Origin of the sequence: Stieleria sedimenti (assembly GCF_025060895.1) — a bacterium.
Taxonomy (GTDB): Bacteria; Planctomycetota; Planctomycetia; order Pirellulales; family Pirellulaceae; genus Stieleria; species Stieleria sedimenti.
In genome coordinates, this window is sequence record NZ_JANZKV010000172.1 from 1 (window position 1) to 57671 (window position 57671).

At 59.8% G+C, this 57671-nt stretch carries 39 protein-coding genes and 1 tRNA gene (1 of these 40 running past the window's edge); 20 read left to right on the plus strand and 20 right to left on the minus strand.

What is annotated here, in order from left to right:
- Positions 1-159 precede the first annotated feature (159 nt).
- The 8 genes from NZK35_RS21480 to NZK35_RS21515 all read right to left on the minus strand — a co-directional run bounded on the left by NZK35_RS21480 (position 160) and on the right by NZK35_RS21515 (position 16986).
- Entirely contained in the window at positions 160-3138 is a 2979-nt protein-coding gene (locus NZK35_RS21480; RefSeq protein WP_259634579.1) for a c-type cytochrome domain-containing protein, read from the minus strand.
- The gene (locus NZK35_RS21485) at positions 3135-4760 is read right to left on the minus strand and encodes a PPC domain-containing protein (protein ID WP_259634580.1); all 1626 of its coding nucleotides are present in this window, start codon (positions 4758-4760) and stop codon (positions 3135-3137) included. Before NZK35_RS21485 ends, NZK35_RS21480 begins: the two co-directional genes overlap by 4 nt.
- A gap of 365 nt (positions 4761-5125) precedes the next feature.
- On the minus strand, positions 5126-6466 hold the full coding sequence (locus tag NZK35_RS21490; protein ID WP_259634581.1) for a DUF1501 domain-containing protein: 1341 nt from the start codon (positions 6464-6466) through the stop codon (positions 5126-5128).
- Between the two features lie 11 nt (positions 6467-6477).
- Positions 6478-8715: a DUF1549 and DUF1553 domain-containing protein gene (locus tag NZK35_RS21495; RefSeq protein WP_259634582.1), complete on the minus strand. Its 2238-nt coding sequence runs from the start codon at positions 8713-8715 to the stop codon at positions 6478-6480.
- 587 nt (positions 8716-9302) lie between these two features.
- Complete coding sequence (locus NZK35_RS21500) at positions 9303-11000, minus strand: cation:proton antiporter domain-containing protein (protein ID WP_259634583.1); 1698 nt, start codon at positions 10998-11000, stop codon at positions 9303-9305.
- A gap of 317 nt (positions 11001-11317) precedes the next feature.
- Positions 11318-12730, minus strand: a complete 1413-nt coding sequence (locus NZK35_RS21505) for a protein kinase domain-containing protein (RefSeq protein ID WP_259634584.1) — start codon at positions 12728-12730, stop codon at positions 11318-11320.
- Between the two features lie 325 nt (positions 12731-13055).
- Positions 13056-16079 (minus strand): hybrid sensor histidine kinase/response regulator, encoded by a 3024-nt coding sequence (locus tag NZK35_RS21510; RefSeq protein WP_259634585.1) that lies wholly within the window; start codon positions 16077-16079, stop codon positions 13056-13058.
- Between the two features lie 10 nt (positions 16080-16089).
- A complete protein-coding gene (locus NZK35_RS21515) occupies positions 16090-16986 on the minus strand; it encodes an ATP-binding response regulator (RefSeq protein ID WP_259634586.1) in 897 nt (298 codons plus the stop codon).
- 603 nt (positions 16987-17589) lie between these two features.
- Here NZK35_RS21515 and NZK35_RS21520 point away from each other — a divergent pair.
- Positions 17590-19341 carry an efflux RND transporter periplasmic adaptor subunit gene (locus NZK35_RS21520; RefSeq protein WP_259634587.1) on the plus strand — a complete coding sequence of 584 codons (1752 nt, stop codon included), beginning with the start codon at positions 17590-17592 and terminating at the stop codon, positions 19339-19341.
- Positions 19341-20663 carry an ABC transporter permease gene (locus NZK35_RS21525; RefSeq protein ID WP_259634588.1) on the plus strand — a complete coding sequence of 441 codons (1323 nt, stop codon included), beginning with the start codon at positions 19341-19343 and terminating at the stop codon, positions 20661-20663. The genes NZK35_RS21520 and NZK35_RS21525 overlap by 1 nt, the downstream gene beginning before the upstream one ends.
- Before the next feature lie 1083 nt (positions 20664-21746).
- Here NZK35_RS21525 and NZK35_RS21530 read toward each other — a convergent pair.
- On the minus strand, positions 21747-23294 hold the full coding sequence (locus NZK35_RS21530) for a CehA/McbA family metallohydrolase domain-containing protein (protein ID WP_259634589.1): 1548 nt from the start codon (positions 23292-23294) through the stop codon (positions 21747-21749).
- Positions 23295-23427: 133 nt separating this feature from the next.
- Between NZK35_RS21530 and NZK35_RS34745 the strand changes: the two genes are divergently transcribed.
- The 3 genes from NZK35_RS34745 to NZK35_RS21550 all read left to right on the plus strand — a co-directional run bounded on the left by NZK35_RS34745 (position 23428) and on the right by NZK35_RS21550 (position 25542).
- Complete coding sequence (locus NZK35_RS34745; RefSeq protein ID WP_323379651.1) at positions 23428-24405, plus strand: DnaJ C-terminal domain-containing protein; 978 nt, start codon at positions 23428-23430, stop codon at positions 24403-24405.
- A 9-nt stretch (positions 24406-24414) separates the two neighbouring features.
- Positions 24415-24810 (plus strand): ribonuclease P protein component, encoded by a 396-nt coding sequence (rnpA, locus tag NZK35_RS21545; RefSeq protein WP_259634590.1) that lies wholly within the window; start codon positions 24415-24417, stop codon positions 24808-24810.
- Between the two features lie 465 nt (positions 24811-25275).
- Positions 25276-25542, plus strand: a complete 267-nt coding sequence (locus NZK35_RS21550; RefSeq protein ID WP_259634591.1) for a hypothetical protein — start codon at positions 25276-25278, stop codon at positions 25540-25542.
- Here NZK35_RS21550 and NZK35_RS21555 read toward each other — a convergent pair.
- The gene (locus NZK35_RS21555; protein ID WP_259634592.1) at positions 25512-26486 is read right to left on the minus strand and encodes a peroxiredoxin-like family protein; all 975 of its coding nucleotides are present in this window, start codon (positions 26484-26486) and stop codon (positions 25512-25514) included. The genes NZK35_RS21550 and NZK35_RS21555 overlap by 31 nt on opposite strands.
- Positions 26487-26618: 132 nt before the next feature.
- Between NZK35_RS21555 and NZK35_RS21560 the strand changes: the two genes are divergently transcribed.
- Positions 26619-27017, plus strand: coding sequence for an acyl-CoA thioesterase (locus NZK35_RS21560; RefSeq protein WP_259634593.1), 399 nt, complete (start codon positions 26619-26621; stop codon positions 27015-27017).
- Positions 27018-27266: 249 nt separating this feature from the next.
- Here the strand turns inward: NZK35_RS21560 and NZK35_RS21565 are convergent, their stop codons facing one another.
- From NZK35_RS21565 to NZK35_RS21575, 3 genes are read right to left on the minus strand one after another with little or no spacing between them, the layout of a single operon-like run.
- Positions 27267-28937, minus strand: a complete 1671-nt coding sequence (locus NZK35_RS21565) for an ABC transporter permease subunit (protein ID WP_259634594.1) — start codon at positions 28935-28937, stop codon at positions 27267-27269.
- On the minus strand, positions 28934-30481 hold the full coding sequence (locus tag NZK35_RS21570) for a sugar ABC transporter ATP-binding protein (protein ID WP_259634595.1): 1548 nt from the start codon (positions 30479-30481) through the stop codon (positions 28934-28936). Before NZK35_RS21570 ends, NZK35_RS21565 begins: the two co-directional genes overlap by 4 nt.
- Positions 30478-31596, minus strand: a complete 1119-nt coding sequence (locus tag NZK35_RS21575) for a sugar-binding protein (RefSeq protein ID WP_259634596.1) — start codon at positions 31594-31596, stop codon at positions 30478-30480. Before NZK35_RS21575 ends, NZK35_RS21570 begins: the two co-directional genes overlap by 4 nt.
- Before the next feature lie 302 nt (positions 31597-31898).
- Between NZK35_RS21575 and NZK35_RS21580 the strand changes: the two genes are divergently transcribed.
- On the plus strand, positions 31899-33443 hold the full coding sequence (locus NZK35_RS21580; protein ID WP_259634597.1) for a sensor histidine kinase: 1545 nt from the start codon (positions 31899-31901) through the stop codon (positions 33441-33443).
- A gap of 350 nt (positions 33444-33793) precedes the next feature.
- Complete coding sequence (locus tag NZK35_RS21585) at positions 33794-34501, plus strand: hypothetical protein (protein WP_259634598.1); 708 nt, start codon at positions 33794-33796, stop codon at positions 34499-34501.
- A 159-nt stretch (positions 34502-34660) separates the two neighbouring features.
- Here the strand turns inward: NZK35_RS21585 and NZK35_RS21590 are convergent.
- Positions 34661-34734: transfer RNA gene (locus NZK35_RS21590), tRNA-His, on the minus strand.
- Between the two features lie 319 nt (positions 34735-35053).
- Between NZK35_RS21590 and NZK35_RS21595 the strand changes: the two genes are divergently transcribed.
- The 6 genes from NZK35_RS21595 to NZK35_RS21620 all read left to right on the plus strand — a co-directional run bounded on the left by NZK35_RS21595 (position 35054) and on the right by NZK35_RS21620 (position 40292).
- Positions 35054-35863 carry a hypothetical protein gene (locus NZK35_RS21595; RefSeq protein WP_259634599.1) on the plus strand — a complete coding sequence of 270 codons (810 nt, stop codon included), beginning with the start codon at positions 35054-35056 and terminating at the stop codon, positions 35861-35863.
- Positions 35860-36861: a hypothetical protein gene (locus tag NZK35_RS21600; protein WP_259634600.1), complete on the plus strand. Its 1002-nt coding sequence runs from the start codon at positions 35860-35862 to the stop codon at positions 36859-36861. The genes NZK35_RS21595 and NZK35_RS21600 overlap by 4 nt, the downstream gene beginning before the upstream one ends.
- 136 nt (positions 36862-36997) lie before the next feature.
- On the plus strand, positions 36998-37732 hold the full coding sequence (locus NZK35_RS21605; RefSeq protein WP_259634601.1) for an SDR family oxidoreductase: 735 nt from the start codon (positions 36998-37000) through the stop codon (positions 37730-37732).
- 53 nt (positions 37733-37785) lie between these two features.
- Positions 37786-39150, plus strand: coding sequence for a GDSL-type esterase/lipase family protein (locus NZK35_RS21610; protein WP_259634602.1), 1365 nt, complete (start codon positions 37786-37788; stop codon positions 39148-39150).
- 4 nt (positions 39151-39154) lie between these two features.
- Positions 39155-39856, plus strand: a complete 702-nt coding sequence (locus NZK35_RS21615) for a DNA alkylation repair protein (protein WP_259634603.1) — start codon at positions 39155-39157, stop codon at positions 39854-39856.
- A 295-nt stretch (positions 39857-40151) separates the two neighbouring features.
- Complete coding sequence (locus NZK35_RS21620; protein WP_259634604.1) at positions 40152-40292, plus strand: hypothetical protein; 141 nt, start codon at positions 40152-40154, stop codon at positions 40290-40292.
- 28 nt (positions 40293-40320) lie between these two features.
- On the opposite strand, the gene NZK35_RS21625 is transcribed toward NZK35_RS21620, so the two are convergent.
- Together NZK35_RS21625 and NZK35_RS21630 are read right to left on the minus strand one after the other, a co-directional pair.
- Complete coding sequence (locus tag NZK35_RS21625) at positions 40321-41505, minus strand: EAL and HDOD domain-containing protein (protein ID WP_259634605.1); 1185 nt, start codon at positions 41503-41505, stop codon at positions 40321-40323.
- A 234-nt stretch (positions 41506-41739) separates the two neighbouring features.
- Entirely contained in the window at positions 41740-42525 is a 786-nt protein-coding gene (locus NZK35_RS21630; RefSeq protein WP_259634606.1) for an SDR family NAD(P)-dependent oxidoreductase, read from the minus strand.
- A gap of 137 nt (positions 42526-42662) precedes the next feature.
- Here NZK35_RS21630 and NZK35_RS21635 point away from each other — a divergent pair, with 137 nt between their 5' ends.
- Positions 42663-43127: a RidA family protein gene (locus tag NZK35_RS21635; protein ID WP_145210307.1), complete on the plus strand. Its 465-nt coding sequence runs from the start codon at positions 42663-42665 to the stop codon at positions 43125-43127.
- Positions 43128-43177: 50 nt separating this feature from the next.
- On the opposite strand, the gene NZK35_RS21640 is transcribed toward NZK35_RS21635, so the two are convergent.
- The gene (locus tag NZK35_RS21640) at positions 43178-47284 is read right to left on the minus strand and encodes a reprolysin-like metallopeptidase (RefSeq protein WP_259634607.1); all 4107 of its coding nucleotides are present in this window, start codon (positions 47282-47284) and stop codon (positions 43178-43180) included.
- A 742-nt stretch (positions 47285-48026) separates the two neighbouring features.
- Between NZK35_RS21640 and NZK35_RS21645 the strand changes: the two genes are divergently transcribed.
- Positions 48027-50048, plus strand: coding sequence for a dipeptidyl peptidase 3 (locus NZK35_RS21645; RefSeq protein WP_259634608.1), 2022 nt, complete (start codon positions 48027-48029; stop codon positions 50046-50048).
- A 373-nt stretch (positions 50049-50421) separates the two neighbouring features.
- On the opposite strand, the gene NZK35_RS21650 is transcribed toward NZK35_RS21645, so the two are convergent.
- Positions 50422-50973: an FKBP-type peptidyl-prolyl cis-trans isomerase gene (locus tag NZK35_RS21650; protein ID WP_259634609.1), complete on the minus strand. Its 552-nt coding sequence runs from the start codon at positions 50971-50973 to the stop codon at positions 50422-50424.
- Between the two features lie 229 nt (positions 50974-51202).
- Between NZK35_RS21650 and NZK35_RS21655 the strand changes: the two genes are divergently transcribed.
- The gene (locus NZK35_RS21655; protein ID WP_259634610.1) at positions 51203-51676 is read left to right on the plus strand and encodes a CBS domain-containing protein; all 474 of its coding nucleotides are present in this window, start codon (positions 51203-51205) and stop codon (positions 51674-51676) included.
- Between the two features lie 267 nt (positions 51677-51943).
- On the opposite strand, the gene NZK35_RS21660 is transcribed toward NZK35_RS21655, so the two are convergent.
- Positions 51944-52924 (minus strand): universal stress protein, encoded by a 981-nt coding sequence (locus NZK35_RS21660; protein ID WP_259634611.1) that lies wholly within the window; start codon positions 52922-52924, stop codon positions 51944-51946.
- 408 nt (positions 52925-53332) lie between these two features.
- Positions 53333-53719, minus strand: a complete 387-nt coding sequence (locus NZK35_RS21665; protein WP_259634612.1) for a hypothetical protein — start codon at positions 53717-53719, stop codon at positions 53333-53335.
- A gap of 379 nt (positions 53720-54098) precedes the next feature.
- Here NZK35_RS21665 and NZK35_RS21670 point away from each other — a divergent pair, with 379 nt between their 5' ends.
- From NZK35_RS21670 to NZK35_RS21680, 3 genes are all read left to right on the plus strand, one after another.
- Positions 54099-54935 carry a hypothetical protein gene (locus tag NZK35_RS21670; RefSeq protein WP_259634613.1) on the plus strand — a complete coding sequence of 279 codons (837 nt, stop codon included), beginning with the start codon at positions 54099-54101 and terminating at the stop codon, positions 54933-54935.
- A gap of 238 nt (positions 54936-55173) precedes the next feature.
- Complete coding sequence (locus tag NZK35_RS21675) at positions 55174-55809, plus strand: RNA polymerase sigma factor (protein WP_259634614.1); 636 nt, start codon at positions 55174-55176, stop codon at positions 55807-55809.
- 190 nt (positions 55810-55999) lie between these two features.
- Positions 56000-57671, plus strand: the start of a protein-coding gene (locus NZK35_RS21680; RefSeq protein ID WP_259634615.1) for a WD40 repeat domain-containing serine/threonine protein kinase. The gene runs 2930 nt beyond the window's last position; only the first 1672 of its 4602 coding nucleotides appear in the window; its start codon is at positions 56000-56002; its stop codon lies beyond the right edge, outside the window.

The following is a 57671-nucleotide window of genomic DNA, read 5'->3' on the forward strand; positions in this document are numbered from 1 at the left end:
GATTCTCTCCCTTTGGGAGAGACGGCGTTTGCGCAGCAAGCAAACGCCAGAGAGGGTTCATGCCGCAAAAGTCTTGGCGCCTTCCGCTACGATCAAATCCGTCACTTATACAATCGACGACCTTCGGGATAACGGGTTCGCTCGCGATCCCGCCTGTTGTCATTCTCCGGCGACGAGTTCTTGCAGCTGCTTTCCGGACTTGTCGATTCTTGTTGCGACGCCGTCGGCGCCGCCGACGATGAACTGCGTCCCGTCGCGGTTGGCGCCGAGTGCGTAGAGGTATCCGCCGGGGAGTTTGGCGTTGGTTTCTCGGCCGCCGTTATCGGTGCGATAGACTCGGAAGTAGCCATCGCCACACGTGATGCCGATGCGGTCGTCTCGCCCCACGTAGACCAGACGCGTGATTTCCGATTTCAGTCCGCTGATCGTCCGCGTCGATTTGCCGGAATCGATGTTCCAGATCTTGACGGTCTGATCGGCTGAACCGCTGGCGAGTTCACGTTGGTTGACGTTCCAGGCGAGCGCGCTGACGTGATGCGTATGGCCTTCGAGTGACTTGATCAAGGTTCCCGTTGCGACGTCCCACAATTTGATCATCCGGTCGGCGCCGCCGGTGGCCAAGGTCTTGCCATCGGGAGAAAACCGAACGCACAGCACCGTGTCACTGTGCGGCGATTCGATGCGACGGACCAGGGAGCCGTCCGACAGATTCCAAATCATCAGCTCGCCCGTCCGCGACGGTTCTCCGCCTCCGGTGGCCAGCCATTGTCCCGACGGATCGACGTCGACGCTCAACACACGATCGGCAAATGGACTGTCCGCGGTCGCCGAGCCGATCGTTCGCTGATGCTTCCAAAGGTGCTCGGACGCATGTAGCGCGTGGAGCTGTCCGTCGGCTGCCTGGATCAACACACCGTTGTCACCAGCGGCAACCAACCGGCCGCCTGCGGGAAGTTCGGGCAACTGTCCCAACCAGTCGCCCGTGGCGGTCCAAAGACACCAAGTTCCCGAAGTTTGCGAGCGTGTCAGAACCCGTGTTCCTGACGCGGTCAGGGCTACAGGTTGGTCGGTCGCTGTCGATTGATCCACGCGTGTTTTGGATTCCGCAGCCTTGGCTTGTTTCGCTTCTTGTTCGGCCTTGATCGTTTCGAGTGCCTGCTGGCGACGTTGATGTTCTTCGTCGAGTCCTTTCAGCCGTCGTTCGCCGCGCGCTTTCGTTTCTTGGGCCAATTGCAACGCGGTTTGTTGGTCCGCCAGTTCGCTGTTCTTCGTCGCGAGTTCTTTGGCGGCATTTTCAGACGCTTCGCTGAGCGTCTTGGTCGTGTCGGCCAGTTTCTTGGCGTCGGGCACCGTGGCGAGCTTCTGCTCGGCGTCGGCTTTCTCTTTTTTCAATGCTTCCAGTTGCTCGGTCAATTTTGCAATCGATGTATCCAATTGATTGACCGTCGCGGTGAGTTCGGTTCTCATTTTCGTCGCCGATTCTTCTTCGGCGCATGCCTGAGCCAATTTCGCTTGAGCGGCTTCGGCGGCTTTCTTTGCGTCGGCAACACCTTTTTGTTTTTCGGCAACCGCCGTCGACTTGGTGGCGATGTCGGCCGCGATTTTTTCCAAACTCTTCTTTTCCGCGTCCACGTTGGACTCGGCCTGTTTGACCGATGCGTCGTGGGCTGCAATCAATCGTTCTCCCACCTGCGTTTCCCATTGGTCCGACGCGTGTTGCGCAGCGGCAACGGGATCCGATTTGGCGACTTCGACAAATGTCTTGTCCGTCAAGTGGAACGTCCCCAGTGCGCCGGATTGCGTCGTCATCCAGAGCAGATTGTTTGAGCCGGCCAGAGAAACCGAAGCGGGCGCGTCGGGAAGCTTTCCGAGTTCGACGAATTGATTCTTCGCCGCGTCGAACTGTGCGATTTTGCCCGAGCCATCGATCGCGACCAGCGGCGCGTCGTCGCGAGCTGCCGAGCAAAGGAAGGCGATCGGCTGATCCGAAACCGCCAACTCGCTGCTGGTCCACGCATCGTTCTCTCGGTGCCATCGATTCACCTTGCCCGACGCGTCGCCGGTGACCAGGCGGTCCCGATCCGGCCAGATCATGGACGTGGTTGGATGGGCGGCTTCCATCGTCTCGGGGGCTTTGCCATCGATGCGGACGACTCGGATGGTTTTGTCCCATGCGATCGACACGCAATCGCCTTGCGGGCCGACGGCGACGTGGACGAGCGGAGGTTGATCCGATTGGAATTCGGCCGGGACGTCAAACCCTTTCATCCATCGCCAGCGATTCATGCCGACTTTGGCCACACTCAGTTCGCCCCTGGGCGACAACGCCGCGACGTGACGGCCGCTGGGGTTCATCGCGATGGCCAAGGTTTCATCGCGATCAATGACTGGAATCGATGTCGGTTCAAACGGAGCCATCTGCCAGAGTTTGACGTTTCGATAGCCGCTGGAGAGGACGCGCCCGCCATCGGAAACAAATCGTAAGTCTTGAACAAAGTCGTCGTGGGCGGGTCGGGTTTGGTCTTCCAAGTGACGCTCAAGTGAGTCGATCGGTTCGGAAGACTTTGATCCGAACAACCGAATTTGGTTCCCGAATCCGACGACCGATAGCCGACCGTCGGGCGTCATGTCGGATCCATAAACCGTTTGCAGGCTGCTCGGCAGTGGTTGCCATTGCCGCGGCGTCGGTGTGCCGCTCGCCTGATCGACTTCTGCACCCGAATCGATCCAGCGTCGCAGCAGCGCCAGTTCGATCGGGTTCAGGGCCGCGGCCGAGACGTCGTTGTCGTCGGGCGGCATCACCGGGTCTTCGGCATGGGAGGCGAGCAGGAACAAACGGCTCTGTTGCGCATTGCCGGGGACCAGGACATCCTCGACATCGGATGCCTTCATCTTTTCGACCGTCTCCAAATTGACGCCGCCTTCTTCGCTGCTGGCATTGTGGCAGGCGACGCAATTTTTGGTCAGCACAGGGGCGACATCGCGGCTATAGAGGACCTTTCGGTCTTCGGGCAGTTCCGCGATCTCACGGGTGTTGGCCGACACGTTGGTCGACAGGCCCTGTGCGATGGCCAACACAAGCATCACCGCGACACCGCGACGCGGACTCGGTTGGAAACGGGATGGGCGATCATTCATGGCGTTGCCGGTGGGGTCGAAGCGTTGTCGGTCGAGGTGTTGTCGTTGGGTGCCGGTGGGATCGTCAACCAAAATTCTGTCAACGAGAGCTGGGGACGCAGCTCGTAGGTCGCTTCCGATTTCCCTTCGGTCGGATTGCCGTCGGCGTCCACGAACGTGCCGGTGATTTGGAACGTTGCGTGACCGGCGGCAGCGTCACCAGCGGTCAACTTTAATTTGACGGATTTCGACGTGTCGCCCTTGGGTTCTGAAACGACACTTTCGACCGTCACGCCAGGCGGTAATCCGACTGCCGTGATTTGGACTTTTTCGCCGAAGCCCGCCGTGCGCGTCACCGTGACGGGGATCTCCAGGGGGTTGTCGCGTGGCACGACAAAATGGTCCTCCGCGAGGGTCAGCTGGCATTCCGGACGCCGTTCGCGGATCGACAACTGGTAGAAATGCCGCGGGCCGTATCCGTCGATCATGTCGGACACTGTCACGTCAACCTGGCCGTCTTGCTTCGCTGTGAAGTCGACGCCGGCGTCGTAGTTGCCCCGTGAGAGGTCATCATTGCTGGCCAGCACGCTGCCCGACTTCTGATCGCTGATCGTCAGTTTCGAGTCGAGCAAAAACCCATCGGCTTTCGATCGCACTTCGGCACGATACGTTTTGCCTTTGACCGCGGCAAACGAATACGTGTGTGTTTCTTTCGGCTCGGTGATGCATCCAGAAAGAACCGCGGGGAGCGATCCGTCGAATGCGTCGTCGTGATGCGAATGCACCGCGTCATCGTCCCGGCGTGCGACCCAGAACCAACCGAGTCCGTGGGGCACCGTCGCCGTCGACGGGGCCACACGGGTTGCGGGAGCCAGGACGACGGGGCACGATTCGGGAAGATTGTGGCCGAAGGGCAGGGCGGTTTCGCCGCGGATGGCCAGATGGTCCAAGAACGGACCGGTTGTGATGTCGCAGACGTAAACAAAGCTGCTCGATCCGCCGAAACCGACGGTGCTGTTGGGCGTTTCAGGAAACGCAAAGATGCGGACCAGCACGTCCTGGTCGGCCTGGCATCGATAGACCAGTTGCGGGTCCAGGCCGCGGGCATCGTCCACCTGTGCCAGCACGTTGCCGCGAAGATCCGTCAGCTGCAAGACGGCATCCATCGGTGATTGAAGCAGCTGATTTGCGGTGACCGAAACGACGAGTTGCTCACCGGCTTTGAGCGAGACGCGATAGGCATCGCTGTCACCACTCTTGGCCAATCGTCCGGCAACCACCGCCGGCAGGGTCACCCGATGGGCGGCGTCGCGTTTGTCGTTGGGTTCGACTTCACTGGTCACGGCGATCGGTGCGATGATCAGCGGATGGAGCTGCGTGGCCGATTGATCGTCGTGAAGTCGGATCCAGGCCACGCCCGGCGGCGCGGTCGCCGGGATTTTGACGGTGAACTTGCCCGAGTCCTTCGCGGGCGTGATTTCAACGTCGTCTCGATCGCAAGCGACCGCCGACGGCCAATTGGGGAATTTTCCTTCGGCCGTGATTTCGGTTTCGCTCCCCGTCGCGACCGCCGGTGGGAAGAGTCGATCGAGCTTGAGTTGTGCTTGGGCGGTCCGGGGCGAAAGCACGCAAACGGCAAACACGCAAGCAACGATGATCCACCCCAGCGGGACGCGTAAGCGACCGGCGCGAGTGATCCATCCCGGCGGGTGGCGCTGTGAAGCACTTTTTAGCGGTAGGGCGCGAGCCCTCCGGCCTTTCAAGGTGTTTTCGCACCGAAACCGGACGGCTCGCGCCGTTCCGCTAACACCTTCGTTGCCAAAGTAAGTGGCATTGGGCTTCCGCCCTGCCGCTAAAACTTTGCAAAACACCGGAAACAAACGATTCACGATCGGCACGCGACACCGGCCGGCGCCACGCGCAGGACCAGTCCATTGCCGCTCGAACTCGTGCGACGAAATTGCGACAACCGAACTTCTCGAACGGTGTTGAAACAACGCCATCATCACTAACCCATCAGCTCGTCGATCGGGGTGGCGTCGCTGACCAAGTGGGTCGGGCGTCCTTCCGGCGTGTACATCATTTGGCCGGGATCGATTCCGAGTTTTTGGTAGATCGTCGAGACGAAATTTTCGGGCGACAGCACACGTTCGATCGCGGCGTAGCCTTGTCGATCGGTGGCTCCGACGACCTGGCCTCCGGGGGTCTGTCCGCCGGCGAACATCACGCTCATCGCGTTGGACCAGTGGTCGCGCCCGCCGTCCTTGTTGATTTTCGGCGTCCTCCCGAATTCGCCCAGCACGACCACCAGGGTGCGCTCGAGCATGCCCTGTTGTTTCAGGTCCGAAATCAAGGCAGCGATCGTCGCTTCGAACGGAGGCAGTTTGTCGTCGAGTGACTTGAAAATATTGGTGTGGTGGTCCCAACCGCCGTGATACAACGTCACGAAGGGAACGCCCGCACCGACCAGACGCCTGGCTAACAAGGCTTGCTGGCCGAAGGTGTTGCGGCCATAGGCATCGCGGACTTCGTCCGATTCTTGATGGATATCGAAGGCCGCTTGGGCTTCTTTGCTGCTGATGATTTGCATGCCCTGTCCGTAGAATTCATCGACGGCCAACGTCGGATCGGCGACCGACGCGTCGTTGAATCGAAGCATCGTGTCGATGTGTTTGCGAATCTCTTGTCGTGATGCGAAGCGGTCGCCGGTCAATCCGCTGGGAATGGTGACGTCACGGACGCGAAAGCCGGAACTGTTGGGGCTATCGGGCACGACGAACGGCGCGTACTTGCTGCCCAAAAAATTGGGGCCGCCGGAGCGTGACATGCGGGGCAGCGAGAAATAGGCGGGGATGCCGTGGGGCGCGCCGATTTCTTTGGCCACCACGCTGCCCAGACTGGGGTGGAAACTGACGAAGGCGCCACAGCCGACCGGGATCCGCGGCGGTGCGCCGGTCATCATGTAATGATTGCCCGCACCGTGGTTGCCTTGGTCGTGGCGAATCGAGCGAACGATCGCCAAGTCGTTGCTGATCGCCGCCAGTTTCTTCATCGGCTGAGCGAATTGCATGCCGGGGGTCTGGGTCGCGATCGGCTGGTACGCCCCGCGAATCTCGACCGGTGCATCGGGCTTGGGGTCAAACGTCTCGTAGTGGCTCGGTCCCCCGTCTTGCCAAACCAAGATGCACGCATCGGCCTGGGCGTTGTGCCGGCTTGAATCCGCTGCCGAAGAGGCTCGCGCGCGGGCGCCCAGGGCGCCCGAAAGGCCTCCGGCGATCAGCCCGCCCAGCCCCAGCTTCAACCCATCACGCCGGGTCAGGCCTTCGCAATTCGTCCAACTTTTTGCCATGGTGGTGGTTCTCAATTTTGAATCATGAATTCGGGAGCGTTCATCATCGCCCACATCAAGTCTTCGATCGCGCCGCGTCGTTGTTCGCCCGCGGCGGTGATCAGTGATTCGCAGTATCGTTGCTCTTCGACGGTCGGCCGACGAGAAAAAATCGCCAGGTACAGTTCCGTCGCGATCTCCGCGGCCGACAACGTGCTGCCGGCCAGCCGTGCGGCGCGACCGGAGTCGCTGCGAATGCGTCCGTCGATCTCACGCGAATTCATCAGGTGCAAGGTTTGCGTGACCGACGAGTCCGCGATCCGTTCGCAGGGTGGATCCTGGTTCGGGTCCGGGCGGCCGAACGTGTCCAGGAAAACCGATCCGATCCGGTGCGTCCAAACTTGATTGGAACGCGACTGGGGAGCCAAAGCGGAATACGATTCGGTCGTCTCGGTGGCATCGGCGACCGCTTCGGCCAGGACCTCGGCACGCAAGCGATGCCGGTAGTGACGCGAGTAATTCAGCCGATCGCTCGCGTTGGATTCGTTGGGGGTTGAACTGGTCGCGTACACGTTGGAAAGCACGATCGTCTTGATCAACTGCTTTTGATCGTAGCCGGACTGTTGAAAGTGTTTGGCCAATGCATCGAGTAACGCGGGATTGCTGGGCGGATTGGTGCTGCGGAGATCGTCGACCGGATCGACGATGCCGCGTCCCATCAGTTGAGCCCAGATGCGATTGACTTGGACGGCGGCAAAATACGGGTTGTCGGCAGAAACCATCCAATCGACGAGGGCTTCGCGCGGGTCGTCGTCTGCGGCCAAGTCGACCGTCCCGAATAGCGGGGCCGGCGCGAGCACTTCTTCGGTCACCGGATGCCGGACGTCCCCCGTGGTGGAAACATAAACGATCTCTTCACCACCGGAGATGGGCGGGGAAAGCCCCGTGCCCTTGCGACCGACTTTTCCAAAGAACGCGGCGAAGGAATAGAAGTCGTGCTGGCTCCACTTCTCAAACGGATGATGATGGCACTTCGCGCAGTCCAACCGCACACCCAGGAAAAGCTGGCTGACCAGTGTGGCGACTTCATCGGGGCTGCGGCGGTCGCGAAACAACGTGGCAGCACCGTTGTGCCAAGTGCTGCCCTTGGCGGTGATCAATCGACGCGCGAATTCGTCATGCGAAACGTTCTCGCGGAATTGCTGCCGGATCCAATTGTCGTAATTGAGTACCGCCTTGATGCCGACCCGATAGGGATTCGGACGCAGCAGATCCGCCCATTGGTTCGCCCAGTGATCGACGTATTCGGGTTGTTCCAGTAAGTGGTCGACCAGTTGCTCGTGTTTGTTGCTGTCTCGGCTGTCGAGAAACGGTTGAGCCTCTTGTGCCGATGGCAAGCGGCCGATGACGTCGGTATAAACGCGGCGCAAGAAAACGGCGTCGCTTGCCGGTTCGGAGACCCGGATTTGCAGTTGACTCAATTTGTCATAAACCAAGTCATCGATAAAGTTCGCTCGAGGCAGGTCGTCGTAAAACCCATCCGGCAACGCTTCGATGCGCGGGATGCTGACATTGGCCACGCGAATGTGATTCATGTAGCGGGCCATCACCGCGGTCTCGCCCGGGACCGGACCGGCCTTCAATCGGCCACCCGAATCGACTTGCACGATGGCGGCATCGTTGGACAAGTAACTGGTCATCTTGGTGACGTCACGCGTCGTCCCGTCGCTGTAGGACGCGACGGTCGACAGCTCGGCCGTGCCCGAGGGTGTCAAGGCAAACTCGGTCTGTTTCAACTCGACGGATTCCAGCACGGGTTCGTCCGCCAGCCGACGGGGAGCGCCTTGGCGGATCCACGCGAGGAGCGTGTGATAGGCGTCCGACCCGACTTCGATTTTTCGACCGCCGCCGTGTGGCAACTCCGCCGTCGCCTTCTGGATCAACAGACTCGACTCCGGTGAGGCGATGCTCAGCCGTCGCCCCCGCGCTTGACGGGCGATCGCATCGTGGTCGAAGTCGGAATCAAAGCCGAGCAGTGAGAGTTGGAAACCGTTTTGCCCGCGTTGCTTGCCGTGACAGGCTCCGGCGTTACAACCGTGTGCAGCCAAGATCGGTTGCACGTCGAGTTCAAAACTGACGACATCGCCCATCACCGAGTTGCGGCCTGGCAGATCCTCGCCATGCGCCACGACGCTACAGAACGCGACCGACATCAACGCCGACATCACGACGTGACGGTACGACAACCTCGTCTCAAGGCGATCGGGCATGGCAGGAGGGCGGGCAGGGAGGGGGAGGGCAGGGTAGGGAGGGGAACCCAGTATAGCCGTTGGCCAACCGTCGATGGCGTCAAGAATCTAAAAGCGTCGAAAATGCGAGTCGGCAATGAGTGGGAGGGCCGTCGTCGTGCAGGAATCGGTGGGTGGTGGAGTGAGCGGGAAATGGGGTCAAAAAATGGGGTGGTCAAAATATGGGGTGGTCAAAATATGGGGGCAAAACGATGGGGGCAAAACGATGGGGGCAAAACGATGGGGGCAAAACGATGGGGGCAAAACGATGGGGCAAAACGATGGGGGCAGGAGGTCGTGCAAATATCGAAGTCACCCTCCCGTGTGCGGGAGGGTCGAGCGCAGCGAGGGGAGGGCTTCCGACATTGATGCTCTATCGTTGTTCGCAACTTTGGCTTCGCAACAACCCTCCCCGCTTCGTCGCACACTCCTCTGCGACCCTCCCAGAGGGAGGGTGACGACAACTTCGTTGATGAACGGATCGGTTCACTTGGTGCCTATGGGGTCGAGCGAAGCGAGGGGAGGTCGATCGGTCAATCGCGGCGTTTACTTCGCCGGTCGGTGTCACGTCACTTGTTTTTTCGCCGCTGAGTGATCAACGCGTGCATGACGTCGCTGCGGCGCACCACTCCCAGCAATTCGTGGGGGCTGTCGCGTTGGACGACGGGGATGCAATCGTCCGTCTCGCCCTGAAACAACTCGAACGCTCGCGCCGCCGGGTCGTCTTCGTGCAGACAAGAGTCGATGTCGCTGACGAGGTCTTCGGCGCGGACCAGTTTTGCGGCGCTGTGATCGAACAGAACGTCGCTGAGCAGCGGATAGCGAATCACGCCGACGACGCGCATTCGATCGTCGACGACCGGGTAAGTGTTGTCGTGGCTGTGTTCGATATGCGCGACGACTTGATCGAAGTCGGCAGATTGATGGATGCCTTTGGTTTTTCGCAGCAGATCGCTGACCTTGACTTTGCCGATCACCGCTGCCGCGGGAGCGGTTCCGTTGACCGCCGCACGGAACCGATCGACGACCTCGCGCAACTGTTCCAGCGGCGTACGGCTGGTGTGGTGGATCGCTTGGGCCAGCGGGACTTCGCCGGTTCGGATCAACGAGTGTCGAATGAACAGCGGGCCGATGATTTCGAACAAGACGACTGATCCCAAGATGATGTCTTGGATCGGCTTGCCCAATTCGGGATTGCGGTTGACGGCAATGGTGGACAGTGCGATCGCGGCCCCGGCCTGGGCGAACAGGCACGCGCCACCCCAGTTGCGTACTTCCGGCGGTTGTCGGGTGGCTTTTGCCGCGACATACACGCCCAGCCATTTACCCACGATCCGAAAGGCGATGTAAACGATCCCCAGTTTGCCCGCGGCGATGAACGCTCCGGCATCGAGTTCGGTGCCGTGGGCGACGAAGAATAGCACCGCCAGCAAGCCCGACAGGTGATCGAGTTCGTCGACGATCTTCTGTTTGTAATCCGACGTGTTGGCAACCGTCACACCCATCATCAGAAAGGACAGCATGTACGGTATCTCGAACGATTCGTCGACGCCCAACAGGAACGTGACGGCGGCGACCAACAGCACCAGCCAGCGTTTCATGTTTAGAAATCCGCAGCCATAGCTGACCACCAATCCGCCCACGATCCCCAGTCCCATCGATCCGGCGACGTTCAGTAATACGCCGAACATCTGGCGGCTGAAGGAGACTTGCAGGTTGCCCTGGAACCATTCGATGCCCAGGAACGCAAACTCGAACAGGATGATGCAGGCAAAATTGTTCATCGCGACCAAAAAGCCCGTGGATTCGGTCACCGGGCCTTCGGAGCGGAATTCTTTCAGGACCAGAATCGTGGTCGCCGGGGCGGTCGCAACGGCCAGGCATCCCAGCAACAACGCCATGCTGCCTGTGCACCCGAACAGGACCAAGCCGATCGTGACCAGCACGGCGGTCGCCGTGATTTCGGCGATCGAGAGCGCCATGCAATGCGCCGCGACACGCCGGACCTTGGAAAACGTGAACTCGCAGCCGAGATTGAACAGCACCAACGCCATGGCCAGTTTGAGCAGCGGTTCGAATAGCTCGACGTGCTCGGTCGGGACCCAGTCCAGGGCGCTCGGGCCGACCAGCAGCCCCACCAACAGAAACGCGGTGACCTTGGGCAAATGGACGAAATCGGCCAAAACACCGGCAGCGAGGCAAACGGCGAGAAGCAATCCAATCGTGCTGGTGATGTGCAGATGGAATTCACCCATGAGGATTGCCATGAAAGGTCGCCTGTGGACACAGTTGGAAAATCCACAAAGAGTGTCAAGTGTGGTGAGACGTGGTCTTGTCGGTCACCCTTTGTTTGCCGAGGCCCAAGTTTAGCCGAAGTGGACCGTCGTTGTCGCGGTCGATTGGAGGGGCACCCGGCAATCGCATGGGACGGTTCGTAAGAGAGCCGATTCGTCCCGACGGGCAACGTAACGGCGTGTTGCATGGTTAGCGAGCCGTCCGGTTGCTGCGTGAAAGACCGGAGGGCTTGCGCCCTACCGCTAACAAAAGACACCCCGCCTAGCGTCCGGGTAGATGACATGGGGCGTCAATCATCCGGCGCATCGATCACGCGGGCGACGGCGAAGATCGTGTTGTCTTGCGGAATCGATTTGGCGTTCCACTGAAACCAGCGATAATTGCCGTCGGAATCACGGTAGCGATTGCAGAACGCCGCAATGGAATCGCCCTGGGCCAGCATGCCAATCGCTTGGATCGTTTGCTGGACGTCGTCGGGGTGGATGAATTCGATGAAGGGTTTGGAGATCAATTCGCTATCGCCATATCCCAACACCCGTGAAAAGTTCGAATTGACCCGTTTGAAGTAACCGTCCAAGCTGGCAATGCAAAACAGATCCATGCTGAGTTCGAAGAATCGACACAGGTCGCGTTCGGCACGTTCCATCGACGATTCCACGTAGGCCGTGATTTGTCCCGCGATGGTTCCCGCATCGGCCGGCCGGTCGCGTTCGTTCGGCGCCAAGCAGTGTTTGGCCAGGGCGATGATCGCCGGATCCGCGTCGCATGCGTCCAGGCGGTGGTACGTTTTGTGGATGGAGCCTCGGGCGGCTCGGCGATAGATCCGACGAAAGCTCGATCCCTCATAGGGCGGCTTGCCCGTCAGGATTTCGCACAGCAGCGCGCCCAAGCCGAAGACGTCCGAACGCACGCTGATGTGATGGCCGCGCGCCTGCTCCGGCGCCATGTAGCTCGGTGTGCCGATGATCTTGCTGTTGGACAGAATCATCGAGAGCTGCTCGTCGGAAATGTTTTCCACCGCAGCCGGGCTGATCGGGGTGAGCTCAATCGAGGACTTTCCCAATTGACGACTCAATCCCCAATCCATCACGTGGACTTCGCCGTACGCTCCCACCATCACATTGGACGGCTTGATATCCAAGTGAACGGTCTGATGCGAGTGTGCATAGGCGATCGTCTGGCAGACTCGGGCGAAAACATCCAGCAGACGCGAATGCTGGAGCTGGGTTTTGTTTTCCGTCGTCATCAACTCACTGAGCGTCCTGCCCTCGACCAGTTTCATCGCAAAGAAGGGCTGTCCGTCGTCGCTGACCCCCATGTCGTAGACGGAGACGATCCCCGGATGCTGCAGCCGCGCGGTCGTGCGAGCTTCTTGGAAAAAACGCTGGCGCGCTTCGTCTCGCCCCTGATAGCTCTTCAGCAAAACTTTGATCGCGACCTCTCGATCAAAGATGTTGTCGTAGGCATGATAGACCAACCCCATTCCGCCTTTGCCGATTTGTTTGTCGATTGCATACCGTTGCATCGTGGCGACCGGTTGCTGTTCGCAATGGTCGTGATCGAAATCTCCCTCCAGCTCGCTTCCTGCATGGTCTTTCGAGATCGATGCGGTGCGCGCCGACGAGCGGTTGGGGATCATGGACTCCGCATCCTCATGATTCGGCCTGAGGTCAAAATCGCGGCAAAGTTGGATCAAGGTCATCGATTGCAAGCTCATCTTGCGAGAGTTCGCGCAGCCTTGAGTGATCCGTTTGCCCCACACCCGCTGGAACCGCATCAATGAGCCTTTTCCAGCAGGCGACCGCCGGAGTACCACGCTCGGTGCACCGACGATCAACGATTTCAATGCTGCACAAACCTCTCGCTGAAACGGGCGGCTGACGCGCCCGCAGTGGAGTTGAAACGCTGTGCATCTGTTCGTGTGTCCGCTAAGCTTGATTGTACCCCTTATTCCAGGGGGATGGTAGGAGAAATTCCCCCAAAGATTTTGGGCGGTGATGTTTTTCCCGTCCGTTTCGTCGGGGCGTTCAGTCGGGATGGGACTGACGAAGTTGGTTCAACTCGGCCAACATGGCGCCGGCATCGGTGTTCAGCTGAGCCAGATCGGCGACGGTTGCGGCCAAGTCGTTGTCGCGGGCCTTCGATTCGATCCGCAGCGCCGATTCGCGGACCGCCTCGGCGAAAAACAGACTGGCGGACCCTTTGAGGGTGTGCGCACTGCGGGCGACCACGACGGGATCACCGTCGGGGATGGAGTCGTTGAGGACTTGCAGCAAACCCGTGCATTCGGCGATGAACACTTCGGCCAGCCGGGCAAGACCACGTGATCCGCCGGGGATTCGGCTGGCCGCCGCTTGCAAATCGATTGTCTGGAACTCAGCGGGGCCAGTGTCCTTGGAGCCGGAATCCTTGGAGCCCGTGTCGTTCACGCCAATGTCATTGGGGCCGGGATCCGGAGGAGACGCAGCGTTGGCGTCGTCGCTTTGGACTGTCGTGAACGCGACGGGCAGGTCCTGGGAGGGGGCGATCGCTGCCGGTTCGTTCGGGGTGTCCGGTGCAGTCCGGCCAGAGCCTGATTTTTGCGGGCCTGATTGGCCAAAGGCGGCGAGCACGGATGTCGCGGGGGCGAACTGGGCCATCATTTCTTGCAGCCGCCGCTGGTGGATCGGTTTGGTCAGGTAGCCGTCCATGCCCGATCGGGCGCACGCCTCGGCATCCTCTTTCATCGCCGCGGCGGTCAACGCGATGATCGGAATGTGCCGACCGGTGACACGCTCATGAGCACGAATCGCCTTGGTCGCGTCGATGCCGTCCATCACGGGCATGTGCATGTCCATCAAGATCATGTCGAACGGTTCGGACTCGTACCGCGCGACCGCTTCGCGTCCGTCGCTGACGACGATGGGGTGATGGCCCGACGCGCGGAGCATGCCGACGGCGACGTGTTGGTTGGCCAAGCCGTCTTCGGCGACCAGGACACGCATCGGCATGCATTCGGGCAGATTCGCACGCGGATCGATCTTGGCGGCCGTTTTTCGCTGCATGACCTGCAAGATCGTGTCGAGCAATTCCGATTGCACGGCGGGTTTGGTCAGGTAGCGGGCGATGCCGATGTCCTGGCAGCGCTGCAACGCGTCACCGCTGGAGGACGAGGACAGCATGATCAGTTTCAGTTGTTCGCTCGAGAACTGGGTGCGGAGCTGTGTGGCGAGTTCGAACCCGTCCATTTCCGGCATCATGCAATCCAGGATCGCCAGCTGAAACGGCTGGCCGCGTTGAGCCGCATCGGTGACCGCTTGCAGCGCGCTGGGGCCGCCGGCGGCGAGCGTCGGTGTCAAGCGCCAGTTGGTCAGAATCTCTTTCAGGATTCGCAAGTTCGTCGCGTTGTCGTCGACGACCAGCACGGACAATTCGGCGAGGCTCTCCAAGTCGCCTTCTCGGTCAACGGTTTGGTCTTCCGCCAGCGGAAAGGACGCGGTGAAGTAGAACGTCGTGCCCTGGCCGGGGCGGCTTTCCAGTTGCAGTTCTCCATGCATCAGCTGGACCAGTTCTTTCGAGATGGCCAGCCCCAGTCCCGTGCCGCCGAAGCGACGTGTGGTCGATTCATCGGCTTGCGTGAACGGGTCCAGGATCGACGCGTGTTTTTCTTTGGGGATCCCGATTCCGGTGTCCTTGACGCTGAACCGCAGCGGCAGGTGGTTGGGAGGTGCATCCGGGCACGGATCTCCCGCACAGACTTCGACCAGCACCTCACCTTCGTCGGTGAATTTGATGGCGTTGCCGATCAAGTTGATCATCACCTGACGCAACCGTCCGGGGTCTCCCATCCAGCGATCGGGAAGATCCGGTGCGACGCGGCAGGCCAGCTCGATGGTTTTTTTGGCGGCACGGATCGCCAACGATTGGCTGGTTCGCTGGATCAGATCGCGCAACGAGAACGGGATCGATTCCAGTTGCAGTTTCCGCGATTCGATTTTCGAAAAATCAAGGATCTCGTTGAGTAACAGCAGCAGCGATTCGGCCGAATCACGCACCAGATTGATGTAATCGAGTTGCTCGTTGTTGAGTTTCGTTTGGGCCAGCAGTTCGGACATGCCGATGATGGCGTTCATCGGCGTCCGAATCTCGTGGCTCATGTTGGCCAGGAAATCACTCTTGGCCCGATTGGCCGCGTCGGCTTCGTCGCGGGCGTTGCGAAGCGCTTCTTCATACTTGATCAATTCGGTGATGTCGCGTGAGATGCCGAAGGTGCCGATCACGCGCCCGTCGTCTTCCATCAACGGCATTTTGGTGGACATGCACCAGGTGTCGTCCCGGTCGTGCCAGGTTTCGCGTTCGACGAGATCGACGACGGGTTCGCGGGATTGCATGATCCGCAATTCGTCTTCGCGGGCGGCGGCGGCGTGTGTTTCGGTAAAGATGTCGGCGTCGGTTTTTCCGATCACTTCGGCGCTGGCCAGACCGAACTTTTTCGCCATCGCTTCGCTGATCCGAACGAACCGGCTGTCCGGATCCTTGAAATAGATGCTGTCGGGAATGTTTTCCAGCAGCGCGGTGAGCAGATAGCGTTCGTATTTCAGTTCGCTTTCGGCGAGATGTCGATCGGTGACATCCCAGAAGATCAGTTGGATACCGATGACGCGTTGATGGGCATCCAAGACGGGGCTCTTGATGCGTTCGATCCAGCGGCGTTGGCCGAATGGATCGACCGACTCTTCGACGCTGTGCAGCGATTCGCCGGTGCGGATGACCTGTCGGTCGTCCTTCATGTAGGCCTGGGCGATGTCGGGCGGAAAGAGTTCGTCATCGCGTTTGCCCAGCACTTCGTCAAGCGTGCAGCCGCGGGTTTTCAGGTACGTCTCGTTGGCAAACAGTCGCCGACCGTCGATGTCCTTGATCAACAGACTCAGCGGTAGCGTGTTGACCAGCGACTGATAGGCGGCGAGCGAGTGATGCGGCGCGAGGGAGTCGAGCACGTCGCTGCCCGAATCATCCGAGGACGAATCATCCGGGGCCGGTTGGTCCGTTTCGATGCCGTGCGGATCTGCCATCGGACTGTTTCTAACAACACTTCTTGATCATCGTGACCTCGTTGCCGATGTCGTTAAAACGCAACTCGTCGGCAAAGCTTTTCATCAGCACCAGCCCCTTGCCTGATTCGGCCGCAAACAGGTTCGCGTCGACTTTCTCAGGCACTTTGGAAGTGTCAAACCCGTTTCCTTCGTCGCGGATCACGATCTTGATTTCGTCCTTGCTGGCCGTGGCCTCGACGTAGACCTGGCGATCCTTGTAGGGGGCTTCCTGTTTCCGCCGCTCGATCAAATCCGAGGTCGCGTCGTCGTAAATGATCGCGTGGTGGGCGGGGGTCACTGACGGGCCGAGTTGCAAGTTGCCTCGATACATGGCGTTGATCAACGCGTGTTCGATCGCCACGCCCAGTCGGTTCATTTCCGCGCCGCTGATCAATTCCATCCCCGAGACGACTTGCATCAGCAAACCGACCAGCGGTGAAATCAAGTCGCTATCGTTGGGCAGCTGGAATTCAAAAACGTTCTTGGTCAGCTTGGAGATCAGCTTGGCAAAGCTGGCGTCGGTGCGGATGACACCCAACACGTCGATAATCGTGTCGTTGAGCAGCGATTGCAGGTGATTCTTGGGCACGTAACCGGCGGCCCCTTTTTGCAGCGCCTCGGCCGCCAGATCTTCCGATCCACGCGCGGTGACCAGGATGGCCGGAATGTGCGCGTAGTCCGAACGCATCATTTCCACCAACTCCAGGCCATTGACCTCCGGCATCTCCAGGTCGGTCACGACGATATCCAACGGTTCGCGGGCCAGGATCTCGATCGCTAATCTTCCGTTGGCCGCATGCCGTACATCGTGACTGCCTTCCTCCAGCAGCATCCGCATCTCAACCGCCTGAGTCGGACTGTCTTCGACCAATAATACCTTCGCCATGATGCCGTATTTCCGAATGGTGTGAGCGTGAACAGTGGTTTTGCGACTGAACCACCCCCCATCCTACACGTTTTTGACGATCAGAAACCCGACAGAACTGACAATCTGGCGGCAGTTTGGGAACTTCCATCTTGCGGCGAGTTTTCGGGTCTTCCCGGTCGACCGGGCTGGTCAGTTTGGCCGGACAAATGTCTTGCACCAAATGTAAAAGATCCAGTTTAATCTGCCTGGATCGCCTGGTCGGGACCTCCTGCCAACTTCCGATAGGCTAGGGAGACAGGGGCTTGATGGTCGACTACAATACGTGTGCGTTTTGACTGATCAGCCCACCCCCCGTGTCGCTCCGCCGTCAAAGCGTCCCGCCACGACCCACCGTAAGCCCACCTGCAAACACCGCCTGCACCCGCAATGTCGACCCAACCCATGATTTGATGGGGGCCGGCATAGGAATTGCCCCGCAATTTGGCGTGACCGCATCGCACGCGCACGAGAGGATCCGCCAACCTGTATCCGACGCGATGGTCGGTCCGGTCGGCGTCCGAAGGCTGTGGCAGTTGCGGTCCGCACACCTCCCTCCCACCTACCTAGCCCACCTACGACGCCATGTCCAACTGCATCGATACCCGGCCGATCTCGGCCGAACCAGCGTTTCGATCCGAAAACGATCTCAACGTCGCCATGACCAGGCTTGGAGGCCCCGCCGGTTTGGACGGCAGCTGCCTGGCAGCTGCGGCGAACGAGGCGAAGGGAGGCCGAACCGTCGCTCGCCGGCCCGGCCGCCGCGGCGGCGGGCATCGCAAGCACACCACCACGCCTCGGCGGCGACACGGCGTGGTTCACTTTCTGCCCCTGTTGGCCGCCCTGATCGCGGTTCCGATTCTCGGGTTTTCACTCTCGGCACTGTTCTTCGGCAGCGGCGGCCAGGTCGACGAGGACGTGTTGCTGCACACCGTCGGACGGAATCGCTTGCAGGTCACCGTGATCGAACGGGGAAATCTGCAAAGTCAATCCAACCGAGAAATTCACTGCATGGTCGAGGATGTCCAGCGCGACGGAATCAACGGGACCCCGATCCTGTGGATCATCCCAAACGGCAGCAGTGTCAAAGAAGGCGATCTTTTGGTCGAACTGGAATCCGCCCCGATGCGTGAAGCCCTCGACGAGCAGATGTTGGAAACCGAAGACGCCCGCTCGACACAGATTCAGGCCGAAGCCAATTACAACAACCAGATCGTTCAGAACGAAACCAGTAAAGCGGAAGCCGAACTGCAAGTCCAGCTCGCCAAGCTGGAACTGGAAATGTACACCGACGACGAAAGCGGGACGCTGAAGTTGGCGGTTGAGGAAATCAAACGCTCCATCGACGAGGTCAACAACCAGATCCTCGAAGCCCAGGCGACACTGGAGCTGCGACGCGACGATCGCCGCGGGATCGACTCGCTGTACAAGCTCGGATACGCCAACCGCAATGAGTTGCGCAAAAGCGAACTCGCGTTTTTGCAAGCCGAAGGCAAGTATGCCGCCCAACTGAACAAACTTGAGACTTCGTTGGCAACGCTCCGCAAGAAGGAAAACTATGAACGCGAAATGGAATTGCTGCGTTTGCGCGGAAAGTTGCAGACCGCCGAACGAGGACTGGAGCAGACGTTGCGAAACAACGAAGCCAGGCTGGCCCAAGTGCAAGCCATCTTGCGGGCCCGAACGGAATCGTTGAAGAAGGAAGAAGAGCGGCTGGCACGCTACACCGAACAACTCGCCGCCTGCAAGATTCATGCGCCCGAAGCCGGGATGGTCGCGTACGCCTCGGATCGAAACGACGAAATCCGCGAAGGCATGCCGGTCCGCTATCGGCAACACCTGATGTCGCTGCCGGCACTCGACAAGATGCAGGTTCAAACGGCGGTTCACGAATCGGATCTGGAACAGATTCGTATCGGGATGAAGGCCCGTATCACCGTCGACGCCTTTCCCGAGAACGAATACATCGGGACGGTCCAATCGATCGCCGTGTTGCCGGAGCAGAACGGATGGCGCGGCAGTGAAACGAAAGTTTACGCAACCACCGTCACGATCGATCAGACCGTCGATCAACTCAAACCCGGGATGACCGCGGTCACGGAGATCATGATCGATTCGATTGACGACGCACTGACCGTTCCGATCCAAGCGGTGATCGAACGAGACAAGCAAACGTGGGTGCTGGTTCGGGACAACCATCAACTCGCCACCCGAGCGGTCCAGGCGGGACGTCAAACCGACTCGGTGGTGCAGATCACCGACGGGCTGACCGAAGGCGATCAGGTGGCCCTGAATCCGCGTCAATTCATCGACGATCTTCTCAGCGGCGATTCCTGATGTGGTGGGCAACTCTCAAGCTGGCGATCCGCAACTTGCTGCTGCACAAAATGCGCAGCTCGTTGACGTTGTTGGGGACCATCCTGGGTGTCGCCTCGGTGATCGCGATGTTGTCGATCGGCGAAGGCAGCAAACAGGACGCACTTGATCGCATCCGCGGTTTGGGAGCCAACAACGTCATCATCCGCACGGTCCAGCCTTCGTCGGGGCCTGACGCCGGGGGCGGCAGCGGAACCCAACCGGCGATGGTCACCACCAGCCGCTACAAGGTGAACGCCTACGGTTTGACGTACGCCGACCTCCGCGCGCTGAGCCAGTTGCCGACCGGGGAAAGCGTCGTGCCGGTGATGATGAAGCGACAGGAGGTTTCCCATCATCGCAATCGGATCGCGCAGGCTCGGGTTCTGGCGACCACGCCGCAACTGCGGGACGTCCGCAGTATCTCGGTCGCCCGCGGACGCTTTCTTCAATCACACGACTTGGAAACGATGTCCAACGTCGCCGTCTTGGCCGACGGCGCCGCACGCAAGTTGTTCGGGTTCAGCGATCCGCTCGGCCAACCGATCTTGATCGGTGGCACGGCGTTCCGAGTGGTCGGCGTCTTGAACGAACGTGACAGCGGTGTCGCCCGAGCGGGCCAAGCCGAAGGTGGCGATGCCAACCAGGATATCTTCATCCCGCTTGATACGGGCCGCGGTCGATTCGGGTTCTTGTCCCGCGCCGGGTCGCAAGGAAGTCGCGAATATGACCGCGTGGAACTGACCGAAATCACCCTCGCCGTGGCCAGCGGTGACGCTGGCAAAGAGGCGGCCGATCGTGTCGTTCCGACCGCCAATATGGTGCGGGGGTTGCTGGAAAAGAGCCACGCGTCGAAGTCCGATTACCAGGTGCTGGTGCCGTTGGAGTTGATGGCCCAGGCGGAACACGAAAAACGAATCTGGAACATGGTGCTCGGTGCGATCGCAGGCATTTCGCTGCTGGTCGGCGGGATCGGGATCATGAACATCATGCTGGCGACGGTGACCGAGCGGACGCGGGAAATCGGGATCCGCCGCGCGATCGGGGCCAAGAAGCGAGACATCATTCGTCAATTCCTGCTGGAGACGACGGTGTTGTCCGCGATGGGCGGAGTGCTCGGGATTGTCTTGGGGATCGCGATCCCGATCATCGTGACCGTGTTCGCAGGAATGAAGACCGCCACCAGCGTCTCCTCGATCGGATTAGCCTTCGGCATCTCCGTCGGCATCGGGATCGTGTTCGGAGTCTACCCGGCCTACAAAGCCGCCTCGATGAACCCCATCGAAGCCCTGCGAAAGACGTAGACGCGTAGGTCACGCTGTGCGTGACAACCCGCCGAAAAGGTGTAGGTCACGCTGTGCGTGACAACCTGCCGAGAAGGAGTAGGTCACGCTGTGCGTGACAACCTGCCGAGAAGGTGTTGGCAGAACGATACGGGGCAGAATCATGACAGCAGAGAATGATTCTGCCATCCATCTCTTCATCGTTTTGCCCCGATCGTCTTGCCCCACCGCCATGACGTCTCGCAAATCATCTCTTTTTTAATCGCATGCGTTGCGTGTAGACATCACCATCATCCCTCGATCACGGTGGGCTGAAGTTGCGTGGGACTTGCAACCGTAGGCTGACGCCAGGTTCTTGAATCCTCTGGCCGTAGGTCGTCCGCGATTTGGTGCGACAAGCGTCCTGATCTCTTGTGGCCCATCGAGTGATCCGGCGGCGCACAACTCCCCCGTGACTCGCGTCGTGTGGTCCAGTGTGTTTTTCTTTGATTCAAAGACGAATCCGACCGAACGCACGACGCGCCGATCCTTGGGAGTCGAGCGCCTTTGAGTTTTCGAAGTGCACCAATGAGATCAAAACGCGGTTTGCACCGCGACGTCGATGAAGGGCGTGCAAGTGATTCCCGGGGCGGAAGGTGTTCGGAGGAGCAGGTTGTTCGGCGTGACCCGGCGGCGTGGGAAGCGTCCCTGCGTTCGGCAGGTTGGGCAAACGACTTGCGTCCGATGATCGCTCTCAAGTTTTTGTTTGTCTTCGAGGTTTGCATTTAGCCGGAGGCTTCGCGCGGCAGCATGCCGGAACTTGCGGCGCCCCCTCCGGGACGTCAATTTTATTACTGCAAGATTCATGGCTCCCTTCTCCCCCGCAAATCGTAACAAGCTTGCTTGTCGATTTGGGGGGGAGAAGGGCCGGGGATGAGGGGGCTGGTGATCGGTTTTGCATACCACATCGATCGTCGCGGAAGTCGCTAAGCCTTTCTGGGCGCCGGCCCTCTCTGGCGTTTGCTTGCTGCGCAAACGCCGTCTCTCCCAGAGGGAGAGAATCTAAATCGGTTGCCAAATCCTGCAGTAAAAGAATTGAAATCCCTCCGGGATACTGAAAATCCCTCACCGGGTCTCCCAAAACCGCCGCGCCGCTCGGATGAAGGGCACATAGCTGGCCAATTGATCCGCCGGCAATCGCGTCAACCGCTGTTCGTATTCGGACAACCATTCCCGAAAGAACTGAACGCTTTCCGGACTGACTCGCCGTCGGCCGTCAAACTCGATCCACCACGGCGCGCTCATCGCCGCGCGGTAATGTTCACCGTGCAATGTCATCACGCGGAGGATGACCCAGCCGCTTTCGGTAGCCATGATCGGTGGGATCTCGCCGCCGGCTTTGGCAAATTCATCCAAGCGTGCACTGTAATGGACTCGGTTGTTGTGAATCACTTCCAAGTACTCGACCGGGTCACGCACCGCCAGGTTCAATTCCGGTTGGATCCGCAACACCTCACCGCTGCGGCCTCGAAACACATGGCCGGGCAGTTTGCCGCCGACCAGCGGACGCATCAGCGGTCCATTGGTCGCCACGCTGGTGCCGGCCCAAGCGGCGTCCCACCAGGCCTGCTCGGTCTGTGGCGCGGTCGGAGATTCCACGCCGTCATCGCCCGGGGACGGTTTGGAAGTGACGTACAAGCGGTTGTATCCGATCGGTGTTTTGGCCGACCGATCGCCGCCGCCGGCCAAGGGCACCAAATCAATTCCGGCGTCGAGTGCGTGTCGATAGATCCGCTCGGCGTAACGGCCGACCTGGGTCGGCTCGGCAAGCGAGAACGACGACGGGGTTCGGCCTTCGCGAACCGACACGACTCGGCGGTCCAGTCGCAGCCAATCACCCAGCACGAACATGCCGTCGACTTTTCCGCTGGCCAACCACACCGGCAGCTCCCAGGCGAACGGGTTTTCGATTCCGATTTTGACGTCGGTCGCGTGTTCGTTTCCCGTGACGGCGACCAGCTGGGCCAATGAATGCTCCGTCGGCTCGAGCGTCGATGCGTGCTGGGAATCGAATCCGAAATAGACCAACCCGCGGTCCGCCGTCAGGTCGGTGCGAATCCAAGTCGGTTGGTGTTCGATCGGCTCGTCTGAATCGCGGCGGGGAATCGGTTTGGAAGGGCGTTTTCCGAGCACCGCGGCAAGGTGCAGGTCCTCCGACGCCATCCTCAGCGGCACGCTTTCGGACGAGGGAACGACACAGCAATCGCCGGCCAGCCAACCCTCGGCCGCCATGTCGACCATTCTCGGCAGCGAGACTGTTTTTTCATCCAGGCTCGTTTTTTCTAGCTCGAAGGTGCCGTTGATCACCCGGTATTCGGGGCCGCGGACGATGCGAAATCGATACGGGCCGTCGGGCAATTCCAAGACCACGCTGCGATCGACGACGACGCCGATCCCCGCCGAGACGGTTTGACGAACGGGCATCTGGTTTTCCTGCGGCCCCGACGGATGGGCGCCGCGAAAGAACTCGACACGAGAAATGACCGGTTCGCCTGTCGATTCGTCCTGCAACTTCAGCGTCAATGAACCGCCTGCGGCCAGACAGGGACTGGCCGACGTCACCAGAACGCCTACAGTAAACGCCCAACGGGCGGATCTTTGCCGTAATTTCATCCGAGATTCGTTCCGATACGATTGCGGCGCAAGCTTTGCTACCTCTGACCAAGTGGCGCGGACCGTGCCAAGTTTGTCGCAACCCAGTATAAACCCGACCCAATCTGACTGACCGTTAGAGAACATTTTTGCCGTGGCTGAAGACCTTTACCAAACACTCGGCGTCGCCCGAAACGCTTCGAAAGACGAAATCAAGAAAGCGCATCGCAAGCTGGCGATCAAGTTTCACCCTGACAAAAATTCGGGAAAGGATGCGCAGGAAAAATTTAAACGCATCCAGGAAGCTTACGATGTTTTAAGCGACGACGAAAAACGGGCAGCCTACGACCGCTACGGCAAGGATTTTGAAAAGATTCGCGGGGGCGGCTACCAAGGAGGGGCGCCGGGCGGATTCGACGGGCTGGATTTGGAACAAATCTTCGGGCGTGGCGGCGGTGGTGCCGGCGGCCAAGGCGGGGGATTTAATTTCGAAGGCGGATTTGGCGACTTTTTCGAACAGATCCTTGGCGGCGGCGGACGGGCGCCTGGGGGACGGACCGGCGGAGGACGGGCGCGGACCGCCCAGGCCCGAGCGCCACAAAAGGGCGGAAACATCCGCCACGAATTGGAGCTTCCGCTCAAATTGGCCGTTCGCGGCGGGGAGACGGAATTCTATCTCGGCGACGAAAAGTTGGCCGTCACGATCCCGCCCGGTGTGGCCGAAGGTGCGAAAATGCGACTTCGCCAACAGGGCGCTTCCTCGCCCAACGGTGGCGAACGCGGTGATTTGATCTTGGTGATCAAGACCTCGCCCCACAAACACTATCGACGACGTGGCCAGAACCTGGAACTGACCCTGCCGATCTCGATCAGCGAAGCGGCGTTGGGGACCAGCGTCGACGTGCCTACCCCGTCGGGAGTCGTCACGCTGAACGTCCCCGCGGGCAGCAGCGGCGGTCGCAAACTCAGACTCAAGGGCCAGGGGATTCCTTCCCAATCGGGGCCCAGCGGCGATCTGATCGTCCAGCTCCAAATCAAGCTTCCCGAATCGATCGACGAGGAGTCAAAAGAGCTGCTCCGGCAGTTCGCGGCCAACAACCCCCAGTCGCTGCGTGATGACTTGGCCTTTTGACGGTCAATCATGAAACCCAATGCCTTCCCCAAGTCGAAACGCGTCGTCAGCGGTCGCTCGTTCACCCTGGCCCTTCGCAAGGGCGGCTGCGCGGCCGACGGCTGTTTGGTGGTGTTTGCGTTTCCCCGCGATCCCGGTGGTGATCGTTCCTGCCAGCCGCGCCGACTGGGCGTGACGATTCCCAAGAAAACGGGCAGCGCCGTCGTCCGCAATCGCTGGAAACGCTGGATCCGCGAGTCGTTTCGAACCCAGCAGGCCGCGTTTCCGGTCGGATTTGATTTCGTCGTCCGCCCCAAAAAGGACGCCCGCGCCAGCTGGCAGTCGATTCAGCGCTCCTTGCCTAAATTGGCGCACAAAGCGGTCCGGCGGCTGAACGGCCAGTCGGTTCAAACCCGCACGCGTTAGCACGGGGCCACACGGCCGATACGGCTAAATCGACATTGATGGGCGCTCGGACGCTGGCCGGTCTGTTGATTGAGTGAGCCGTGACGCGTGAGCGGCCGGGCCCAACGTAATGCCCGGGGCCAGCGCAATGCCCGGGGCCTTACGGTCAGCGGCTCACCATTCGTCTCACATTCTCAATGAGATCAACAGGCCGTGTCGCGAACCGGCTGATGTCGATTGATGATCAGCCGTTTGGCGCGGGGCCTAGGGGCCCTGCCCTGTCGAGATGGCCGTTGGGTCATCCGTCTTGGTCTAGCTGTAACGGCGATCGGGCTCGGCTGGGCCAGCTGCCGGGAATCGACACTGTCTTTTGCCGCTTTCAACTTTGACGGGTCGTATAGTTGAAAGATTTCCCCTCTCGGAGGGGTGTCGTCATCGAACAGACAGGTACGCAGACGTCGTTAATACCCAGCCCTTTTGAATCCCATGGTGAAGTGCCCCCGCTGTCAGAACCGGCCGAACGAATGCTATCCGTCCCGCTGGTACAAGCAGGTGCCATTCTTGCTGACCCTGCGAATTCGCTGGCGATGCATGCGGTGTGGTGCCAGGTTCGCCGCCTGGGTCTGGAGTGAGGATCCGCCGAACACTCCCTATCTGCGTCAAGATTCATCGTCGAAAGAGACGAGGGGCGGTCATGACGTCGACGACTCGGCCGAGGCGGATCAGACCGTCGGCTCAGCCACGCTGCAGTAGTCAGGTCGCGACGCGGCCGTCGGATGGCGAAAAGCATTGACGATTTCGTTGTTGCGAACCAGGAATGCCCCCGGCATCTGAAAACCGTCGCCACCCAATTTTCCGACGCCGTGACGATTTAAGATCGCGCACTTGAATCCCCGCCAAAACACCGACAGGCCGAACAGCTGTCCGACTCGCCCGCGATCTAACTGATAGGCCCGATAGAGACGACACTCTGGATCGCTGATGCGATCGACGTCGCCAAGATCGTAGGACTCAAAGAACGACCGGTTCGATTCGTCGTCCCCCATGTGCACCAACACGATCCTGGTCCCCTTCGCCTCAATTTGGTCGCGTTGTTCGCGGAGGTCTTGGAGGGCTTCGCGGCAGAACGTGCAACCGCTGTGACGCAAGAACACGACCAGCACCGGATGTTGCCGCGACAGCTCCGCGAGGGTCACGTCGCGTTGGGAGCGGAATAGCTCGTTGAGACGGCTGGGCGATTCGAATTCATTCGACCCCGCCGGCGCGTTCCAGAATTTGAATGACTGGTACAGAATGACCGCGAACGGCAACCACCAGATCAAGTCGTTGGTCACGTTGACCCAGCCCCACTGCAGCGGCAGCCGGCCCGGTGTTCCGGGGGCGAGCACCAGCCACTGGTACGCCATGCCGATCGGGCCGAACGTCTTACCAAGAAACCCGACCAACACGATCGGCCAATGACGATACGGATCCGTCGCTGCGATCGCGTAGCCCACACCGTAGACACCGACGATCATCCCGACGCACTGCCAGATCCCCGGATACAAGGGCCGATCGATGCCCGTCAGGTCGAACAGGTCCATCGGACGCAGTCCCACCCAGCCGCCCCAGGCCAGATTGTAAATCGCCGCGGCGAGCAAAACGTACGTCATCCAACTCGGATGCTCGGTCGCGATCGTCGAATTCGTACGCTTCATCAGCTCGGTTACCAAACAGGGACGGGGCCGCCATAATGTTGCACCGTCGTCAAGTCACTTGGCGAAGCACTCCAACACTCTAGCGAATCTCTACCGCGGTACATCACCGCGGCCTTGGACAACGGCCTACCGATGCGAGAAAACACGATCCAACACCGCGTTCGCTACGACGAGTGCGATCCGATGGGCTTCGTCCATCACAGCGTCTACCTCCAGTACTTCGAAATCGGACGCACGGAGTTGTTGCGCGCCGGCGGCGGTCGATACCGCGACATGGAAGACGAAGGGTTGCTTGTCGTGGTCGCCCGAGTCGATTGTCGTTACAAATCGCCGGCCCGCTACGACGATTTGATCGACATCCACACGCGGATCGCGGAAGTCACCATCGGCAAGATCACACATGAATACACGATCTCGCTCGAATCGCGAACACTCGTCACGGCCACGGTCACTCTGGCCGTGATCAATCGCGAAGGCCGCATCCAACGCGTCCCCCAAAGCCTGCTCGACCAGTACGGAACCGTGGCGTAAGCTTCCAGCTCCTGACACCCCGTGGCGTAAGCTTCCAGCTTGCGATCCCGGTGGCGCAAGCCACCCGCCACCTCCTTCGACGCCAAGCGGAGTGTTTTTTGTCAGCGGCAGGGCGCGAGCCCTCCGGTCTTCACGGTGTTTTTGAAACGCGACCGGACGGCTCGCGCCGTTCCGCTAAACCTTTCAGCCTTTCGTCAACGACAGCCCGCTAGCCCTCCAATCTTCCGATCCGGATGGCAAACCGGAAGCTTACCCCGCTTCCTCGGCCGCCAGCACGGCGCGTTTGGCGACGATGCGTTTGACGACGACGTCGACGATCGCTCCGGCCAGAATCACCATGCCGATGATCGCGAATTCCAGCTTCGTGCTGATGCCCAGGATGTTGATCGCGTTGTAAAGCACTCGCATCACCGCGGCACCGATCACGACGCCCAAAATGTTCCCCTCGCCGCCGCGCAAGCTGCAACCGCCCAACACGGCGGCGGCGATCGCGTAGAGTTCGTAAAAGTTTCCGAAGCCGGACGGCTGCACCGAGTTGACGTCCAGCGCGAACAGGATGCCGCCGAGTCCCGCCGCCAACGAGCAGAGCACATACGCGACCACGATCATGCGTTTGGTGTTGATCCCGCTGTAACGGGCCGCCTCTTCGTTGCGTCCCAGTGCCAACAGGTAGCGACCGTAGACCGTCCGATTCAGGAAGATCGATGCCACGATCGCCAGTGCGATCATGATCAACATCGGCATCGGCACCATCGTCGCGGCCAATTGAGTTTGTCCCAGCAACGCCATCACCCCGGTGGCAACCAATGCAGGCGTCAGCGCTTTGGATTTACCCGAGGCCGTACCGGCGGCCGAAATGAGCCAACCGATCGAACCGATCACGCCGCCGACGATCACGAAAACGATCATCATCAGAACCGTTTTCAACATTTCGCCGGAGACCTCCATCGCGCCGACTTGCCATCGGTCATCGGCCGCCGCACTGCGAAACAACGGCACGAGCTGCCAGACGCACAGCCCCAGCATGATCAGCGATCCGATCACCAATGCCAACGGCTTTTTCATTCGGCCGGCATCGGATCGCCACGCCCAGAGCAGAAACGCGAGCAGCGTGGGGACGAACAAAACCGTTCCCGCGTATTTCATCACCGTCGACGGCATCGACGCCGCGTGCTCAGAAACTTCGATCCCAAGGCTGCGGATTTGATAACCCGCGATCTCGAAGAGCGGTGTCCCTGGGCCTGACTCCCAGCCCGACCAGAAACGCGACGATCCGGCCACGGCCAACAAAACGCCGATCGCCGGAATCGACCAGGCCGAGATCGTTCGCTCGACGTCCAGATCGCGCCGGCGCGGGGCGTCGACGTCCGGATCGCCGGGGGGGCGCGATCGGCCCAAGTTCCACACCCCGTACAAAAACAGACAGATCCCGCCGCCGAATAACATCGTTGCCCAGCTGCACGGTTTGCCGATCGCCAACAACCGCAAGCCGTCATAGTCTTGGCCGAATCCCAGCGTCCCGTCATCGGTCAACCAGCGCGCGAAGCCGCGATAGAACAACAGTCCGCAGAGCGTGACGACGAACGGTTGCAGGTCCAGTCGCGTGATCAGCAAGCCGTGCAGCAATCCGATCGCGGCGGCGACCAGCATCACAATCAGCACGGCGGCGGTCGGCGAGTATCCCTGTTCGACGACCAGCATCGGTAACAAACACGCGACCAATCCCACGACGGACCCGATCGACAGATCGATCCCGCCGGTGATGATCACGAAGGCGACGCCGATCGACAGAATGCCGAACAGCGCGCTCCAGCGTGTCGTGTTGTACAAGTTGTATTGCCCGACGAAGCTGTCGTTTAAGACCGTCGTGAACAGACAGACGAAAATCAACAAGCCGAAGATGCCTAGGATTTTATTCATCGACTGACTACACCTGTTGCCAAGTTCATGATCTGTTCTTCTCCGATTTCATCGCCGACCAACTGCCCCGTCATCTCACCTTCGTGCATCACCAGCGTGCGGTCGCTCATCGCGATCACTTCTTCCATCTCGCTGGACACGAACAGAATCGCCAGTCCCTCGGCGGCCAACGTTTCCATCAGTCGATAGATTTCTTCTTTCGCGCCGATATCGATCCCCCGCGTCGGTTCGTCCAGCAGCAGGATCTTGGGATTCATGGCAAGCCATTTGCCTAGCACGACCTTTTGCTGATTGCCACCGGAGAGATAGCGCACGATCTGGTCGGCCGTCGGCGTCTTGATCCGCAGCCGATTGATGCTTTGGCGTGTGTCTTCGGATTCGGCGGCGAAATCGATCCACATCCCGGCGCCGGCTTTGTCGGACAAACTCGCCAAGGAAACATTGCTCCTGACGGAAAAGTCGATCACCAGCCCCTGTTCTTTTCGATCTTCGGGGACCAATCCCATCCCGCTGGCGATGGCGTCTTTGGGATTTCGCAGTTGCACGGTTTGGCCGTTGATTCGCACGCTGCCGCCGAGTGGTTGCGTGACGCCGAAGAGACAACGCAACAGTTCCGTTCGCCCGGCTCCGACCAGCCCTGCGATGCCGACGATTTCACCCGGCATCACCTGAAACGAAACGTTGTGCATGGGGTGATCGGGGACGACCAAATCGGTCACCTCCAACGCCGGGGGGCGTGGCTGTTCGGATCCGTTGGCGGTTCCATCGATGCGTACCGTTCGCTCGTAGAATCGCGAAACGTCACGACCTACCATGCGGCTGACCATCGCGTCGTGATTGATATGGTCGCCGACCAACTCGCCGGCATTCTCACCGTCCCGCATGACGGCGACCCGATCGGCAAGCGTTTCGACTTCGGCCAAGCGATGCGAGATGTAGATGACGCTGACGCCGTGTTCCCGCAAGCCCTGCACGACCTTGAACAACGCTTCGGCTTCACGCTGTGACAGGCTGCTGGTCGGTTCGTCCATGATCAACACGCGGGCGTCGATCGAAAGCGCTTTGGCGATCTCGACCATTTGTTGACGGCCAATCGTCAAGTCACGCACCAAGGTCTGCGGGTCGACGTCCAGGCCCACCGAAGCCAGATGCCGTCTGGATTCGCGGTCGATTCGTTCGCGATCGATCAGCCCGAATCGTGTCGGCTCACGCCCTAAAAAAATATTGGCCCCGACCGACAGGTTGTCCGACAGGTTCAATTCCTGGTGAATCAACGTGATCCCCAGCCGCATCGCTTCGGCAACACTGCCGATGGTGACGGGCTTTTGGTCGATCAGAATTTGGCCTTCATCGGGCGGCTGAACGCCGGCCAAGATTTTCATCAACGTGCTCTTGCCGGCACCGTTCTCGCCGACCAGCGCCAGCACTTCGCCGGGCATCAACGTCAAATCGACCTGGTGCAGCGCGCGGACACCCGGAAAACGTTTTCCCAGCGAACGAACTTCCAGCAAGGGACGCGGATTCTTTCCAGGCGTCTGGCTCACTTGGCGCCCGTGCCCGCTTCGTCTTTCCCAGTCAATTTCTTCAGTTCCGCCCAAAACGCGTCCACGTTGTCTTTGCGAATCGCGCGGGCGGGGATGTCCAGGAATCCGCCTTCGGGCATCGCCGATTCGTCGCCCCGAGCCAATTTGGCCAGCAATTCGACCGACTTGTAGCCGTATTGATACGGGTTTTGAACGATCGTTCCGTAGCAGGATCCGTCTCGGATCGCCTTCAGCGTATCGGCGTCTTCGTCGAAGGCGACGACTTTGATTTGGCCCACTTTGTCGGCCCCACGAATCGCTTCCAGGATGTTGGGCGGATTGTAGGCGAACAGGCCGATCATGCAGCCGATGTTCGGATGCTTGACGATCGCGTCTTCGGCGCGGCTCTTGGCGATCGCGAAATCAAAGTTGTCGGTGCGGGTATCCAGGATCGTGTACTTGTCGCCCTTGAGCACACCGTCGGCGGGATCAAACGGTCGATCGGGATCATTCGAGCGGTTCAGTAATTCGTCGATGATGCCTTGCCGCCGCTGATCGGCATTGAGTTGGCCCAGTCGGCCGACGAAGATCATCACTTCGCCGCCCTCGGGCATCGCTTCTTTGACCAGTTGGCCGCACATGCGTCCGGCGTCGTAGTTGTTCATCCCGATGTAAGCCAGACGATTGGACTTCGGTGCATCCGAATCGTGGGTGATCAAGTTCGTCGCCTTGGCAACCTCGTTCAAGATGCTGGTCTGATTGTCCGGATCGATGGGACTGACGGCGACACCGGCAACCGAATCGGAGATCAATTCTTCCAACATGCGTTTTTGGTCGGCGGTTCCATCGGGCGGCATGCGGACCAGGCATTCGACATCGTAGTCCTTGGCCGCCGCCTTGCATCCTTCTTCGGCGATGTCCCAAAACGACGCGATCCCGTTGGTGACGTAGGCGACACGCGTTTTTCCTCCGTCGGACGTTTTCACCGCGGCCGTCCCCGAGTCGCCGTCGGTCGTCTGGCTGTCGGTGGCGTTGGTGTCAATCTTTTCGATCTTGCATCCGGTCAGCGAGATGCCGATCGCGATCAGGAGTGCGCCACACAGGGGCAGAAACTTCGGGGGAGCATGATGAGGCATAGGGACGGCGATCAAAGGAGGAGCGGGATCGGAAGGGAGTCGATCGGGGGAATCGAACGCCTGTGAGTTTAAGTTCGCCACTCTGCAGTCGCAAGCTTTCCCTCGGCATGATCGGAACATCTGGCAAGGTCTGACGCGCTGTTGGAGTTTCCCGGTGCCGATCGGGGCCAGAACGTGTTGCCACAATCTCGACCTAGCCGATACGCACAACCTAACAGGTCACGTCGAGGCCCTTCTGGTGCGATTCCCTCCCTCGCGTCATCGGCGTCGCCTGTCCCCCCGTTTCTTGGAGAACCTTCACCATGACTTCAACCCTCCCCACGACAGTCGGCACCGCAACGCGGGAGAGCCGTCCTGTGGATGATCGTGGTGTTCCCTACGGCGGCACGGTCGCATCGCGACGCAAGCCGGGGCAAACGCCTGGGAGCCGAGAAATCGCTGCGCCGGGCCACCAGCCGATCGCCGCGGACGATGCTCCACTGGAATCGATTTCACGGCTGATCAGTGAGACGGCGCATGACCTCCGCGCCCCACTGTCGACGATCCGTGAAGCGATCCGGTTGGTCCGCGATGGCGATCTGGGCAAGGTGTCATCGGCGCAAAGCGAATGTTTGTCCGCGGCGATCAACCAATGCAATTGCGCCGTCCAGCTGGTCGACGAGATGGTCCAGTCGCGTCGGTTCGATTCGGGGTTCCCCAATGTGATGCGTCAGTGGATTTCCATCGACGAATTGCGAAGCAACGTCGAAGCGACGTTGCAGCCGTGGATTCTGCCGCGGGGGATCCACTTGCTGTGGGACGGTCCGTTTGATGAAGGCATTCAGATCTATGCGGATGCCACCTTGCTGCGACGTCTGATCGTCAACGTGGCCGGAAATGCGATTCGGGTCACGCGTGAGGGCGGTCCGGTGCTGATTCGTGCCACGGTCAATCGCGAACAGGGCATCATGAACTGGGCGATCGTCGACCAAGGCGCCGGGATTTCGCCGTCGGACATGGAATTGATCGCCGCCGGCAAAGCGCCCGCCAAGAGCATCGGCGGGTTGGGATTGATCATCAGCCGCCAACTGGCCGCGGCGCACTTTTCGACGCTGCGGATCGAATCGCGTGTGGGCACCGGGACCGCCGTCAGCTTCCAAACGATCTCGGGCGGCCCCGCCGCTGTGGCCGCACGGTGGGTCAAGTGGCGGTCGGAATTGATCATGATCGAGCAACGCAAGATCATGAACGAAGATCAGCGGATTCACGAGGTCCGTCCGTCCCGCTCATCCCAGCCTTCCCAAGCCCCGGCACCGCCGCGACGCGTCCGCATCGACGTTCCCTCCCAGTTGATCGAACTCGGTGCCGGGGAGATGCAACCGGCCTTCCCCGACCACGTTTATCTGATGACGGTCTCGGTGGGAGCGGCCATCCCGGCGGCGGGCACCGATGCGTTTGATGCCCTGCTGCAACGCACGATGCGAATCACCGAATTGGCCTATCGCACCGGCCGGCGAAGTTGGGTGATCGCCTGGGACGCCGATGGCGAAACGGGGATCGCAAAACGGTCCGAACTCGAGCGGCTGGTCCAAAACGAGCTGGGGACCATGCGAATGACTTGGGGGGCTTCCTCTCTCGTCTCGGCAACGCCGCGTCCGGAGTTCAGAAACTCGCTCGCCAGTCGACTGAGTGACCTGATCGTGCGTCAGACCCTGGCCGGCGCTCAGCAAGCGGTCAGCGATGCCGATCAAGTCCGGTTGGGGACAGGCCCGATGCAGTCGACCCCGATGGCCACGATTCGCCTGGAACATGACGTCCGTTGGCTTCGAGAATCACACCGTTCGCTCACCGGCGGGCCGATGCAGTGAGCCGACGGCGTCCGTCGGTGCGTGCGGCGCGCGAAATCGAACGGTGATGTGTGACAATGCGAACGTTTCACAGCGGGTTCAACGATCAATGGGTTTCCAGCTCGATGGACCGCAAAAAGATCTCACGAGCCTGTCGGCGTCGCGATTGCGATTGGCGGCGTTGATGAAGCAACATCGGTGCCGCGTTAAGACATACACGGCACGTCGTTTGCCCCTGGTCTCGCCGACCGGTGGTGTTCCCCGCACCGTGCGATCAATCGTGGCGGTGTGCCGAAGGAATGATGGTGGCACGTCGTGGATGCCAGCCTCAGCCGGGTGAGGTAACGCTGTGCGAACAAGAGGAGTCTACGATGCCTGATCCTCCCAGAACCGCTCTCGCGGACAGCACTTTGGCTCGTCACCGCTTGCTCGAACACGCCCGCCGGATCGAACAGTCCGGTGAAGGCGGTGAATCATCTTCCGGCCGAGCCGGTTTGCCGGCGTACCGGCCGATTCAGAACGGCACGGTGCTGTCCTTCGACAACCACGCCGATCTGATTCGCGCGTTTCGCCGAATTCCGGCCGACAATCGCGGGTATTTGCACAACGCGTCGCCCGACGCGGGTCGGCGGAGAGTTCGTCAGGAACACACCCGCATGCCGTCTCCGTTGGAGGGCATCATCGACTTCGCCCAGGAACTGTTCGAAGCGCCCGATTACCACACGTTCCTGATCGAACAAACCTCGCTCGGCCGAGCGATCTATGAAGGGTACGGTGCCGCTCGACGCAGCACCACGTCGTCACCGCCCACCCCGGAAGCGGAAGGGCACGTACCGGCCGCGGGAATGCGGCGGGGAGCAGGGATGAACGCGATCGGAGCATTCCTCGACTACTCGCAAAGCATCAGCATTTCGATCCGCGATCGGGCGCACCATGCCGTGATCGTTGTCACGCCTCCGGACGGTAGCGACTTTGAAGCCTATCACTGCGTGTTGATGCGACCGCTGCAGTCATCGTTGATGCTCGGGGATTGGACGCTTGTCTCCCCCGATGCCGCCCGCGCCTTCCTGCGCGGTTGAAAAGTGGAGCGTCGACGTGGATCGGAGAACACCGACGATACGGTCGATCCGTTGACGACAATCGCGACCAGCCCTGGCCGAGTCTCGAACCGCAACCGGCCATAACCCAACCGGCCATCAACCCGGGCCGGGCGGCGTTTCGTGGCGACAATGAAACAGGGTGAGTGACGGGGGTCGAACCCGCGACATCCGGAACCACAATCCGGTGCTCTAACCAACTGAGCTACACCCACCGTGATGGTGTCGCGGCGAATTCAGCAATTGTTTTGACGCTGAATCCGCCAGCAAGATCAAGACTTTATCCGCCGCAGAAAGTTCGGTCAACGGTCTGATTTTTTTCTCTTACAACCCGGCTTCTTTCGCCGCGGAAAAAAAGGATCAATCGGCTCAGTTTTACGCCAAAACCGATCCCTCTTGCGACGCAGGCCCGGATTTCGACCGCTGCCGCGGCAATCCGTCCGTGATCGCACAATCCATTTTCGGATGCTCCGACAGCGGTTACCCTATCGGTTTACCGCTTCGAACCCCTGTTTCTTTTGCTCGCAGAACCGAATGGCCCGCCGCAAGCCCCCAAATAAAACGTCTCGCGGTCCGATCGCGGACAACCCTGACGGCGGCATCGAGCCCCCGGCGGCCGTTACCGCGGATCCGGCACCGGAGGACAGCCCAGCCCACGACAGCCCAGCCCACGACAGCCCAGCCCCGAACGCGGCAGCTGTCGATTCCCAAGCCGTTCCCAGTTCCAGCTGGATCGGTCTGATCAGCGCGGCGATTTCCGTGCATCTGTTCGCGCTGTTTGTGTCTTACACCGCCATCATCGAGCCCTCGACCACCCACTCGAGTCTGCTGGACCTGCTTTCGCCGTACCTCCGCTCGACGCATTTCGCGGCCGACGGTCGGCGGTTTTATCTGGCCCACGCGACGCCTGACGAGCAACCCCACCGATTGCAATTCGCGTCGGCCGCGGGCGGGGACACGCTGGTCATCGACCGGCAGACCGAGTGGACCAGCATCGAGCCGAGCGGCATCGCGGGACTGGCGGAGTCGGATCGCTACGGCCGCTGGATGGGGCTGGTGGCCACGCTGGCCCAATCCGATCGGCCGAGTTTGGCGGCCGCCCTGCTGATGCCGTTGGTCGCCGCCGACCCTTCGATCGAAGCGGTTCGCATTGTGCGGTTGCCCACGCAACTGACGACGGCCGCCGACGATGCCGCGCCGCCGGTTTACCTGGCACGTGTGGTTCGCGACGCCGACGAGGTCCGCTTGGTTTCTATCGGAGCGAGACGATTGTCGACGTACTCTCGAGAGCAGGACGCCGATGCCGCTGGCAAAACGTCCGGCGGGGAGGCGGTGCAGCCATGATCAGAGATTGCGTCACTCGTTGGACGGAGTTTTGGTTCGCGCCATCACCGGTCGCCACGCTCGGCAATGTCCGCCGCGGACTTTGTCTCGTCACGGCGATCTACTTTGCCTCGGCACTGGCCGACGTCGAAACCTGGTTTGCCCGCGGCGCCCCGGCGTCGAGTTCGAATTTGGCGACGTTCTTTCGCACCGCCGAATTGACCAGCGACGCGCGCTGGATGATTTCACCGCTGTTCATCTGGGATGCGTTGGCGGGTGAATCCGCGCTCGGCGAATCCGCGTTTGTGTATCGCTCGTATCTGCTGTTCGGCGTCGGTTTGGCGGTGTTCGTGGCCGTCGGCGATCGACTCGCTGGCTGGAAGCTTCCGGCGCAGCTCAGCGCCGTCGGCGAGAGCAACTGGCCGAGCGTGTTGCTCTGGGTTTGGTTCGTCGGCTGGGCCAACCGGATTGTCTTGCTGGCCGGAACGGTCGAGCCGCTGCTGAGTCTCTCTCTGGCGGCGGTCGCGATTGCCCCCGTCGGCCGCATTCGGTCAGACCGGGAAAGCCCCCGACCGTTCAGTTGGAGGACGACGCTGGCCCATCGGCTGTTGTCCGTCCAAGCGACATTGATCGCTCTGATCACGACGGCGACCTTGTTTGCCAGCCCGGTCTGGTGGAACGGCACCGGTGCCTATGCGCTGGTGGCGCCCGCGCAAGACCGCTTGTTGACGGTCACCGGAACGTTTTTTGAAACGCCACTGGTCTACGAACTGTTAACAGCCCTGATCGTCTGCGTCCTGCCGGTCGGGATCTTTTTGGCTTGGAAACCCGCCACCGGCAAGCTCGGCGTCGCGATGGTCGTGGCCTGGTGTGGCGTCGTCGGGCTGCTCTCGGCCAACCTTCTCTATGCGGCGACGTTGGCCATCCTGGCAACCACGGTCGGCTGGAAAGAAAGTTACCGCACCCCCGCCGGAGCGATTGGGGCAAAATCGCTCAACGACGGAGGCACGGATAACTAATCCCTAGACGCGCGAGAATGGCGAATGTACTCACCCGTCTGCCAGATTCTTGCAATCTGTTACCATCGTGCCCCGACCGGGCCGATTGGATGCTCGAAACACTATTCATCCTTCCCAATTTTGTAGGATTTGATCCGTGAGCAGTTTGAAAGGAAAGATCGTTGCCATCACCGGCGGAGGCACCGGAATCGGCGCCGGAATCGCCACGATCCTCGCCGAAGCCGGTTGTCGCGTCGCCATCGGCGGCCGAAGGCTCGAAAAACTCCATGCCATCGCGGACTCGGTCCAATCAGAGACTCCGATCCACTGCCATACCTTGGACGTCGCCGATCCGAGCAGTGTGGACGCGTTCTTTGCGGACGTGAAAACACATTTCGGCGACCCCGATATCCTGGTCAACAGTGCGGGCATCAACATTCTGAAGCGGACGATGGCCGAGATGGTCCCCGAAGATTGGGATCGGGTGATGCAAATCAACGCCACCGGTGCCTACCGCTGCATCCACGCCGTCCTGCCGGCGATGCGAGAGCGACGCGACGGGCTGGTGATCAATATCTCGTCCGTTGCCGGCAAACGTGCCATTTCGCTCGGCGGAGTCGTTTATTGTGCCAGCAAGTTCGCGATGACCGCGCTCGGTACCGCGATCAGCAACGAAGTCCGTGACGAAGGCGTTCGCATCACCAATGTTTACCCCGGCGAAGTCAACACGCCGATCCTGGACAATCGGCCCAACCCGGTTTCGCAAGAACACAAGGATTCGATCCTGCAGCCGGAAGACATCGCGTCGGTCGTGGCGACCATCTGTGCCCTGCCGCCGCGGGCCAACGTCCCCGAAGTCGTGATCAAACCGACCAAGCAGGAATGGGTGTGACGGGATTGAAGTATACTGCGAGACGGTCACAACCCTTTTACCGACGACATCTCATGATTCGACAACTGTTGCTTTGCCTGGTCTTCGTCTCCATCGTCCCCGCTGTCTGTGTTCCCTGCCATGGTCAAGACAGCCAGCAGGCGACGGAGCTGCGGTTCACCATTGAGCCCGACGATGCGTTGCCCGGCACCGGGCCGATGCGCCGCTATGACTGGTTTAAGAACGTTTGGAACCGTCGTCGAACCACGTTTGAATCCAATCGAGCGGTCAGCGAAGGCGCCGTCGTCTTTCTGGGGGACTCGATCACGCAGGGCTGGCGCGACGATTTCTCGGGCGCGTTGAACGGAGTCCCCAAAGCGAATCGTGGGATCAGTGGTGATACGACCCGCGGGATGTTGTATCGGTTGGAAGAAGACGTCATCAGCTTGAATCCGGCCGCAGTCGTGATGCTGATGGGCACCAATGACTTGGAAGAAAAAGCATCACCGGAACAAATCGCCGGCAACGTCGAATTGATTTTGGACAAGCTGAAAACGCACCATCCGAAGATGCCGATCGTGTTGTGCGAAGTTTTTCCCAGCAGCGCATCCAAAGCTCGCCCCGCCGAGAAGATCAAGGAGATCAATCAGCTGTACCGCGGCTTGGCACGAGGCGATCAACAAATCACGGTGATCGACACGTGGACCTTGTTCGCCGATGAAAACGGTGACGCAACGAAGCTTGAGTTCCCCGATCTGTTGCACCCCAATGCGCTCGGCTATGCAAAATGGGAAGCCGCACTGCGGCCGATTTTTGCGACGTTGGGACTGATCGAAACCGAACCCGATGCCTTCGAAATCGAACCCGATGCGATCTCTCTGTTTGGCGGCACCGATTTGACCGGATGGGGTTACCGCCGGTCGACCGACCAGATGCGGAAGTCGCGTGACCGCTGGATCCCCAAAACCAACGGCGCCGTTGTCTGGCCGCTCGTCGAAGAAGACGTCGCGTTTGACGGAAAGACAGCAACGCCGGACGGACGTTACCGCGCGATCGCCGGTCGTCTGGTCGTGACCACGCCGCCCGAAGGCAGAAAGATTCAACAGTTGTGGACGACCAAAGAATTTAGCGATGATTTTCAGCTGATCCTTGAATTTCGAGCCACCCCGATGGCCGACAGCGGCGTCTTCGTGCGTGGCAATCAGTTGCAGTGCCGCGATTACGCACTCGCCGGGCCCTACAAAACCCTGACAAGCTATCGCCAGGGCGACTGGAATGAACTGGTCATTACGGTCACAGGCATCACGGCGCACTGCACGTGTAACGGCGAAGTGATCGAAGAAGCGTTTCAGGTCCCCGAATCCGGGCCGATCGGACTGGAGGGCGATCGCGGCCAAGTCGAATACCGGCGGATACGAATTCGCAAGCTTGAGAATTGATCTGATGAAAAAAACCGAAGTCATCAAGCTCTTGAAGGAACACTCCAATCCGCGCGGCATCGAGAATTGGAACAAGTGCGGTGTCAAACAGAGCCAGCTCAAGAGCTTTGGGATCGGTTTGACCCAGCTTCGCAAACTCGCCAAGCAAATCGGACGCGACCATCAACTGGCTTTGGAACTCTGGAAATCAAACGTCTATGATGCCAAGGTCATCGGGTTGTTGATTGACGATCCAAAACAGGTCACCCGCGCCCAAGCCGAAGAGCAAGTCGAGCAATTGCAGGGCGGGTACCTGGCCCACGTGTTCGCATCCTGTGACGCCACGCTGGCCAAGGCCCCGATCGCGTTCGATCTGGCCTGCGACTGGATGGAGAGCGACGATCCGGTTCGCCGCCGCTGTGCCTATGGTTTGATCTACGAGCTCTCAAAGAAAAATCCCAAGGGCATGGATGATGAGTTTTTGTTGGTGCTGATTGACCGCATCAAGAACCATATCAAGGGGGAAGACATGTGGGTGCGAGAATCGATGAACACCGCCTTGATGGGAATCGGAAAACGCAACAAGGAACTCAACAAGGCCGCCCTCCGAGCCGCCAAAGCCATCGGCCCGGTCGACATCGACTATGGCGACGACAACGCTTGCGAACCGCTGGATGTCGTCAAACATCTGACCAGCGAGCATTTGAAGAAAAAGCTGGACTTGTGAGCCGTCCGGTACGGTGAGAACGGGGAACTCGCGCCCTGCCGCTAACAAAAAGGACAGCCCATTGCTGCGACCCCGTCGGGGGCGACCAAGCTCTTAGGCGTCAGTTCCCGGAGCTGTCGCTGTGCTCACCTCCGGCTACTCGCTTTGACCCTTTGGGATACCCCAACACTCGTGCTCCGACGCTACCGATCTTGTTCAATCCGGATTGACCGCCCTGTTCGGGATGGTTTGCGGCCCAGAAACTGGAGTCCGACCGCCGACGCGGTCGCGGACGCGGTTCGAACCGGAGGCCCCCATGAATTTCACTTGGTTTTCCATCGTCGCGGTCATCGCCGGAATCGGCTTGCCGGTCACGATTCTGGCGTTCGCCGCATCGTACTTGTACCGCAACCGGCCGAAGCCGGAGGAGCGGAGCTATTTCTGGGACGAACGATAGAACGCGAATTGGGATCGTCGGAGGCGCGTTACCCGTCGAGGTTGCAGTCGGCGATCCAACGCAGCGCTTGCTGGTAGGCTGATGTCATGTGCTCGGTCGACAAGGAGATCGGCGGCGTGATCTCTCCCGCTTCGAAGTTGATCACGCTTTGCAGGATGTTGCCCAGCTCGCCGGCTCGATTGAGCAAGGCGTCATTCATGTCATCGGCCAGCGGCAACAACGGAATGACTTCGTCCATCGGCTTGTCCAACAATGCGTCCATGACCGAAAGCAATCCAAGCGTGTAATAGCGGTCCGGTCGTGTGGCGCGTGATTCGCTCGCCAACAACTCGCACATCTTGCCGCGAATCATGGCAAGCTTGATCAGTTCTTGCGGCTTGCCTTCGTCGATGCTGGTCATCAGCATCATCGAGGCCAGGGAACGCAAACGCGAGATCCCCATCAATGTCGTGGCTTGCTTCAGCGAATCGATCGTGCGAGTCGTTGCGGCGTTGGCTGAATTGACGAATCGAAGCAACTTGAATGAAAGATTCGCGTCGGTTTGGATGATCCCTTCGACTTCGCCGACCGTGATGTCGGGGTTTTGCAACTCGGACATCAGTCGCACAATCGACGCCACATTGACTTGCGTTTTTCGTTGGCTGATGACCTGGGGACGACAGAAAAAGTAGCCTTGGAAGAGGTCACAACCGAGGCTCTTGCAGAGTTCGAAATCTTCCTGCGTCTCAATCTTTTCGGCCAAGATGGTGCGCACACCCAACGCACGAAGCTTGCTGATGTGATCCGCCAAGTCTTCTTTGGGGATCAGCGGAAACTCGATCTTGACGATGTCCGCGGTCCCGATCAACGGTTCCAAGTCGGGGCGATAGACAAAGTCATCCAGCGCGATCTTGTAGCCTTCTTCGACCAGTTTTTCGATCGCCGAGAGCACCTCCTCGTCCGGTTCGATGTCTTCGAGGATCTCCAAGACGACGCGGTCGGGCGGCATGCACGACAAGTTGTGGCTGGTCAGCAAGTTGCGTGTCAAATTGATGAACGCCTTTTTCGAGCCGACAATCGTGTCCAGACCGATATCGGTGAACGTATTGAGCAGCACGTTGGCTGTCGCCCGATCGCCATCGGTGATCATCGCGGCGTTCTGCTCCCCAGATCGGAACAGCAACTCGTAGGCGAAAACCTCCACTTCACGAGTGAAGATCGGTTGACGTCCCACGAATGCGTTTTCGGCCGGGGAGGACGTAGCACCGGAAGGGGTTTGGCAGGTCGGCATGACGGATAGAATTCTGTTGGAGCGGGGGTGATGGTGGGCGAATCCCTATCTTGGCGAGACCAATGCACGTTGCTGTCGCAAGAAAGCCGGTGATGGCGCATGACCCCACTGGTGGAAGTTTAAGTCATGTTTTGCATCGCCACGCAGTGTTCAAGCCAATGTCATGTCCGTCCTCCCTCACTCGGGCACATCGGGTTGCTGCCAGGCACTCATCCCTCCGTCGACATAGATCGTCTGGCCGTGGATGTGCTCGGCGGCATCGGACAATAAAAAAATCACCGTGCCGGCGCACACGTCGCCGCTCGGAACGCGTCCGTTGGGGGTATGCAATTCCATCCAACGACGCATCGTGTCATCGCCGATCGCGCCATCGGTCAAGGGCGTTCGCACCAGACCGGGCGCCATGGCGTTGACGCGAATTCCCAAGGGCGCCAGCGACACACAAAGCGAACGGACCATCGCCGCGACCGCCCCCTTGCTGGTGTCGTAGGCCGTGTGGTCGGGTTCGGAGAGCAACCCGTTGATCGAACCGGTGAACACGACTCGCCCCTGCACCTCGGCATCCACCCAACGCCGCGCGATCGCCTGGGTCAAGAAATATCCCGCCGCAACATTCAGATGCATCGTGGTTTGGTAGCGGTCAAAATCCATTTCCAAAAACGGCACGTCGATGTACGTGCCGGCGTTGTTGACCAACAGGTCGATTCCGGGCATCAACGCATCCACGTCCGCCATCAAGGACTCCAGGTACTCAACGGGGGCCCGCGACAAATCGCACAGCACCAGTTCGGCGCGGACACCGTGCCGGCGACACTGTTCCAACGTCTGTTCCGCCGCCGCATCGCGTCGAAGTCCGACCAACAAGACGTCCGCACCGGCTTTGGCCGCAGCGATCGCAATCGCTCCACCGATGCCCTGGGTCCCGCCGGTGATCAACGCCTTCCGGCCACTCAATTCATTCATGATCAATTTTGCTCCAGGGTGCAATGCATTGTCCGACGACACGAACGCAGCGGTTCCTGTCGTCGTCAGCTTGAAAGACGACTGAAATACTGACACACTTTGGCTTTCCCCTTCACCGCTTCCAACCCCACCAAACCATGTCTTACCAAAAACGTATCGAAGAACTCGGACTCGAACTACCACCTGCGCCCGCACCGGCCGGCGTTTACAAGCCCGTCGTCGTCGTCGGCGGGCTTGCCTATGTTTCCGGGCATGGACCTTTAAAACCGAACAAGACGTTGACGACCGGTCGTCTGGGATTGGACTTGGATGTCGAATCAGGGTACGAGGCGGCTCGGCAAACTGGTCTGGCCATGCTGGCGACGCTGCAAGACCATTTCGGTTCGCTCGATAAAGTGAAACGAGTGATCAAGTTGCTCGGTTTGGTCCAGTGCATCGAAGGCTTCCCCGATTCGCCCGCCGTGATCAACGGCTGCAGCGAGTTGTTCCGAGATGTGTTTGGTGAAGAAAACGGCGTCGGCGCGCGCAGCGCCATCGGCACCAACAGCCTGCCCGGAAAGATCGCCGTCGAAATCGAAGCGATCTTCGAAGTCGATGCATAGCGGGTTCCTGCCGAGCGTTTGGCCTGTCGCGATCGGAGCCCGATCCGTGCTCACCAACTGCCAAATGCCTCATCGAGCAACCGCAACGAATCGTCCCCGCCAGTCGCGTGGTCGGCGATCGTGTCGGTCATCAAGGCGACGAAGCGGTTGACTGGCGTCGACTCGTTCGTCGTTTCCACCACGGCTATCCCGGCGGACGGGGTTGCCGATCTGGCCTGCGGCGAACGAGTGACCAGCAACGAGACCAAGAATGGGGCTGGGCCTTCAGAGTCATCTGCGACTTCCGCCCGTTGCGCCTGCCCTCCCGAACCAGAAGACGAGCCGTTGGATGTCGGCGGTGGAGGCGGCGGCGGAGGGCTGGACGGCCCATTCCAATCGCCCGAGATCGGAGTCCAACCGGCATTGCCGCCCGGGCCGAAGATGAAGAAGTAGTCCGAGGCTCCGGCGGTGAACGAATCCTTCAAGTGGAACCGCGAGACCGCAGGCTCATACAAGCCGATCGTGTCGGTGCCGTCGCCGTTCCAGTCGCCCACCATCGGGATCCAGCCGGCATTGCCGGGGCCGAAACCGAAATACTGGTCCGAAGCCCCCGACGTGAACGTGTCTTTGAGATGGAACAGTGAGATGTCGGGTTGATACAGCCCGATCGTGTCGGTGCCATCACCGTTCCAGTCGCCGGCCAAAGGGATCCAGCCGGCATTGCCGCCGGGGCCAAAGGCAAAGTATTGGTCCGAAGCCCCCGACGTAAACGTGTCTTTGAGATGGAACAGCGAAATGTCCGGTTGGTACAGCCCGATGGTATCGGTGCCATCGCCGTTCCAGTCGCCGGCCAACGGAATCCAGCCCGCGTTGCCGCCGGGACCAAAGGCAAAGTACTGGTCCGATGCCCCCGGCGTGAAGCTGTCTTTGAGATGGAACAACGAGATATCCGGCTGGTACAGCCCGATGGTGTCGGTGCCATCGCCATTCCAATCGCCGGACAACGGAATCCAGCCCGCGTTGCCGCCGGGACCGAAGGCGAAGAACTGGTCTGAACCACCCGCTGACAACGCGTTTCTGAGATGGAACAGCGGAGCATCGGGTTGGTACAGTCCGATCGTATCCAGCGTGATGCTGCCCGAACCCGAACTGCCGTCGTCGTTGGAAATTGTGCCGATCGCCGACGTGACGCCCAATCGTGCACCGTCCGACGGCCCCGACAACGTGACCGTGAATCGCTCGTCGGCTTCCGCGACGCTGTCACCGCTGACGTCGAACGTCACCACCTGTGAGGTGGTTTGCCCGGCCTGGAATTGTACTTGCCCCGACGGAAACGAACCGCCAAAGTCGGCGGCGTTGACCGGATTCCCATCGCGAGGCGTTACGGCATAGTTGACGGTCGCCGAAGATGACACGTCACCGCTCCGCGTCACCGTGAAGCTAAACGATGTATTGCCGGAATCCCCTTCGGACTGTGTCAAGTTTGATGCATTGATCGATGCGATGGTGGTCGCGGGAATCACTTCGCTAATCGCCAGTCCGGGGATCACAATCCCTTCGCTTCCCGCGTTGGCTTCGACACGCACGCGGATCGTCCCGAATTCGGTCGCGGTGACGCGTTCGGCATACGACTCCAACGTTCGTGCGTTGCTTCCAGCTTCATCGTTGATCAACAGCACTCCGTTGCTGGTCACTTGGTTGAACGTGATCGGCGTGCCGTCACCGGTGATCGTGACGCGCTGGTCGAAGGTCCCTTGAAAATTCTCGAGGGCAAAGACATACAGGTCATACGCAAACCCCGGTGTCAGTCCGGCCCAGGTGACGTCGATCGGTGCCGTCGGTCCGCCGAAAGGACCGCTGTAGAGCAGTCCGTCGATTCCAGCCAACGAAGGCGTGTGGCTGGGCAACGTGCCGCTCGAAGGCGTCGAGGTGCCGCTGCCGGTGTTGTCGTCAAACAACAAGTCGATCGTGGTCGCGTTTCCGGCTTCGTCGATCAAGTCATTTAAAACAAACGAGGGCGGATTTGAACCGACATCCACCCGCGTCCAATTGGTCGGCGACGAACCCGCGATGGGGTCAAAGTCGATGCCCACCAACTGACCGCTGCCGGACGCCGGGAACGCCGTGTCGTTGTCGATGACGTCCGCGGCCAAACTTGCAACGGCCAGCGATAGCGGATAATTCGTCGAGTCGCCGGTGGCGGTAATCGCGTGCGAAATCGTACTCGCGTGCGTCCCTTCGACCGCCAAGTCATCGATCGCACGAACAAAAACGTTTTGCGGCGTCGTGTTGTTGAACACCAACGTTTGGTTGCCGGCAAATGTTCCGGCCGCGCCGGTCAAACTGACTTCACTCTGTGCGTCGGCCGTGACCGTTATCGTCACGTCTGCACCGCCGCTGGGCGCAGCGTCCAACGCGATCTGATAGGAATCCGTCACGATGCCCGGCGTTTCGCGGAGCGCCGTACCCGAACCGGTTTCCAGGATCGTCACGCCCGCCGCCGAAGCGTTGGCGGAGATTGAAAAATCCTGGTCCGAGATGTCAAAGAACACGTTGCCGACACCCTTGGCCCGAATCCGAGCTTGGCTGGTCGAGACATCTAGATTCGGCACCACGATCGATGCAGAACCGTTGTTGGGATAGTGACCCAGCAGAATCGGAAACGTGTTCCCGCCGTCCAGGGATAGACTCAAATGGATCGTCGTCGCGTTGATCCCGTTGGCATCGGTTCCCGCGACGGCCCAGGTCACCGTCTCGCTGCCGCCGCCGGACCACGTCACCGAGGTGTTGGGCGACGTGATTTCAAACGCAGCGCCGGTATCGACCACGGTCACGCGAACATCATCGCTGCGGACGCCACTGATTGTCGCGCCGTTGACATCGTGATTGTCACGCGCCGTCGCACGGAAATTCATGACACGACTTTGCGTCGGTAAATGTTCTCCGCGATTGGTTGACGGATCGGTGTTGGCCAAGATGTCCGACAGCCGTGGAAAGGTGCGATCTGGAGAGGTCGTCGGGGCAAACGAACGGAACAGCGGGCCGACCGCATCGTTGGCGTCGGGAATCGGCACCGTTTGTCCGCTGCTGGGTGAACCGACATCGATCTGTTCCCAGGTGTACGTGATGTTGTCACCCGAGTCGGGATCCGAGGCGTCGGCGGTCAACACAAACGGCGTACCGGCAGGGATCGTGACATCGGGTCCGGCATCGATGGTCGGAATCGTATTGCCGTTGGCCACCGGCGGTCGCAGCGAGGGAATTTGTGTTGAGATAAAGCGTTGGATTTCGTCGAAACTTCCCGCGTGAAAGTAACGTTCGTCCCCGGGTTCGACCGGCAGATTGTCGCTGCCGCAAATCCCCTGATACGCCATGATCGTCGATCCGCTACCGGGCTCGTACGAACTTTCGACGGCGCGTTGTGAACAGTTTCCCGAAACGCCGTTAAACGAATGCTCGGCACCAAACTGATGTCCGATTTCGTGCAACAGAATGCCGAGCAGCGAATCGGACACGGTGACGACGCTGTTGACCCCCAGGGTCAGAGGCGACGAGACACCGGAGACGCCTTGCGCCTTGTTGCTCTGTCCGACCGCCCCCAGCGTTGCCAGTCCACCGCCCGCACCGACTGCCAACACATGGCCGAGATCATATTCGTTGCGACCGCCCACTCCCGTCGTCGAGTTGCCGGAAATCGTCAAACGATCTTCGATCTCGGGCCCGTTTTCAATCAGCAAAGAGTTCGTGTCGCTGTCGCTATATCCATCGAAGGACGTGCTGCCGGTCGAAATCAGCAGGTCATTGTCGGGCACCAATTCCAGCTTGATCGCCAGCTCACGCTGGAAAATCGCGTTCACCTCGGCAACGATTTGATCGAGTGCATCGCTGGCCACGTTCCGCTGCTCCGTTTGCGTCGCCGTTTGCGGATTGCAGGTCGTCGAGACGGTGCAGGCCTGTTCGGTGAATTCGACCGTGGTGGCCAGAGCAAGTTTGTAGGTCGACACCCCCGCTCCGACGCTCAGATTGTCGACACCGATCGCCAGCAACAGACGCCGTTCCAGAACTTCGAAGACACGGCGGCGCGACGGCCGACGTGTTGCCACAGCGCCACGTCCGGTGGCGGTCAACCCTCGTTTTCGACGTGGTTTTGAATCGACGTGACGTCTGTTTGCGGACATGTAAGGAGCTCTATCGTCTGGCCTGATCGTGACGAAAAATCCATCGAGACGCGGCCGCCCGTTCGGGGCCGGCCGACGAAGAAGAAAGGCCCCAGGTGCAGCGGTCATCGCTCAACACAAACATGTGGAACATCCTCCATCCTTCCTGCTGAATCCGATCGCGAAACGTTTTTCTTTGGTTTGATAAGATCCTTTATGCCGGTTGTTCCCGTTTCATGAGCCAGCCCCAGTTTAGTCCTGGCGGGAGACGCCGCACAATTTTGCCGTCCATCGCCGCAGGGGTGAGCGGAACGGCGCGAGCGGGCGGTCGATTTTGTGAGCCGTGACGCGTAGGCGGCCGGGCATTTCCGGCGCCTGCCCGAGGCCTTACGTCCAGCGCCCGCTCGCGGCCTTACCGCCCGCGGCCTTACCGCCCGCGGCCTTACCGCCCGCGGCCTTACCGCCCGCGGCCTTACCGCCCGCGGCTCACTATTGACTCAGCAGGTCCCGACTAAATCGACAGCCCGCGAGCCGTCCGGTTTGAGCTTGGACGCAGGTTGACGTACCGGAAGGCTCGCGCCCTGCCGCAAAAAACACACCCCGGCCGGTGCCAAACGAGGATCATCTGCCCGTCACCGCCTTGGGCGTGAAATCCGAAATCGATTTCACCAAACCTGTTCTTGCCCACCAGAATCGTTCCGCGAAAAGGCGTAGACTGTCATCCAGGTTCCAGATTCACCATCACGACATTCAAGGTTTTTTGATGCGTCTCCTTTCCGCATGCCTGCTCACCGTTGCGACGCTTTTGGGAAATACCGGCCTCATCGCCCAAGACCCAACCCCCGATCAACGAAAGTACCTGCTCGACCGTGTCGACGATGTCGCCATCGTCCAGCTCTACGTCGACGGGTTCGACCAGTTGTCGCTGCGAGAAAAAACGCTGATCTATCATCTGTCGCAAGCTGCCATCGCCGGACGCGACATTTACATCGACCAACGCTACCGCTATTCGCTTCGCATTCGCGATGTCCTGGAAGGTGTGTTGACCCACCCGCAAGGGATCGACGAAAAAACCCAGGCGGCGATTCGGAAATACATGAAACTGTTCTGGGTCAACAACGGCCCGCACAGTGCGTTGACGGCACAGAAAAATCTGTTGGAGTGCTCCGTCGACGCGTTTGAATCTGCCGTCAAACAAGCCGTGAAAAATGGTGCCAAACTGCCGGCGTCCGGCGAACAGTTGTTGACGCTGATGCTGGAGATCGAACCGGTCCTGTTCGACCCCGAATTTGAAACACACGTCACCCAGAAATCACCGCCCGACGGCGTCGACATTCTGACCGCCAGCGCCAACAACCTCTACCACAACGTCACCACCGCGGATCTGGACGGGTTTCAGGAACGCTACCCGCTCAATTCACAATTGATCAAAACAGACAGCGGAAATCTGCGTGAAAACGTCTACCGCAGCGGATTGGACAGCCTCGTTCCCGCCGGCATGTACGCCCAGCCGATCGCCGACATCGTCTCTCATCTCGAAGCCGCCATTCCCTTTGCCACGCCCGAGATGGCGCGTGCCCTGGACGCACTGATTCACTATTACCGCACCGGCGAAGCCGTCGATTTCTACGGTTACAACATCGCTTGGGTCGCCGACAAAGACAGCCCCGTCGATACCATCAACGGGTTTATCGAAGTCTACATGGATGCGCGGGGCATCAAGGGATCGTGGGAGGCCGCGGTCTACTTCAACGACCCGATCAAAATGGACATGATTCGAAAATTCGCCGACACCGCCCAGTGGTTTGAAGACCGCATGCCGTACGCCGAATCGTTTCGAAAAGACAATGTGAAGGGGATTTCGGCCAAAGCGATCCAAGTCGTGATGGAAACCGGTGACTCCGGCCCCGTCACTCCGATCGGAATCAATTTGCCCAACGACGCAACCATTCGCCAGCGGTACGGCAGCAAGTCCGTTTCGCTCAGCAACGTCATGGAAGCCTATGACAAGGCCAGCACGCCATCGGCGCGGGCGGAGTTCTGTTACGACGATGCTGAATTCGCCCGGGCCGATCAATGGAAATCGACCGCGCTGGCACTGGAAGTGAACATGCACGAAGTCATCGGGCATGCCTCCGGCCAAGTCAACGAAGGCATCGACCCCGCCGTCTCGATCAAGGAATACTACAGTGCGCTCGAAGAAGGACGAGCCGATCTGGTCGCGTTGTATTTTATCGGCAATCCTAAATTGATCGAACTCGGGTTGGTCGAAAACGAAACGGACCTGAAAGAGATGCAGCTGGCGGCCTATGAAGCCTACACGCGAAACGCGATGACCCAACTGCGTCGGATCAAGTCGGGGACGACGATCGAAGAAGACCACATGCGGAATCGGCAAATGATTGTCGGCTGGCTGGCTGCCAACACGGACGCCATCCGCGTCGACGTCCGTGACGGGAAAACGTATTTTCGCGTCGCAGACGTTGCCGCGTGGCATCGCGGCGTCGGTCAGTTGTTGGCCGAAGTGCAGCGGATCAAATCCGAAGGTGACCGAGCCTCTGCCGAACGGTTGATGAAGGATTACGCGATCAAGATCAATGTCGCCTTGCGCGACGAAGTGTTGCGTCGTTATGCCGATTTGGACCAACCCGCCTACACCGGTTTCGTTCAACCCGAATTGACCCCGGTGACGGACGACCAGGGCAACATCACCGAGGTCCAGATCTCCTACCCCCAAGACCTGGAAACCCAAATGCTGAAGTGGTCCGGGGCGAAGGCCAAATAGTCGGTTCGGCGGCAGACGGGGGATGATCCGTTGACATCCGTCGGGAGAGCACCAGCGATTCCAGCATCCCGGAGGGATGCCAGCGAGTAGCCGGAGGTGAGCGCAGCGACACCTCCGGAGATCCGATCTCCCGTCGGACGCGACCCCGGAGGGTGTCGAAGCAAATCACGCTCGAGCCCTCGGACCCGGTCTGCTGCGCCGTGTCAATAAGCAATCTGATCGACTCTTTCGGCAAGGTGATCTGCGGCACCGCCGGCGAATCGATTCGCTGCGACCCCGTCCGGGGTCGAGAGGATGATTGGGGGGGCTGCCCGGAGGTGGCGCTGCGCTGACCTCCGGNNCGGAGGGCTCGCGCCCTGTCGCCCCAGCTCCCTCACTTGATCTCCACAAGCTCGACGAGGAAGTGCAGTCGGGCTCGTGGAGGGATCGGGCCGCCGGGGGTGCCGCGCTCGCCGTAGCCGAGTTCATGGGGGATGTCCAATTCGATCATGCCGCCCTCGCCGATCAATTGCAGTCCTTCGGTCCAACCGGGGATCACGCGTTTAAGCGGAAAGGGAGTCGGTTGCCCCCGGCGATACGAGCTGTCGAAAATCTTCTTGGAATCCAACCAGCCCTTGTAGTGCGCCACCACGCTGTCGGTGGCCTTGGGTTTGGGTTTGTCGCTCTTTCGGAGCACGCGGTACTGCAGTCCCGAATCGGTCTTGCTGAATGTTTTTGGGGCATCGGGATCGATCTTACCCGGCGAAACCTTCTCCAGCTTGTCGGCCGGACCTGCCGTGATGGCTGCCTGGCTCGTTTGGACGTCTTGCTGCAGCTTATCTGCGGTGTTGAGCACGCCGCCGATCGCACTGCCTTGACCCCATGACGTCGCCGCCAACAACAAGACCGCAACAAACGGAGTTCCGAGCACGAGTGATTGTTTCATCGAAGAGAACCTGACTAAGGAAGGGCGATGGGAAATGGGGCCGTGATTGCATCGATCGGAGAATCAAAATTGTACTCGATTCGTGGATCGGTCGAGGGTAGCAGAATCTGGGCGGGAATCGGCATACGGTTTGCGGCCTGAGTCGATTTCGTTTTCGGTGACCAGATGCTGTGACCATCGGGCACGTATCCAAAACGGTAAAGATTCCTTGACGGCTGAGGAAAGCTCAATGACGACCATCGATTCGAATTTGGAAACCAAGGTGCAAAGCGTCATGCAACGGCACCCCGTAACCATTCACGACTATCAAACCGTTCACGATGCCGTCGACGCAATGACCGAGCACCACGTCTCGGCGCTGCCGGTCGTCGACGAGGGGCACTATCTCAAAGGCATCCTCACGCTCAACGATCTCGTCCGATTGGTTCAAGATGCCGAGCGAACGCTCGAAAGCGACTTGGCGATCTACGACACCAGTTATCTGGTCGCCGACATCATCCGCGAAACCCTCGGCACCGATGAAGTCGCCAGCGTGATGTCGGGCGTGATGTTCAAAGTCAAACAGGAAGACACGCTCAAGAGTGCCGCAAAGTTGATGATCGAACATCAACTGCATCACCTTCCCGTCGTCGGCAAAGACATGAAATTGCTGGGCATCCTGTCCTCGATGGATTTCGTTCGCCTCGTCGCCGACGGGACCTAGCAAACGAGGGAATGACGACTCCAGCACGCGGCGTCAGCCAGTGGCGCCTGGCGATCTCGAATCCTGCTCGCGCCGCTCGCTCATCGGCCTGTCGATTGAATCGGGATCTGCTGCGGAGTCAATGGTGAGATGCTGGCCGTAAGGCCTCGGGCGGGGCCGAAATGCCCGGCCGCTTACGCGTCGCGGCTCACTAAATCGACAGCTCGCTTACGCTTCCCGCTGGCATCGGCGAGCGTGGCCGGCTCTCCCGCTCAGTGTTTCTAAGGCTCACGAAACCACTTTCGACTCCAGGGTTTCGCCGGCAACGGGGCAGACGAATCCCGGCGGCTTCAACGCCAAAACGCTGCAGGACACGTCGGCCAAGACGGATTCGGCGGTATTGCCGATCAAAAAGCCGGCGATACCGGTACGGCAGACCGTCCCCATGACCAGCAAGTCCGCTTGAACCTCCTCGACCATGTCCGAGATCACGTCGGCCGCCGGTCCACGCCGGACGTGGAATTCCGGTGACACTTCGGTCATTCCCGTGGCACGATAGAGCTCGCCAAGATGGGTGCGGATGTTTTCCGCGTGAATCGAAAAGACGTCTTCGGATTGATCTTCGCCAAACGATTGATGGAACGGCGATTCCATTGGCAGTTCGAACGGGACTTCCAAAGGCATTTCCCAAGCACTCAGCCAATGCAACGTCGCCTCATCGCTGCGTGCAATCTCCAGTGACAACTCCGCGATCGCTTCGTTCAACTTCTTGTGCGGGGTATCCTGTCGGTCGACGTCGATCGCCGCCAAGACCTGGTCGAAATCGCCGTGCACCTGGGGCTTCAGCAGCAGCATCGCGCACGGGCACATCCGCAACAGTGCACGGGCCACGCTGCCGACCACGCGCCCGGCGCCGCGAAATCCGTCGGCCGCCTTGATCACCAAATCGTGGTCGTTGCGGATCACTTCGCGGATCACTTCCATCGCCGGATCACCGACGGTGACCACGATGTCGATCGGAACGGACGAGTCGTAGAACTCGCTCACTTGTTCTTGCAGCTTGGCGCGATGATCTTCGATCAACAGCCGTTGCAGCTCGTCCGGACTGGCAACACCCTTGAACAATCGCAGGATCCGGGGCACGGGTTTGATCACATCCATCAACGTCAACGAGGCGCCATTTTCCATCGCCAGCACGATCGCTCGCGCAATCGCCCCCTCGGGTTCCTCCGTTCCCGTGTACACCAGCAATTTTTTGAATCGTTCCATCAAAGGACCCTCGAAAACATCGTTGTCGATCGTTCATCGGCCGCTTCGATGCAAACGATGTACCGTCAAAGCGACGGAGAACGAATCCAACCAGGGACGCTCCAAAGTCTGCTTTCATACGTTTGGCCGGTCCCATTTCATCACTCACCTGGAATGACAATCCGTGCGAATGGGCGCATCCGCTGATCGCGACAGCGCGCCAACTTGAGCCAGCTGTGACAATGTGTCAATCGCCAGCTGCGAATGACGTTATCGAGCAATCGCAGCAAAGAATCGTCACGTGATTGAGTTTCTGCGTCACGCTGGTCGTCGTCGGCGATCGAGCCGATTTGGAGGTTCGGGGGCACGCGGTCGCTCGGTGGCGCATCGATGCTCCTCGACGGGGAGCCTATGATGCGGGCCAGCCGTTCAGCTGGCCGGTATCGCCATCAAGGCTTGGCAGAGCTTTTCAAACCCGGGCGTCGTCTCGGTCGCTTCGATTTGAAGGTCGCGGACCAGTTTGATTTCCGACTGGCGGATCGCCCCGCCGGCCACAAGCATGTCGACCAGAATCGCCTGTTCATCCAGATCGATCTTGCCGTCTTTGAGCAACACGTGACGCATCAGCGGCAGAAACAGCTCGTCGAATTCCGGGCAGACTTCATCCGCTTCGCCGAGTAGCTGGACTAGAAACGCCACGTCGTCAAAGTCCAGCGCGCCGTCTTCTTCGACGTACCGACGAATCCGCGCGACTTCGTTCGAGCTGAGCTTGCCGTCGCTCAGCAGTTCGGACTTCAGTTGTTTCAGATGGGCCACAAGTCATACCTCAAGCGATTGATTCCAAGCACTACAGGAATCTAGATCACAGTCCGGCTCGCCCCGGCGATTTCGAAATCGATTTCGAACCATCCGCGGCGTCCCCTACTCCCGATCCGATCCTAACCGACAGACCGCTTGTGCCGTTTTTAACGCCGAAGATCAGTCCCCCGCGCCCCCCACCCCACAGCCGTGACATTGTTCGTCATCATTCTGCCCCGAATGATTCTGCCTACTTCAATCCATACCATTTTCTTGTCATCCATTTTCCTGTCGCCCTTTTCTTCGGGATTTCGGTTTTTCGAAAATTCGCTGTAACACGCTGAGACGTGTCACGCTTTGCCGGGTGAATTCACTCCTCTTCACCCTGTAAAGCACAATGAAAACTGCAACGAATGTCATCTTGGTCGCTCTCTTGGCCGTCTCCGTCGGATCGGCCCAAAATCCCTGGGGCGATTGGGTGCCCCAGCCTCTTCCGAAAACGACTTCCAACCTGAAGTATCAACAGCGGGCCGGCTCCACCACGACCCATCGCAACGGCGCCGTCAGTGAGTCGTGGTTCAATTCGGGCTTCACACAGGAAGCCGGCGTCGAGATCGGCGTTTCCTCTGGCAACGACAAGCAACACGGGACCAAATTCGGGCGGGAACGGGACGAAAAGTGGTTTGCGGGGGTTCGCGGAGGTGTTCGAGCCGGTTACGCAGCGGACGCGGGCGTCGACCAGACCGGACAGATCGGCAACACCCGGGTCAGATCGTACGCCGAGGCCGAGGCATTCGTCGGCGTAGAAGCGGGCGCTCAAGCCGGGGTGAGCAACAACGGAGTGGGCGTCAATGCGAGTGCCTTTGCGGGTGCTCGGGTGGGCGCGCGGACGGGAACCGAGGTCGGACCGGTCGATGCCGCGGTGACGGGAGAAGCATGGGCGGGGGTGGGCGTCGAAGCCGGAGCCGATGCGAAGTACAAGAACGGTCGAATCAAGTTTGACTATGGCGCCGGAGGGGCCATCGGCGTGGGCGGCAAAGTTGGCGGTGACGTCTCGGTCGATCTTCGGCAACCCATCAAGGCCGCCAAGCGAGTCGACTCGACCCGTCGAAGCGTTTCAAATGATGTCGGCAAAACCGCTCGCACGGTCAGCGGCTCGACACGCAAAAGCGTCAAGAACGTCAAGAGCACCGGCAAGAAAGCGAAACGCTCGATCGGAAAGCTCTTCAAATAACGAGCCCCCATCCGCGGACGATCGACGGGCTGCGATGTTTCAGCCCCTCGTTCTCGCTCACCCCGCCATGGGCCCGAATGATTCGGGCTTTTTCACCACGCTCGCATGTTTCTGCCCGCCATTTTTCCGCCATCTCCCGCGACCGCCCCATTCCTCGTCAATCCTGTTAGGATGGAGAGAAGATAGAACCTGCCGACTTCGCCCCGGCACTGACGCTTCTCTTCACGGATTCGACGCCATGACATCGACTTCGTCGCCCAGCTTGTTCGCCACTCCGGGCTCAACCGATGACGGACTGGTCAACGGGATTCGCGCACAAGACGATCAGGCATGGGAACAGTTTGTCGAACGCTATTCGCCGTTGATCTATGTTTGGTGCCGAAAGTGTGATTTACGACCTGAAGATGCCTCGGATGTGTCCCAACAAGTTTTTGGAGCGGTCCATCGATCGATCTCGACGTTTTCGAGGCGTCCCGAGGGCGGAGGCAGTTTTCGTGGTTGGTTGTTCGTGATCACCAGAAACGCGATCCGCAATCATCTGGAGCGCACCTTGCGGGGGCCATGTGCGCAGGGAGGCAGTTCGATCCAGTTGCGTCTGCTCGCCGAACCCGAATCACTCGATGAAGCCTCTCTGTCGGCTGCGACGCTTTCAGCCGACGGTCGATCCCATCCAGACGCACCACTGCAGGCCGCACTCGACGCGGCCCGCGGGGATTTCGACGATCGGACGTGGCAATGTTTTCGACTTATCGCACTCGAAGGCCACACGGCGGCCGAAGTCGCGGAGCAATTCGGAATGAAGCCTTCGGCGGTGCGGCAGGCGAAATACCGGGTGACACGACGGCTGCGCCTGGATCTTGGGCGTTTTCTTTGATGGTGTAACTGGCGACGCCGAAACGACTTAAGGATCGCCGATCGGGCGAAAATCGCGGCGGATCGCCCCGTTCGCGTTGCGCGATGGTGTTGTTCATTATGGCACGCCGGCGTTTGTCACTCCGGCGTGCGTCAGACGTCGCACCCTGCCAGCGATCAATGCATTATCGTCAACCATCGGAGTTCCTGCGATGCAGATTCCTTGCCCATCAAGAAAAACGCTCCACGACCTTCTCGTCGGCGCGGTCGAAGATGACCAGGCGCGTGAAATCTGTAGTCACCTGGACACTTGCTCGAACTGTGAATCGTTGACTTCAACGCTCGAACAGCAACACGTCAATTTGCTGCAAGAACTTCAAGAAGATGGCAGCAGCCAGCGATTCCTTGCTGAACCTGAATTCGAACTCTTGCAAAAGGCGATTTCGACGTCCCGGTCAGCGGACTGCAATACCGCGACCAAGAAGGACGTCGCGATCGCTGCAGGGACCCGACTTCGCGACTATCGATTGCTAAAAAAGATCGGGCAGGGAGGGATGGGAAGCGTCTATCTGGCCGTGCATTTGAATCTAAGAAAAGCGTTCGCGGTGAAGGTCCTGCCGGAGGAAAAACTGCGGTCGGAAAGTTCGGTTGCACGTTTTCGCCGGGAGATGCTCGCGGCCGGTAAAGTGAACCACCCCAACCTGATCAGTGCTTCGGATGCGGGCAGCGTCGATGGGCGGCACTTCTTGGTGATGGAACTTGTCGAAGGTGCAGATCTGGCCCGGATCGTCCGTCAACGCGGACCTCTAAACGTCGCCGATGCGTGTGAAATCATTCGTCAAGCAGCCCTCGGTTTGCAGCATGCACACGATAGCGGCCTGTTACATCGCGACATCAAACCCTCGAACTTGATGTTGACCCATGATGGAAACGTTAAAGTGCTCGACCTCGGATTGGCCGGCTGGGTGGAAAACGAGGAATCAACCGAAACACCGACGCCGACCTGTGGCGGCCTCACGAACGCGGACCACTTCGTTGGAACGCCGGAGTACATGGCGCCTGAGCAATTTGGTGGTCAGACGAGGGTCGATGAACGCGCGGATCTCTATGCGTTGGGTGCCACCCTGTTTCAACTCTTGACCGGGCACTCCCCCCGCCAACGACAGGTAAGAAACCGATCGGAAACCGTCGATCTCGATGTCGGCGAGCGATTGGCTGAATGTGACGATCTCCGGCGTGACCTTCCCCCGCAGCTAAAGCACTACATCAAACTTTTGCTGTCGCCGTCTCGCGAGCAACGCCCCCACAGTGCCGCAAGCGTCGCGTTACAGCTCGCCAGTTTTGCAGAACAATCAAACCTGCTGCAGCTTGCCGAGACTTGCAAGGAAAGCCCCGGAATGTTGTCAGCCGATTTGTCCCAGTTCAGCGAAACGGCCTTGCCCGCGGATTCTCAATCGGATCAAGGAATCGATCCGACCCTTCCTGAAAAATCGGCGGTCGTACCGTTAAGACTATCTGTTTGCCTTGTGGCTGCTGTGGTTGCAATCGGTCTGTTCTCGCTGTTCTCCAACCGTTCCAGAGTCGGCGTGATCGAAGGTGCATCGCCCGTCAAAGACGACACCGTGATCGCGGCGCCGGCGGACGACTCCGTGACAGAAGAAGACGTGGTCCACGCGATTCGAAGTGGCGAGATCGATCGTGCCGTTGCGCTCGCACAGAAACTCATCCGGCAGGCGCCGCATCTCGGTTGGAACCACGCCTTGGCCACGATGATCGCCGCCTATGACCTTCAAAACGACGGGTCGACTTCGTTGACGACCTACGAAGATCACAGAAAGTGGCTTGGCAAACGCTGGGCGCAAACAGGTGAGGGCACCAATACGA

Excerpts from the sequence above, each read along its gene's own strand:
- NZK35_RS21480 (WP_259634579.1), bottom strand. The coding sequence starts at position 3,138 with ATGAATGATCGCCCATCCCGTTTCCAACCGAGTCCGCGTCGCGGTGTC.
- NZK35_RS21490 (WP_259634581.1), bottom strand. The coding sequence starts at position 6,466 with ATGGCAAAAAGTTGGACGAATTGCGAAGGCCTGACCCGGCGTGATGGG.
- NZK35_RS21495 (WP_259634582.1), bottom strand. The coding sequence starts at position 8,715 with ATGCCCGATCGCCTTGAGACGAGGTTGTCGTACCGTCACGTCGTGATG.
- NZK35_RS21500 (WP_259634583.1), bottom strand. The coding sequence starts at position 11,000 with ATGGCAATCCTCATGGGTGAATTCCATCTGCACATCACCAGCACGATT.
- NZK35_RS21505 (WP_259634584.1), bottom strand. The coding sequence starts at position 12,730 with ATGACCTTGATCCAACTTTGCCGCGATTTTGACCTCAGGCCGAATCAT.
- NZK35_RS21510 (WP_259634585.1), bottom strand. The coding sequence starts at position 16,079 with ATGGCAGATCCGCACGGCATCGAAACGGACCAACCGGCCCCGGATGAT.
- NZK35_RS21515 (WP_259634586.1), bottom strand. The coding sequence starts at position 16,986 with ATGGCGAAGGTATTATTGGTCGAAGACAGTCCGACTCAGGCGGTTGAG.
- NZK35_RS21520 (WP_259634587.1), top strand. The coding sequence starts at position 17,590 with ATGTCCAACTGCATCGATACCCGGCCGATCTCGGCCGAACCAGCGTTT.
- NZK35_RS21525 (WP_259634588.1), top strand. The coding sequence starts at position 19,341 with ATGTGGTGGGCAACTCTCAAGCTGGCGATCCGCAACTTGCTGCTGCAC.
- NZK35_RS21530 (WP_259634589.1), bottom strand. The coding sequence starts at position 23,294 with ATGAAATTACGGCAAAGATCCGCCCGTTGGGCGTTTACTGTAGGCGTT.
- rnpA (WP_259634590.1), top strand. The coding sequence starts at position 24,415 with ATGAAACCCAATGCCTTCCCCAAGTCGAAACGCGTCGTCAGCGGTCGC.
- NZK35_RS21550 (WP_259634591.1), top strand. The coding sequence starts at position 25,276 with ATGGTGAAGTGCCCCCGCTGTCAGAACCGGCCGAACGAATGCTATCCG.
- NZK35_RS21555 (WP_259634592.1), bottom strand. The coding sequence starts at position 26,486 with ATGAAGCGTACGAATTCGACGATCGCGACCGAGCATCCGAGTTGGATG.
- NZK35_RS21560 (WP_259634593.1), top strand. The coding sequence starts at position 26,619 with ATGCGAGAAAACACGATCCAACACCGCGTTCGCTACGACGAGTGCGAT.
- NZK35_RS21565 (WP_259634594.1), bottom strand. The coding sequence starts at position 28,937 with ATGAATAAAATCCTAGGCATCTTCGGCTTGTTGATTTTCGTCTGTCTG.
- NZK35_RS21575 (WP_259634596.1), bottom strand. The coding sequence starts at position 31,596 with ATGCCTCATCATGCTCCCCCGAAGTTTCTGCCCCTGTGTGGCGCACTC.
- NZK35_RS21580 (WP_259634597.1), top strand. The coding sequence starts at position 31,899 with ATGACTTCAACCCTCCCCACGACAGTCGGCACCGCAACGCGGGAGAGC.
- NZK35_RS21585 (WP_259634598.1), top strand. The coding sequence starts at position 33,794 with ATGCCTGATCCTCCCAGAACCGCTCTCGCGGACAGCACTTTGGCTCGT.
- NZK35_RS21595 (WP_259634599.1), top strand. The coding sequence starts at position 35,054 with ATGGCCCGCCGCAAGCCCCCAAATAAAACGTCTCGCGGTCCGATCGCG.
- NZK35_RS21600 (WP_259634600.1), top strand. The coding sequence starts at position 35,860 with ATGATCAGAGATTGCGTCACTCGTTGGACGGAGTTTTGGTTCGCGCCA.
- NZK35_RS21610 (WP_259634602.1), top strand. The coding sequence starts at position 37,786 with ATGATTCGACAACTGTTGCTTTGCCTGGTCTTCGTCTCCATCGTCCCC.
- NZK35_RS21615 (WP_259634603.1), top strand. The coding sequence starts at position 39,155 with ATGAAAAAAACCGAAGTCATCAAGCTCTTGAAGGAACACTCCAATCCG.
- NZK35_RS21620 (WP_259634604.1), top strand. The coding sequence starts at position 40,152 with ATGAATTTCACTTGGTTTTCCATCGTCGCGGTCATCGCCGGAATCGGC.
- NZK35_RS21630 (WP_259634606.1), bottom strand. The coding sequence starts at position 42,525 with ATGAATGAATTGAGTGGCCGGAAGGCGTTGATCACCGGCGGGACCCAG.
- NZK35_RS21635 (WP_145210307.1), top strand. The coding sequence starts at position 42,663 with ATGTCTTACCAAAAACGTATCGAAGAACTCGGACTCGAACTACCACCT.
- NZK35_RS21640 (WP_259634607.1), bottom strand. The coding sequence starts at position 47,284 with ATGTCCGCAAACAGACGTCACGTCGATTCAAAACCACGTCGAAAACGA.
- NZK35_RS21645 (WP_259634608.1), top strand. The coding sequence starts at position 48,027 with ATGCGTCTCCTTTCCGCATGCCTGCTCACCGTTGCGACGCTTTTGGGA.
- NZK35_RS21650 (WP_259634609.1), bottom strand. The coding sequence starts at position 50,973 with ATGAAACAATCACTCGTGCTCGGAACTCCGTTTGTTGCGGTCTTGTTG.
- NZK35_RS21655 (WP_259634610.1), top strand. The coding sequence starts at position 51,203 with ATGACGACCATCGATTCGAATTTGGAAACCAAGGTGCAAAGCGTCATG.
- NZK35_RS21660 (WP_259634611.1), bottom strand. The coding sequence starts at position 52,924 with ATGGAACGATTCAAAAAATTGCTGGTGTACACGGGAACGGAGGAACCC.
- NZK35_RS21670 (WP_259634613.1), top strand. The coding sequence starts at position 54,099 with ATGAAAACTGCAACGAATGTCATCTTGGTCGCTCTCTTGGCCGTCTCC.
- NZK35_RS21675 (WP_259634614.1), top strand. The coding sequence starts at position 55,174 with ATGACATCGACTTCGTCGCCCAGCTTGTTCGCCACTCCGGGCTCAACC.